The sequence below is a fragment of the uncultured Photobacterium sp. genome (assembly GCF_947039875.1).
Lineage (GTDB): Bacteria > Pseudomonadota > Gammaproteobacteria > Enterobacterales > Vibrionaceae > Photobacterium.
In genome coordinates this window covers 1-57,671 of record NZ_CAMRAN010000001.1, presented here as the reverse complement: position 1 = coordinate 57,671, position 57,671 = coordinate 1, and the positions used below count along the sequence as shown (strand labels likewise).

Sequence of the window (57,671 nt, the reverse complement as noted above, 5' to 3'; positions counted from 1 at the left end):
CGTGGCCAGTTATTTGGCTGACTAACATCCATCGCATTTGAGATCGTGGCAACAGTTGTCTTTGGTGCCCACTCTCCAGTGTGTAAATAACGCGGAACCGTATCATTTACATTCGTGGCAGCAATAAAGCGTTTAACCGGTAAACCTAATGATTTCGCTAATAGACCTGCGGTTAAATTACCAAAATTACCACTCGGTACGGAAATAACGAGGTGTTCACGCTCTGCTTTTGATAATTGTGATACAGCCTCAAAGTAATAACAAATTTGCGCCATTAGGCGACTGATATTAATCGAGTTTGCTGAGTTTAGACCAATATCAGCCCGTAACTCTGCGTCATCAAAAGCTTGTTTAACTAATGCCTGACAATCATCAAAGGTGCCATTAACCGCAACAGTAGTAATGTTTTCACCTAAGGTACAAAACAATTTTTCTTGTAGTGGGCTAATTTTGCCTTTGGGGTACAAAATCACCACTTGAATATTATCCATACCATAAAAAGCATGAGCAACCGCGGCACCTGTATCTCCTGATGTTGCCGTTAAAATAGTAATGTTACCGTCACTATCAGTTACCGCAGCTAAAGATTGCGCCATAAAACGGCCACCAAAGTCTTTAAATGCTAATGTCGGACCATGAAACAGCTCTAATGCATACACGCCGTCTTTTACTTTATTGATAGGTGCTGGAAACTGAAAAGCACTATCAACCATTTGAGTCACAATCTCACGACTCAGCTCATCACCAATAAATGCTGATAAAATATTACTACTACGACTCACAAAGTCCATTGCGAGCAAAGCATCAATATCACCCAGTTGTGGTAATTGTGCTGGAAAAAATAAGCCTTGTTGACGACCTAAACCTTGGCGCACTGCCTGACCAAATGACACTTGTTGTTGGTGATCTTTAAGATTATACAACTTCATGGTTATAACTCACTCCCTGTAACTTTTGCACCTTGTTTATCCAGCTGACAAACATGCACAAATCCTTGATCATTTTGAACATAATTATCGGCTAGCCAATTAGCTAACCGCTGTGCAACCTCAAGCTTGGTACAGATACTAAACATCGTTGGCCCAGAACCTGAAATACCACTCGCAATCGCCCCCGCTTCTAACGCATATTGTCGAGCTTGATGAAAACGTGGTAATAATTTTTCACGATAAGGCTCAGCCACAACATCATGGATCATTTTAGCGGCTAACAAAGGTTGTCGTGAGTGGCAAGCATGAATAAACCCGCCCAAATAACGTCCATGAGCAATCACATCCTGACGTCGATATTGAGCGGGTAAAATGGCACGCGCTTCAGCTGTTGGCACTTTAATACCAGGATATGCCATAACCCAATACCAATCATCAAAACAAGGCACCGCTTGACTAATAATCCCCATTTCTTGGACCATAAATTGCAATCCACCTAAGAAGCAAGGCGCAACATTATCGTAATGGGTACTCCCTGAAACCTCCCCTTCCATTTCCCCCATTAACGTCAATAATTCATTACTGGTTAATGGTTGTTGGTGGAATTGGTTTAGCGCCTCAAGCGCGGCCACAATAGAACACGCACTTGAGCCTAAGCCAGAACCAATTGGCATGTTCTTTTCTAATGTGACAGCCACCGGCAATAATGGAATACCTTTATGATCCAATTCACGTGCAAACACTTGCCAACAGCGATACACAATATTGTCTTGTGCTTGTGGCGGTAACTTATCCACAAAAGCGCCGACACATTGCAGGCTAAATGCCGATGTTCCTGCCGCGACTTCAACTCGATCTCCTAATAAAGAACCATCAATAGGAGAAACCGCAGCACCTAACACATCAAAACCGACACTGACATTGCCAATCGAGGCTGGCGCATAAACAACGACACTCATGTTATATACCTCGCTTCCAACCTAAGGTACGCATTAGATCGGCAAAGACACCTGCCGCAGTCACTTCCGTACCGGCACCATAACCACGTAAGACGAGAGGAATCGGTTGGTAGTAACGGCTATAAAACGCCAATGCATTTTCACCGTCTTTGATTTTAAACATCGGATCATCAGGGTTTACGGCAACAATCTTAACGTTACACTTACCATGATCAATCTCACCCACATAACGTAATACTTTGTCTTCTTTTGCTGCGGTCGCAGCCAGTTCAGAGAAATAGACATCGGCTTGAGGCAAACGAGCCATAAAGTCATCAACAGAACCCGAAGCATCAAAACCTGGCGGTAATGCTTGTTCTACCACCACATCTTCAAGTTCTAATTCTAACCCAGCTTCACGAGCCAAAATCAGTAACTTACGCGCAACATCCATACCAGAGAGATCATCACGAGCATCAGGCTCAGTAAAGCCATTATTACGTGCAACTGTGGTCGCTTCACTGAAACTCATGCCATCATCTAACTTACCGAAGATGTAAGATAAAGAGCCAGATAAGATACCCGAGAAACGTACTAATTCATCACCTGCAGCCAGCAAGTTTTGTAAATTTTCAATCACAGGTAAGCCAGCACCAACAGTGGTGTCATACATGAATTTACGATGACCAACTCGCGCAGCTTGGCGCAATTGTTGGTAATACGCCATGCTAGCAGTATTGGCTTTCTTATTAGGGGTAATAACGTGGAAACCTGCCGCAAGATAATCGGTATATTGCTCGGCAATAGTTTGATCTGACGTACAATCAACAATCACGGGGTTGATAATATGGTTATGACGGACTAACTCAACCATACGTTGTAATTGCAATGGTTCATTAACCGCCCCCATCAGATCACGCCAGCTATCTAGCATAAAGCCATTACTGTTAAGCAGTAACCCTTTACTGTTCGCCATGCCACAGACACGGATCACAATCCCTTTTTGCGCTAATTTTTGTTGCTGACGGTGAATTTGATCAATTAATTCACCACCAACGCCACCAACACCAACAACAAACACATCTAACGTATGTTGGCTATTAAATAAATTCTCATGACACGCTTTAACCGCTTCTGATACTTTATTTTGAGGAATAACCGCAGAGATAGCACGTTCAGATGACCCTTGTGCAATCGCTACAATGTTGACATCGACTTCTGCTAACGCCGTAAAGAAACGCGATGCAACACCATGTGAGGTTCGCATACCGTCACCAACCAACGTCACAATTGATAAATCATCACTAAACTCAACCGGCTCTAATAAACCTTCTTTTAATTCAAGCTCAAAACTGGCAATTAATGCTTTTTTAGCAATCGTCTTATCCTGTGTTTCAATACAAAAACTAATGCTGTATTCAGATGAAGATTGCGTGATCAACACCACCGAGACGCCGGCGGTTGACATCGCACCAAAGACACGCGCAGCCATACCAACCATGCCTTTCATTCCCGGACCGGAAACGTTAACCATGGTCAAATTTTTTAAGGTTGTAATACCTTTAATATCAAGCTTATCTTCACCCGTATCTTGACCAATAAGCGTGCCAGCCCCTTGTGGATTAAAACTGTTTTTAATTAAACATGGGATTTGAAATTGCGCAATCGGAGCAATGGTTTTGGGATGCAATACTGATGCCCCAAAATAAGATAACTCCATCGCTTCTTGATAACTTAATGATTTAAGCAGGCGAGCATCTGGTACTAAACGTGGATCACAACTATAAACCCCATCAACATCTGTCCAAATTTCACAACAATCCGCGCGCAAACAAGCAGCTAAAACGGCGGCTGAATAATCAGAACCATTACGGCCTAAAGTGACTAATTCACCTTGAGCGTTACCGGCAGTAAAACCTGGCATGATACAAACGTGGTCTGCGGGTAATGGATTATTTTGGAAGTGCTGTGTTGATACCTCGATATCAACATGAGCTTCAAGATAGTCACCTTCGGCATGGAGATACTGCACGGGATCAATCAAACTTGCCGCCTGACCTTTGGCTTCCAATAGCAACTTCATGGTTACAATTGATAGCCGCTCACCTTTACTGATCACTTTGGCATACACATTATCTGGGCATAATCCTAATAACCGAATACCGTGAACATACTGTTGTAGTTGTTCAATCGTGGTGGCTAATTTGCTCTCTAATGTCTGATGATCTAACTTTGGTTCACGTGCTTTTAAACCATGAAAAAGATCATTAAATACCGTTTCTAATGTTGCTATTTGCTGAGCTGCAGCACCGGTTGTTACCGCACTCTCAATCACCGCAACTAAATTGTTGGTAACCTTACCTGGCGCTGATAACACCACCGCAACTTCGCCTTGCTTGGCATTGCTGGCAATAATATCTGCCGCTCTTAAAAATCGTTCTGCATCTGCTAGTGACGATCCGCCAAATTTAAATACTCGCATTCCCTACTCCCGAGTGACTATCCTGAACTATTTATCTCTCGATAAATATTACTCAACACTGATGAATTTAAATTTAAAAAAAAAGCCCGCAGCTCTTAATGAGTTGCGGGCTTATTGTAATTTTGCGCATATCAGCCCGCATCAACACCTGTAATGTCAATGGTAATAATCATGGTGGTGGTGATAACGATACGGGATACATTTGTCATAACTGTCATTTATATTTACACGCTGTTACCTTACGATTACATGGAATGTAATATAGAGTCAATAAAGTTTTTACAATTATTACAGAATACATACGTCGTACACATCTGCAATACGACGCACTTCACCGCTCAAAAAAACAACAATAATATTTGCAGTCAGCTACAGAGCATTGCATAGTAAATAGCAAAGAATAAAATTGTCATCATTAAGGATAAACTGATGAGTGCAGCCATGGAGTCACTGATCGCACATACTATTTTACAAGGCTCAGATGCCATGTTTGGCCGCTTTCTTGACGTCACTGCCGAGGCGCAACAACGATTTGAACACCAACAATGGACGTTAGTGCACCAAGCATTAAAAACCCGTATTAGTTTTTATGATCATCATGTGGAATTAGTTACCAATCAGATTCAGATCATGCTTGGAGGACAATACGCAAATCAAATATGTCTGACTGCCGTGAAACAGGCTTATCAGAATTTATTGGTTGATTATCCACGTTATGATATTGCCGAAAGTTTTTTTAATTCGGTGTATTGCCGTATTTTCAAGCATCGTAATATCAACCGCGATAATATCTTTGTTCATAGCTCACAACAACACCGTATACCTACCTATCCCAGCTCATTAACCCGTCATTATCGAGTGCAAACAACCGTTGCGGTAATGATCGAAAGAATGCTTGATGATCAGCCTTTTACGCTTGATTGGAATGATAAACAACGTGATATTCAATTGCTGGTGACCCACTTAGAAGCTGAGTTAGGTGAGCGGCTTGATCAACACCTAACCTTAGAACAAATTCGTGAGCCTTTTTACCGTAATAAAGCCGCTTATCTGGTCGGTAAACTGACTTTTTCAAATGGTGAATCACGGCCTTTAGTACTGCCAATACTCAATCATAATGGTCAATTGTTATTAGATGCGGGTATCTGTAACGTCAATGATGTTAGCGTTATCTTTGGCTTTGCGCGCTCTTATTTCATGGTTTATAGCCCAGCCCCCGCAGCCTTAGTGCGCTTTTTAGCTCAACTGTTACCCAATAAAAATTTGGCTGAGCTTTATACTGCCATTGGGTGCCAAAAGCATGGGAAAACAGAATTTTATCGCCAATTCTTAGATCATTTAGCACACTCTGACGACCAATTTATTATCGCTCCTGGAATAAAAGGCATGGTAATGTCGGTGTTTACATTACCATCTTATGATTTTGTTTTTAAAATAATTAAAGATAAATTCGCTCCACAAAAAGACATTAGCCCTCACGTTGTTAAACAAAAATATCAATTAGTCAAAGAACATGATCGTGTCGGTAGAATGGCCGATACACAAGAATATCGTCATTTTAGCTTTCCACGTCACCGATTTAGCGATGAACTTATTCAAGAACTACTCACTATCGCCCCTTCTATCGTGACCCTCACCGATGATGAGATCATAATTGAACACCTGTATATGGAACGGCGAATGATTCCATTTAATATTTATATTGAAACAGCAAATGATACTGACTTACGCCACGCCGTTAATGAATATGGAAATGCGATTAAACAACTCGCCGCCGCTAATATTTTTCCAGGGGATATGTTATTTAAAAATTTTGGCGTAACGCGACATAAGCGAGTGGTGTTTTATGACTATGATGAAATTACCTACATGAGTGAAATGAATTTTAGAAAGATTCCGGCAGCACGTTATCTCGAAGATGAAATGGCAGCCGAACCTTGGTATAGCGTTGGAATTAATGATGTTTTTCCAGAAGAGTTTCGAACCTTTTTACTGATCAATCCTAAAGTAAAAAATCTGTTTAATGAATTACATCAAGATCTGTTTGAAGCCAGTTATTGGCAGCACTTGCAGAACAATATTAATCAAGAACTATATCCTGATGTTTTTCCTTATCATGCCCGTCATCGGCTACATATTCAGCTTCCTAAAAAATAACCGTCATTGGTGATTGTAATAACGGAGATATTACGACTAAGTTGTGGCTATGATCATGAATACGCTACTTGATGAGTATTTATCAGTTATAACACTTACTCTCTTCGTAATATGGCCTACTATTTAAAATAATGTCGGTGTGATGGGAGTGAGCATGATCAAATATTATATAAGTATTGTGGGAGTACTTATTTTTTTAGCCATGTCCGTAACAGCACAAGCGGCAATACCGATAGACACCAACCTAACTTATAATGGGGGTAAAAAACTCACATCAGGATGGTTTTTATCGTCACAATCACGTCAGCAACGTTTTGATATATGGCAGATAGACAGTGGCTACGCTTATTCAGTAACGGATAACACTCAGCTTTATGTTAGCACCCATCTAACCACCAGTACCGATCGTCAACCCGCAACAAGTGGATTAACCTCTGGTGTTAAATATTCTGTATCACCACGAATAAGTATTAATAGTGCTATTACATCAGACACCATCAATAATCAAACCTCATTAGGATTAGAGCTGAGTAGCCAATACGACGTCTCACAAAAAGTAAATGTGCGGGCCACGGTTGATTATGCTGAGCTTGAGAAAATAATTGAGCTCGGCTTAGGATTCAGTTTTTAATACACTCACATCTAACGCAGTACTACTCAAAATAATGCCATTTAAATCCGCATAAATATAATCATTAGGATAAATTAACGTGTCCGCAATACTGAGCACGACATTATGTTCTCCCATCTGCCGTTTATCTGTTTTAATAGGGCATGCCGCTAGCGCTTTCACACCTAATGACAATTGTGCCAAGGTTGCAACATCTCGAATAGCACCATGAACAATAATCCCTTGCCAATTATTTTTTATCGCTAATAACGCCAGCTGATCTCCCAGCAATGCACGTCGACAACTGCCATGGCCATCAATAAATAGCACCTTACCTCGGCCATCGGTTGATAATAGATTACGCACTAAACTGTTATCCTCAAAACAGCGCAGGGTTACTATTTGCCCCCAAAACGGCGTATCGCACCCATAATCATGTAACGTTAACGGTAAAAAACGAATATCTTGTGCATAGTAATCACATAAATCTGGTAATAAATCCTTCATTAGCCTTTCCCATCACTATTAAATAAACAAAAACAGGCAAAATTGACCGTATTTCGTAACAATAACCGCAATATTAATTAATGAGAGCTTTTTTACTGAAATCCATCAACCTTAATGAGTGCCAAGCCTAACTGATACTGTTACAATATTTAGAGAAAGATGAACTATATGTTGTATTTTTTATTATCATTAAGATTAAATATTAGTCAATGGTATTAGGTTTTGTATATTATGATTACCATCATGACACTTTTTATCTATTCAGGTATAAAAGTTGACTAAACTCGAAATATAACAAATGTTTTTCTCGCTGATTGATGTAAATCAACAAACATATAAATAATCGACATCAAATAAGCTCTCCACATTGTTAGCGAGCTGTTAAGTGAATACAATTGTCGCATTATCAGGGAGATTGTAGCCAGCACCCCAAGTTTTATGGGGGATTTCAACATCTAATACATGTTGAATGAAAGGATGGTGTACCACATAGGCTGTAACAATAAGGTGTTTATTTAAACATTTTGCCTATATGTGAATTTTTTTTATAGAATTTAACTATTCTGTGATTAACCAGATTTAGTTTCTGATATTAGGTACTGCCAAAATGCAAACCCCTCACATTCTGATTGTAGAAGACGAGCACGTAACACGTAACACCCTGAAAAGTATTTTCGAAGCAGAGGGTTACACTGTATTCGAAGCAAATGATGGCGCAGAAATGCACCAGATGCTTTCTGAAAACCCTGTGCATCTAGTTATCATGGATATTAATCTTCCAGGAAAAAATGGTCTTCTACTTGCTCGTGAACTTCGCGAACAAGGTGATATGGCACTGATGTTCTTGACTGGTCGTGATAACGAAGTTGATAAAATTTTAGGCCTTGAAATTGGTGCTGATGATTACATCACAAAACCTTTCAACCCACGTGAATTAACTATTCGTGCTCGTAACCTATTAACTCGTGCAATGAACCAAGGTCTTCCAACTGAAGATAAAAAATTGGTTGAGCGTTACGAGTTTAATGGCTGGTCATTAGAAATTAACAGCCGTTCTTTAGTTAGTCCAAGTGGCGAACAATTTAAATTACCACGCTCTGAGTTCCGTGCTCTACTGCACTTCTGTGAGAACCCAGGTAAGATTCAAACACGTGCTGATTTATTAAAGAAAATGACTGGTCGCGAACTTAAGCCACATGATCGTACTGTTGATGTAACAATTCGTCGTATTCGTAAGCACTTTGAATCAGTTGCAGATACACCAGAGATCATCGCGACTATTCACGGTGAAGGTTACCGTTTTTGTGGTGATCTAGGCGAAGAGTAATCTCTTTTCCAAGCCAGTAATCAAATAAAAAGGCACCTTCTAGGTGCCTTTTTTGTTATTAATTACTGCTGCTTTAGCCATGTTTTCAATACATTTATATCATCTTGATAACTGTATTTAATTTCATCCACCCAGTCATTAATATTTTCCCACCATGCAGGTAACTCAGGTGATTGCGCCATCTGCGCCACTTGCTGAATATGTTTAAGACCGATAGAGCCCGCAGCACCTTTGATCTTGTGCGCTTCAAATTTAATACCATCTTGATCTTTTGCGGTCATATTTGAATCTAAGATAGCCAAATAGTCAGGCATCATTTTTTCAAACATCGCAATACTGGTATATACCGGCTCGGTACCGACGATTTCAACGTATGAGGTTAGCATCTCTAAATCTAATAACGTATCTATCATATTAGTTTGAGCAGTATTACTACTATCAAGGCTATCGTCATTCTCGTCTATTTCATGGCTACAACTTAAAACAAGATTTTCAATAACATGAGTAATCGCTTTAACACTTAACGGTTTATTAAGTACCTCATCCATACCTTTTGCTAGATACTCAGTTTTATCATTAACAACGTTAGCCGTTAATGCGACTAACGCAGGCAAATCTTGATATTGTTGACGTAACTTTTGTGCAATATCAAATCCTGTCATATCAGGTAGTTGAATATCCAATAGCACTAAATCATAATCTTCAGGCTTAAACATTGCTAATGCTTGATCACCACGCATTGCTACCGTCACCTCATGCCCTAACCGTTCAAGTAATGATTTCGCCACCACAATATTCAGTTCAATATCTTCTACCATGAAAATACTTAACCCTGTCATTTCAGGGAGTACTTCATTAACCACATGTTCTTCTACTACGGTTTCAATTAATGGCACTTTAATCTTAACAGTAAAAGTACTGCCCGCACCCAGTTCAGAATCAACGTAAATATCCCCGCCCATTAATTGAATTAATTGCCGTGACACCGCTAACCCAATTCCTGTTCCAACCGCATGTAAATTATCATCCCCTTGTTGAACTTGATAATACATCGCAAAAATATTATCTATTTCGGCTTTTGGAATACCAATGCCACTGTCTTCAACTTCAAAAATAATATTGGCGTCGTGCTCATGAATTTCACTACTTACAGACAACACCACCCCACCTTGTTTAGTAAATTTAGTGGCGTTACCAATTAAATTCCACAGCACTTGCCGCAAGCGTGTACTGTCTACTTGTATATTTTTAGGTAATTGAGTAAGGCATTCTAAATCAAATCGAAGCCCTTTTTGTTCTGCCATCAATTGTGAGATATTACCAATTTCATCAATAAACTCAGAAAAGTCTAATGGTTGTGGTAATAGCTCTAAACGTCGACGATCTGATTTATCTAAATCAATAATGTCATTAAAAATATTACCCAGAGTGATCGCACTAACATGTACCGTTCTTAGATAACCACGTTGTTCATCTGTTAGTTTAGTTTCTAATAACATTCGGCTTAATCCGACAATGCCATTAAGTGGGGTACGTAATTCATGGCTGATAGTCGAAATAAATGCGGTTTTATCACTACTGGCTTTTTCTTGAGCATCTTCATATTTTTTACGTTCAGTAATATCACGCCCAAACCCCATCAAGCCTAAACGTTTTCCATTTCGATCATAAAGAGGCACTTTGCGTAACTCAAATAATGCTTTTCTACCATTAGGGTAATCCAACCATTGCTCATCAGTCATAGCAGTATTATCATCAAATAATTCTTGGTCGGTTTTAAGAATACGTTTAGCGACCTCTGCAGGATAAACATCCCATGGTGTTAATCCTACTAACTCTTTTTCACTTTTTCCTACCAACTCCCCCATGGCGCGATTACAGCCAGAGAACTGATTTTTCTCATTACGATAATAAATTAAATCAGGCGACGCATCTAAAAACGATTTCAATAATGCACTTTTTTCAGCCACAGCTAATTGGGCATTTTCACGTTGATAGACTTCATTTTCTAAGTCTTGCATCGCCTCTTCGCGCGCTTCTTCTGCTTTTTCACGCTCTTCAATTTCAGAATTTAACTGTGAGATATTCGCCTGTAATTGTTGATTTAACTCCATGTCACGGGCGCGCATTTGTTCTAACTTGGTAACTAATTGTGATAATCGTTGCCGAGAATCTTCTAATTGATCAACCACCACCGATAAAAAATACACCGCCCAAGGAGTAATAAATAAACCAAAGGTAACAGAACGTATAATCTCAACTTCACGCATAGATCCTTGTAACAACAGCGTCACACTAATTTGTACAACTAATGCTAATGCCACTAACGCAGCTGCTAATAATAAACTAAACCGGAAAATACCAAGCTTAACGAGAAGATCAACATAAAACTGGGCTAAAATTTTGACTTGTTTCATCAATGAATACCAATAGAAAAACAACCTCGCCATGATGGCGAATACTGCTATTTATAATAATCGCTCTCGCCACTAGCACCTAAACGAAAGCAGTAAAATTTTATTGTGGCGCACAAAAAAGCCTACTGAACGTAGGCCCCATTTAAACATTATTATGTAATATCGGTAATTGATAAACAAAAGGATCGTCGATAGCGCTCCCTTGTGCGCCTTGGTTATCAAGAATACATCCAATATCAGTCATGGCTAGCCAGCGATTCTCACACCACATCGGCGCGAGTAATGTTGGTCGACGAGCACTTGCAGCAACGCGATGATAAACCACTTTTGCCGGCGTTAGACGAATCATCTCGCTCGCGATATCAGTGTAATGTTCAAGACTAATCGGTTGTAATCTGCCCGCTTTAAAAGCTTGCCCCATCTTGCTGCCTTCAACAATATGTAGTGGGTGTAATTTAATACCATCAACACCAACTGCAACCACTTTGTTTAGAGTCATCAAATTATCGGCCTTAGTATCTCCGGGTAGCCCAACAATTAAATGAGTGCACACTTTAATACCAAGCGCACGAGCACGTTGAGTAATCGCAGCATAACAAGCAAAATCATGACCACGATTAATACGCTTAAGGGTTTTATCATTCGCAGTTTGTAAACCCAACTCAAGCCAAATCTCATAGCCTTGTTCTACACAGCCAGCCAGTAAGTCTAACACCGCATCAGGCACACAATCAGGACGAGTACCCACACATAAACCTACAATATCAGCCGATATTAATGCCTGTTCATACATCTTTTTCAAACTTTGAACTTCAGCATAGGTACTGGTATAAGCCTGAAAATACGCAAAATAACGCTTCGCGCGATGCACCTCACCAGCACGCGCCGTGAGTTGTTGTTGAATTGGCACGAACTGATTTTTTTCGTCAGCAAATGACGCAACATTACAAAATGTGCAGCCACCGCGACCAATAGTGCCATCACGGTTAGGGCAACTAAAGCCACCGTGTAGCGTAAGTTTATGAACTTTTTCACCGTAACGATGTTGAAGGTCTTGCCCAAAAGTATTGACGAGTTGATGCAATTGCATGGTATTACCTAGCGTTTAAAACAATGAGTAATCTACGTCAACGCAGACCAATAAACAAAAGAGCCGCAACATATCATCAATCATCATGGTGTAAATTGTGCTAAAACAAAAAATCACCGCTCTATACTGGATCTTTTTTACTTTTAATGTGCTTATTTGCGCACCATTATTGGTGTTTTCAATACTTTATCTACACGTTAATTATGTTAATTTTTATTGGTAATTAATGTACCAAAATTGTAGGATGGTTACACTTGTGTGCAATTTATAAACAAAAAAAACACTAAAATCATGCTGTTTTAGTGTGGTTTATATGGCTATTTTGGCAGGAATAACGTGTTTTGTTATTCATAATCGTAATACAGCAGAATTAAGTTTGTGAATGATGCGGTGTCATCACCACAAACACACATCAAGGATGCAGGACAGGAGTCCATCTCAATGCGAATTGATTGTGTAAATAAATTAGGGATAACCAAGCCTTAGGAATATGGTTTGATGTAACTGGAAGGATGTATCTATGACAGCTCAAGAGCTTAACAGTCAGGGACTTTATGTGCCTGAATTAGAGCACGATGCCTGTGGTATCGGCTTTGTTGCCCACCTTAAAAACCGTAAATCTCACCAGATCGTCACTCAAGCTCTCGATATGCTCGCGCGTATGGAGCACCGTGGTGGTCAAGGTTGTGACCCTAGTAGTGGTGATGGAGCAGGCATCTTACTGCAAAAGCCCCACGAATTTTTATTAGAAGAAACCGTTAAGCTAGGGATGAAATTACCCGCTTTTGCACAATATGGTGTCGGCGTGGTGTTATTTCCTAAAGACGAACATAAACGTCAGCAATGTCGTGATATTCTTGAGCGCAATGCAAAACGTCTTGATCTAGAAATTATTGGTTACCGTGTACTTCCGGTCGATAATTCAATGATCGGTGAGGATCCACTCAGCACTGAACCTCAATTTGAACATGTTTTTATTACCGGTGGCACCAATTTAGACCCTGCTGTCTTAGAGCGTAAACTTTACGTGCTACGGAACTACACCGTACGCGTATGTTTAGAAAGCGTGTCCAATATTGATGATGACTTCTACATCAACTCACTGTCATATAAAACCTTAGTCTATAAAGGCCAGTTAACGACAGCCCAAGTACCACAATACTTCCTTGATTTACACAACCCAGCAATGGTCACCGCCTTAGCGTTAGTGCATTCCCGTTTTTCAACTAACACTTTTCCTCGCTGGCGATTAGCACAACCTTTCCGTTACATTGCCCACAACGGTGAAATCAATACCGTTCGCGGTAATCTTAATTGGATGAAAGCCCGTGAAGCCATTCTTGAATCTGACTTATTTAGCCACCAAGAAATCAGTATGTTGCTGCCAATTTGTCAGGAAGGCAGTTCAGATTCGTCCAACTTTGATATGGCACTTGAGCTATTAGTACTTTCTGGCCGTAGTTTGCCGCATGCTTTGATGATGTTGATCCCTGAAGCATGGCAAGAAAACACCAGCATGGATCCTAAGCGGCGCGCTTTTTATCAGTATCACGCCAATATTATGGAACCGTGGGATGGCCCTGCGTCTGTCTGTTTTACTGATGGTGTACAAGTCGGTGCTACATTAGATCGCAACGGGTTACGACCGTCACGCTATACCGTCACTAAAGATGATTTTCTGATCATGGCATCAGAATCAGGGGTAGTAAAAATTGCCCCCGAAAATGTACAGTTCCGTGGCCGCTTACAACCTGGGCGTATCTTCGTTGCCGATCTTGAACAAGGTCGTATTATTTCAGACGAAGAAGTCAAAGATAGTATTGCGACCTCACAGCCATATGAACAATGGATCAAAGATAATCTACTGACACTAAAAACACTGCCAGATGCTGACAACATGTACCACCAGCCAACCCCTGAGCGTTTATTACATCATCAACAAGCTTTTGGGGTTAGCTCAGAAGAAGTTAACGATATTATCGTACCGTTAGCCAATACAGGCTATGAACCACTTAGCGCAATGGGTGCCGACTGGCCATTAGCGGTGTTGTCACACCAATCACAACACTTATCGAATTACTTTAAGCAACTGTTCGCACAGGTAACCAACCCACCGATAGATCCTATCCGTGAACGAATGGTGATGTCACTCAATACCTACCTTGGTAAAGATCAAAATTTACTGACAGAAACCTCTGAACATTGTCATAAAGTTGAGCTCGAATCACCAGTATTATCTAATGCTGAGTTAGAAAAAATTCGTGCGATTGATAACGAACACCTGCAATCAAAAACATTGGATATTGTGTTCCGAGCCAGTGGCGAACAAGGCAAACTTGATCGCGCCTTAAAGCGTATCTGTCAGTACTCTGAAGATGCGGTTGTTGATGGTTACTCAATCATTATTTTAACCGACCGCGCAGTTAACTCTAACCATGCAGCCATCCCCGCGATGTTAGCTGTAGGTGCTGTTCACCATCACCTGATCCGCAAAGGCTTACGCGCTAAATGTGACATTGTAGTTGAAACTGGTGATGCCCGTGAAACCCACCATTTTGCGACCCTTATTGGTTATGGTGCTAATGCAATTAACCCTTATTTGGTCACGGAAACACTGGTCGATTTACAACATAAACGAAAACTTGACCCAGAGCTGCCAACCGATACTTTATTTAATAACTACCGTAAAGGGGTTAACGGCGGACTACTAAAAATCTTCTCTAAAATGGGGATTTCAACACTACAGTCTTATCATGGCGCGCAAATTTTTGAAGCCCTAGGTATCAGCAAATCTGTGGTTGATAAATACTTCACCGGTACCGTTACCCGTATTCAAGGATTAACCATCGATGATATTGCTCAAGAAGTATTAGTACGCCACCGTGTCGGTTATCCGACCCGTGAAATTCCACTACAAATCCTTGATGTGGGCGGCGTCTATCAGTGGAAACAACGCGGTGAAAAGCATCTATTTAACCCTGAAACGATTTCATTACTACAACAATCAACCCGTAACAAAGATTATGACCAATTTAAGCTGTATGCCAAAGCGGTTGATGAACAAGGTGACAATGCTGCGACATTGCGTAGCCAGTTAGATTTTGTCAACAATCCAGCCGCTTCAATTGCATTGGATGAGGTTGAATCACTTGATAATATTCTTAAACGCTTCGCAACGGGTGCAATGAGCTTTGGTTCGATATCTTATGAAGCGCACTCAACCTTAGCTGTGGCAATGAACCGCATTGGCGCTAAATCTAACTCAGGCGAAGGGGGTGAAGACCCTACTCGTTTTGATAAAAAAGATAACGGTGATTGGGAACGTTCAGCGATTAAACAAGTAGCGTCTGGTCGTTTTGGGGTTACCTCATACTACCTCACCAATGCTGCTGAACTGCAAATTAAAATGGCACAGGGAGCAAAACCGGGGGAAGGTGGACAGCTGCCGGGCGATAAAGTCGATGATTGGATTGGCGCAACCCGTCACTCAACCCCTGGGGTCGGCCTTATTTCACCACCACCTCACCACGATATTTACTCAATCGAAGATTTAGCTCAGCTAATCTATGATTTGAAAAATGCTAACCGTGGCGGTCGTGTTAACGTCAAATTGGTTTCAGAAGCAGGTGTTGGAACCATTGCTTCTGGTGTCGCCAAAGCCAAAGCTGATGTGGTGTTAATTGCAGGCTTTGACGGTGGTACAGGTGCATCACCAATGTCATCGATTCGTCACACGGGTTTGCCATGGGAACTTGGTCTTGCCGAAACCCATCAAACCTTACTTAAAAATGGTTTACGTAACCGGATAGTGGTGCAGTCTGATGGCCAGATGAAAACCCCACGTGACCTTGCAATTGCAACCTTACTCGGTGCTGAAGAATGGGGCGTAGCAACCGCTGCACTGGTGGTTGAAGGCTGTATCATGATGCGTAAGTGTCATAAAAACACCTGCCCAGTGGGGATTGCGACTCAAAATAAAACCCTCCGTGAGCGCTTTGATGGTCGCGTCGAAGATGTCGTCACCTTCTTCCAATACATGGGCGAAGGTCTACGTGAAGTGATGGCTGAACTCGGTTTCCGCACCATTGATGAAATGGTTGGCCAAGCGCAGAAGCTTAAATTGCGTGATGATATCGGCCACTGGAAATACAAAAACCTCGATCTTAGCCCTGTACTGCACATTCAACCGCCACGAGCTGAAGATGGTATTTATAACCAACGCCAGCAAGATCATGGTTTAGAAAACGTACTTGATAGAACCTTGATTCGATTAGCACAACCGGCACTAACTACAGGTGAAGCGGTTACCGCACAACTACCGATAATCAATACCGATCGTAGTGTTGGCACTATGCTGTCTAATGAAATATCAAAAGTCTATAAAGACCAAGGCTTACCACTGCCGATGACGGTCAAATTTAACGGCTCTGCGGGGCAAAGTTTTGGAGCTTTCCTTGCTAAAGGGGTTCACTTTACCGTCGAAGGCGATGCCAATGATTATTGGGGTAAAGGCCTTTCTGGCGGTACACTCGTTCTCTACCCTGATCGTCAATCCGATATTATTGCTGAAGATAATATTGTGGTCGGTAACGTGTGTTTCTACGGTGCAACCTCTGGCGAATCTTATATTCGTGGCCTTGCAGGTGAACGGTTCTGTGTTCGAAACTCAGGCGCGAAAGTAGTCGTCGAAGGCATTGGCGATCATGGCTGTGAATACATGACCGGTGGTGTTGCCGTTATTTTAGGTCAAACAGGCCGTAACTTTGCTGCGGGCATGAGTGGCGGTGTCGCTTATGTGTGGGATCAATTTAGTGATTTTGAAACCAAACTCAACGCTGAACTGGTTGATATTGATCCTATCGAAGCTGACGATAAAGCTGTTTTACTTGAGATGTTAACTAAGCATATTGAATTAACAGGTAGTACGGTTGCAGAGTTGTTCTTATCTAATCTTGAGGCTAACCTCAAGCAGATGATAAAAGTCATGCCAAGGGATTACAAAGCCGTATTACAACAGCGTCAAGCTGCCGCTCACAACAAGGAAACGTTGGAGGCCATCAATGGGTAAGCCTACGGGATTTTTAGAATTTGGCCGTGAACTGCCAAGTAAGTTAGATCCAAGTGTTCGTATTCAGAATAATAAAGAATTTGTCCTTAACGATGAATTTGGTGACAAAATTCAAGAACAATCATCACGTTGTATGGATTGTGGCGTACCTTTTTGCCATAACGCATGCCCGATTGGTAATATTATTCCTGAATTTAATGATGCGGTTTATCGTGATAGCTGGGAAGAAGCATGGAACATTTTAAGTTCAACCAACAACTTCCCTGAATTTACGGGACGCGTCTGCCCAGCCCCTTGTGAAAGTGGTTGTGTGCTTGGCATCAATCAAGATCCAATCACCATCTGTAATATTGAAAAAACCATTGTTGAAACCGCTTATCGTAACGGTTATGCCAAACCTAAAACGCCACGTTCACGTACAGGAAAAACCATTGCTATTATCGGTTCGGGTCCTGCGGGGTTATCCGCCGCAGAACAACTTAACAGTGCAGGTCATACTGTGACCGTGTTTGAGCGCGATGAAAAAGTGGGTGGCTTACTGCGATTTGGGATTCCTGACTTTAAACTTGGGATGGATATTATTGATCGTAAAATTGACCTGATGGCACAAGCCGGAGTGAAATTTGAAGTCAATGCTCATATTGGGGTCGATATTAACGCCCAACAGTTACGCCAAGAATTTGATGTTATTTTGCTAACTGGTGGTTCAACTGTCCCGCGTAATTTACCTATTCCGGGGCGTGAGCTTAATGGCGTCCATTTTGCGATGGACTTTTTAGCCCAAAATAACCGCCGTGCAAACGATATGGATCTCAAGACCGCTGAAGTGCATGCACACAACAAGCATGTCGTTGTCATTGGTGGTGGCGATACTGGTTCAGATTGTGTCGGTACTTCCAACCGCCATGGCGCGGCAAGTATCACTCAAGTCGAAATCATGCCATTACCACCAGAGCAACGCCCAGCCAATCAACCATGGCCGTCATACCCGATGATCATGAAAACCTCGACCTCACATGAGGAAGGATGTGATCGTTATTGGAATATTCTGACTAAAGAATTTATTGATGATGGTAACGGTAATGTCAAAGGGCTACGGATCGCTGATATTGCATGGCAAGACGCCAAACCTGGTGCAAGACCGAACTTTGAAGAAGTGGCAGGAACTGAACGCATAATCGCTTGTGATATGGCCTTTTTAGCAATGGGCTTTTTACACCCAGAGCCAACAGGCGTGTTAGCACAATTGAATATTAAACTTGATGATCGCGGTAATGTTGCCACTCACAATTTCGCCACCAGCCAAGCTGGCGTATTTGCCGCAGGTGATATGCGAACCGGACAATCATTAGTGGTGCGATGCATCAATGAAGGTCGAGAATCAGCTCGTGTGATTGATAACTACTTAATGGGCAACTCCCATCTCGAAGCTAAAGCGAATTCATTGATGCTCTCTTAAATTTTATTATTATTTAATTCAATTAAAAAATTCAAAGCCAGCTCATCGAAGCTGGCTTTTTATTGATTACAGTGCAGACGATTATTTTATTATACAATTTTATAACATTCACCCTCACCACCCGCCAAATTTAGTACTTTTTTGATCTGAAAATACAGTTATTAACCCTTAACTAGCACTCAAACAAACTTACAGCTGTAATTAATATTAATTTATTTCAGACAGTTAAAGTCAATAAAAAACAGTTAATGATGATAAATATCATTTGTTAGCAATATTTGACCTTTTTGTGAATTATCGTTAGTTTGAAATATCGTAGGAGGCAAAATGAGCCATCACTCTTGATTCTCATTTTGCAGTAAAACTGTTTACAGCAAACAGGAGCAAGGGAGAATTGCAATGTCACTGTATAACCCATCACTAGAAAAAGATAACTGTGGCTTCGGTCTTATCGCCCACATTGAAGGTGAAACTAGCCATAAACTTGTTCGTACCGCAATATCTGCCCTCGATCGTATGACTCACCGAGGAGGAATTGCCGCGGATGGAAAAACTGGCGATGGCTGTGGTTTATTAATTAAAAAGCCTGATAATTTTTATCGTATTATTGCCACAGAAAAGCAGTGGAATCTATCGCGTGAATTTGCAGTAGGAATGATATTCCTCAGCCAAGATCCTATCCTTGCTCAACATGCACGTGAAATTATCAATGAAGAGTTAATCACCGAAACCTTATCCATTGCGGGTTGGCGTGAAGTGCCGATCAACGCCAGTGTTCTCGGCCCAATTGCCCAACACTCATTGCCAACCATTGAACAAGTGTTTATCAATGCCCCAGCGGGATGGAAACCACGGGACATTGAACGCCGGCTTTATATTGCTCGGCGTCGAATTGAAAAACGTATTACAGACGATAAAGAGTTCTATATTTGTAGCCTCTCAACCCAAGTCACGGTCTACAAAGGGTTATTTATGCCCGCTGATCTGCCTAAATTTTATCAAGATTTAGGCGATATTCGATTAGAGTCCTCGATCTGTTTATTCCACCAGCGTTTCTCAACCAATACTCAACCGCGATGGCCATTAGCACAACCATTCCGTTACTTAGCCCATAATGGTGAAATTAATACCATTACCGGTAACCGCCAATGGGCACGTGCGCGCGCTTATAAATTTAGCTCACCACTATTACCTGATTTAAACACAGCGGCGCCATTTGTTAATGAAACCGGATCTGATTCATCAAGCCTTGATAATATGCTGGAGCTGTTTTTAGCCGGCGGTATGGATCTCTTCCGTGCTATGCGAATGCTCGTGCCACCAGCATGGCAAAACCACCCTGATATGGATCCCGCATTACGTGCTTTTTATGATTTTAACTCCAAGCACATGGAACCATGGGATGGCCCTGCTGGGATTGTAATGTCAGATGGTCGTTACGCGGCGTGTAATCTTGATCGTAATGGCCTTCGCCCTGCGCGTTATGTGATCACCAAAGATAAACTGATCACCATCGCTTCTGAAGTCGGCATTTGGGATTACACCCCTGATGAAGTAGCAGAAAAAGGCCGTGTTGGCCCCGGAGAGTTATTGGTTATCGATACTAAATTTGCCAAAATTTGGCATTCACAAGATATTGATAACGAACTGATGAGCCGCCATCCGTATAAGCAATGGATGGATACTCATGTTCAACATTTAGTGCCTATTGAGCAGTTAGATGATAGCCATATAAGCCAACGTAGTTTGGATGACAATCAGCTTAATACTCACCACAAACAATTTAATGTCAGCCGTGAAGAACTCGATCAAGTGCTGCGAGTTATTGGTGAAAATGGTCAAGAAGCCACAGGCTCAATGGGTGATGATGCACCAATGGCAGTATTGTCGTCACAGCAGCGTCCTATCACCGACTATTTCCGTCAAATGTTTGCGCAAGTGACTAACCCACCGATCGATCCTTTACGTGAAAAGCATGTGATGTCGCTTGCGAGCTGTATTGGTCGCGAAATTAATGTATTCTGTGAAACCGACAGTCATGCTCAACGAGTGGCATTTAAGTCGCCAGTGTTGCTGTATTCTGATTTAAAACAATTACTAGAACTTGATCAGCAATACTACGCCAGCAATCAGCTCGATATTAATTTTGATCCACAACAAACCGATCTTGAGCAAGCGATTATTAGCTTATGTGATAAAGCGCAGCAGTTAGTTGAACAAGGGGCGGTGCTGATTGTGTTATCCGATCGCAGCATCAGCAAAGATACTCTGCCGATTCCAGCCGCAATGGCGGTAGGTGCCGTTCAACGCCGATTAGTCGATAACAATTTACGTTGTGATACCAATATTGTGGTTGAAACCGCTACCGCACGCGATCCGCATCAATTTGCGGTGTTGTTTGGTTTTGGTGCTACGGCGGTTTACCCCTACCTTGCTTATGAATCATTAGCAAAAATGGTTGATAGTAAGGTGATTAACAAGCCTTATCGCGAAGTGATGACTAATTATCGCGACGGGATCAATAAAGGACTGTTTAAGATCATGTCCAAAATGGGCATCTCAACCATTTCCTCTTACCGTTGTTCAATGTTATTTGAAGCGATTGGCTTAGGTAATGACATTATTGAGTTGTGTTTCAAAGGGGTTTCAAGCCGTATTGCTGGCGCTGATTTTAGTGATATTCAACAAGACTTGCACAACCTTGCGCGTACAGCATGGCTAAAACGCAAACCGATTGATCACGGCGGCTTACTTAAATATGTTCACGGTGGCGAGTTCCACGCTTATAACCCGGATGTCGTTTCAACTTTACAAAAAGCGGTTAAATCTGGCGATTATCAAGATTATCTCGCTTTTGCAGAGCAAGTAAATCATCGCCCTGTAGCCGCTATTCGTGACTTATTGGCCTTAACAGATAACCACAATCCAATTGCGATTGAGAACGTAGAAGCCGCAACGGAATTGTATAAGCGCTTTGACTCAGCAGCGATGTCGATTGGCGCCCTAAGCCCAGAGGCACATGAAGCATTAGCAATTGCAATGAACAGGTTAGGCGGTTGTTCTAACTCCGGTGAAGGTGGTGAAGATCCACGTCGTTTTGGTACTGAGCGTAACTCACGCATTAAGCAAGTGGCGTCTGGTCGCTTTGGCGTCACTCCGCATTATTTAGTCAATGCCGATGTGATCCAAATTAAAGTCGCGCAAGGGGCAAAACCCGGTGAAGGCGGTCAACTTCCGGGGCATAAAGTTACCACTGAAATTGCCAAGTTACGCTTTGCCGTACCTGGCGTGACGTTAATTTCCCCACCTCCGCATCACGATATTTATTCGATTGAAGATCTGGCGCAACTAATTTTCGATCTCAAGCAGGTCAATCCCAAAGCCTTGGTGTCTGTCAAACTGGTATCAGAACCCGGCGTTGGCACTATCGCGACAGGTGTTGCCAAAGCTTATGCCGATTTAATCACGATCTCAGGTTATGACGGTGGTACGGGCGCAAGTCCACTGACGTCAGTCAAATATGCAGGTAGCCCATGGGAGCTGGGTCTAGCTGAAACCCAACAAGCATTGGTCACTAACGGTTTACGACATAAGATCCGTCTGCAAGTGGATGGCGGCTTAAAAACAGGGCTAGATGTGGTTAAAGCAACGATTTTAGGCGCAGAAAGCTTTGGTTTTGGTACCGCGCCAATGGTGGCGCTTGGGTGTAAATACCTCCGCATTTGTCATCTAAACAACTGCGCAACCGGTGTGGCAACACAAGATGAAAAACTGCGCCGTGATTTCTTTAAAGGCTTACCAGAACAGGTAATGAATTACTTTATTGGTGTTGGCGAAGAAGTTCGGCAATTATTAGCCCAACTTGGAATCAAACAATTAACTGACTTAATTGGCCGCACAGATTTATTACAACAACTGGATGGTTTTACCGCTAAACAATCAAAACTTGATTTGAGCCCGCTATTGGTCGCACCAACACCACAAGCAGGTAAAACTTTATATTGTAGTGAAGCCAATACACCATTTGATGATGCGCAGTTAAGCCAACAATTATTGGATCATACGTTGAGTGCAATAGAAACGCGCAGCGGCGGTAATTATCACTTCCCAATTTGTAATACAGATCGCTCAATTGGCGCGCGCTTATCCGGTGAAATCGCTCATCGCTATGGTAATCAAGGCATGGCATCAGCACCAATTACACTCAATTTTGTCGGTACTGCAGGGCAATCTTTTGGCGTTTGGAATGCTGGCGGTGTAAACCTTAATTTAACCGGTGACGCTAACGACTACGTCGGTAAAGGTATGGCCGGAGGCAAAATAGCTATTCGTCCGCCACTTGGCTCGTCATTTAAATCCAACGATGCCACCATTATTGGCAACACTTGCCTATATGGCGCTACAGGTGGCAAATTATTTGCAGCCGGTAAAGCGGGAGAACGTTTTGCGGTACGTAACTCAGGGACGATAGCGGTAGTAGAAGGGGCTGGTGATAACGCTTGTGAATATATGACTGGCGGAATTATCGCTATTTTAGGTAAGACTGGCGTCAATTTCGGCGCCGGAATGACGGGTGGCTTTGCGTATATCTTAGATGAAGATGGTGATTTTGCAGGACGCGTAAACCCTGAGTTAATTGAAGCAGTCGCACTTGATCAACTCAAAATCCATCAAGAACATTTACGCGGATTAATTGATCGTCACCTGCAAGAAACAGGCTCAACCCGTGCGCATGAAATTTTGGCTAACTTTGACCAATGGATTCCAAAATTCTACCTTGCGAAGCCAAAGTCAGCGGATATCAATACGCTGTTAGGTCATCAAAGCCGTTCAGAATCTGAACTACGTCTTCAGGCACAATAAGGGAGGGAAACCAAATGAGCCAGAATGTTTACCAATTTATTGATGTCGAGCGTATCGACCCACCTAAAAAAGCGATTCAAATTCGAAAAATCGAGTTTGTCGAAATTTATGAGCCCTTTACCGAGCAGCAAGCGGGAGCACAAGCAGACCGTTGCCTCGATTGTGGTAACCCTTATTGTGAGTGGAAATGCCCAGTGCATAACTACATTCCACAATGGTTAAAGCTTGCTAATGAAGGCCGAATTATTGAAGCGGTAGAGTTATCGCATCAAACCAATACCCTGCCAGAAGTCTGCGGTCGCGTTTGCCCGCAAGATCGCTTATGTGAAGGGGCATGTACCCTTAATGACGATTTTGGTGCGGTCACTATCGGTAATGTTGAAAAATACATTACTGATAAAGCGTTTGCAATGGGGTGGAAACCCGATATGTCAGGCGTTGAGCTCACTGATAAAAAAGTGGCTATTATCGGCGCGGGTCCTGCCGGGCTGTCATGTGCTGATGTTCTGGTGCGTAACGGCGTAAAACCAGTGGTGTTTGATCGCTACCCTGAAATTGGCGGCTTACTGACGTTCGGTATTCCTTCGTTCAAATTAGAAAAAGATATTATGGTCAATCGCCGTCGTGTCTTTAGCGAAATGGGGGTTGAGTTCCAACTTAATACTGAAGTGGGTAAGGATATCAGCATTGATACTCTGCTCGCTGATTATGATGCGGTTTTCTTAGGGGTCGGCACCTATAAAAATATGCGTGCTGGGCTCGCGAACGAAGATGCAAATGGTGTCTACGATGCGCTACCGTTCTTAGTCTCTAATACTTATCGAGTAATGGAACTTAACCAATCACAGCCTTTTATTGATATGCAAGGCAAGCGAGTTGTCGTCCTTGGTGGTGGTGATACAGCCATGGATTGTGTTAGAACATCAATTCGCCAAGGTGCTAATAACGTTATCTGCGCTTACCGCCGTGACGAAGCTAATATGCCAGGTTCTAAACGTGAAGTGAAAAATGCGCGAGAAGAAGGGGTTAACTTTATGTTTAACCTGCAACCATTGGGCATTGAGGTCGATAACTCAGGAAACGTCGTTGGCGTTAAGGTTGTCAAAACCGCATTGGGTGAAGCTGATACTGCGGGTCGTCGACGCCCTGAACCCGTTGCCAACAGTGAACATGTCTTAGCGGCTGATGCGGTGATCATGGCGTTTGGCTTTCAACCACATGCCATGCCTTGGCTTGCACCTTATAATGTCGAGCTTGATCAATGGGGCCGAATTAAAGCAGCTGACACTGAGTTTGCTTTCCAAACTACCAACCCTAAAATCTTTGCTGGCGGTGACGCGGTACGTGGTTCTGATTTGGTGGTCACCGCCATTGATGAAGGCCGAAAAGCCGCTGATGGTATTCTCGATTATTTAAATCTATAACCGACCGCCCCATAAATACGCGTAATTAACCCCACAGTTGTGTTTACAACGGTGGGGTCTTTCTGTGATTAGCCGAGTTTAGACGAGAGTTTTGGAATAATGATTATGGCTCATGCTACAATCTTAGCCATATCAGCACTGCGAGTGCACACCATCAAAAAGAGATACCATTCATGAAAATCGGCATTATTGGCGCGATGGAACAAGAAGTTGCCATCCTTAAAGATCAACTTACCGACTGCGAAACACATAACAAAGCAGGTTGTACTATCTACACTGGTAAACTAAATGATGCGAACGTAGCATTACTACAATCAGGTATTGGTAAAGTATCTGCAGCAGTAGGGACGGCTGTTTTACTTGACACCTTTAAGCCTGATGTAGTGATTAATACTGGTTCTGCTGGCGGTTTTGAATCAAGCTTAAACGTAGGTGACGTGGTTATTTCAACTGAAGTACGTTACCACGACGCTGATGTGACAGCATTTGGTTACGAAATGGGTCAAATGGCACAACAACCAGCCGCTTTCCTGTCTGATGAAAAGTTAATGTCTGTTGCTGAACAAGCACTAGCGGCATTACCACAACCACCACACGCAGTTCGTGGTTTGATTTGTACTGGCGATGCTTTTGTATGTTCAGCTGACAAACAAGACTTCATCCGTACTCATTTCCCAACTGTAGTTGCGGTTGAAATGGAAGCCGCTGCCATTGCGCAAGCTTGTCACCAATTCAAGGTTCCATTTGTGGTTGTGCGCGCAATTTCTGATGTTGCTGACAAAGAATCACCAATGAGCTTTGATGAGTTCCTGCCACTTGCAGCACAGAGCTCTTCTGTAATGGTTGCTAAAATGGTTGAATTACTAAACTAATTTATCTTAAATGAGATGATAACTACTGATGACAACTTCGGCATTTATCACCTCATTTGCAACCAATAGCTCCCTACTGGCTTTGTGGGGAGCATTAGTATTACATTGGTTATTACCCATCCCCTATCCTATGCACCCATTGCGTATCTGGCACCGTTTAGCCTTATTAATTGCAGCACGGGTCAACCATCCTCATGATAATTACGCTCAGCGATTATTAGCGGGTTATTTAGCTTGGAGCTTAATGTGGTTTACTGTATTAATCTTATTATTCGCGATGAGCCAATTAGTATTGTATCCAATTATATTTCAACTCACGCTATTATGGCTGGCTCTCGATTGGCAACAAACAGCCCATCTTAGCCATCAATTTAATCATGCTTATAACTGCAACGATAAAGCTCAATGTCGCCAATTGCTCGCCCCTCATATCAATCGAAATACCACTGTATTATCCCTGCTAGGTTTAGGCAAAGCTGGCGCTGAAACCATCATTTTAAGCTATGGCAGGCATGTAGTTGGAGTTTTGTTTTGGTATGCGATCGGTGGTGGCATTACCGCTATTTTATATCGATTAGCCATTGGCCTTGCACGAACATGGTCACCGACACGTACTCAGTATGCGGTATTTGGATATCCAGCAATACGTATTGCAGCAATACTTGATATTCTACCGCTACGGTTATTTGCTTTATTACTGAGCCTAGGACGCAATAGTCGTGTTGCGCTGCAAGGATTACGCAACCAAGGTGAAAACTGGCATTTACCCGGCCCAGGGTGGCTACTTGTTGTTATTGGACACAAGCTAACATTATCACTCGGCGGTCCAGCAATTTACAATAATAGTAAAATGGAACGACCTCGCCTTGGCGGAAGAATAACACCATCAGCACTGCATCTTGCACAAATACAACAACTCATAACGCAACGCCTTTATGTGTGGGTCGCAGTTGAAAGTTTATTACTATATATTTTTTATGGAGTTTTATAGTGCGATTCTTATGTTTACTTATATTCGTTATAAGTACCATTACACCTAGCGTTGCTGCAACGTTAGCTCAACAAACCCAACGGATTATTAGCTTATCACCGCATACCACTGAAATGGCTTATGCGGCTGGATTAGGAAACAAGCTTATAGCAGCCAGTGCTTACAGTGACTACCCTCCCGCAGCTGAAAAATTAGAGCGCGTGGCAAATTATCGCGGTCTTAAAATGGAGCGTATTTTAGCGCTAAAACCTGATTTGATTTTAGCTTGGCAAGGCGGCAACCCTAGCCGAGAATTAGCCCGTTTAGAACAACTGGGGATTAAAATACTCTATTCAAATCCAAAAACATTGGCTGATATCCCTAAAACATTAGAACAACTGGGACAATATGCCGATTCACCACAACCCGCACAGCAAGCTGCCGCTGAATTTAGACATCAGTTACAACAACTGCAACTAACCAATCACAATAAACCTAAAGTACGCTATTTTTATCAATTAGGTTCAACGCCATTAATGACCGTTGCCGATAGTGGCTGGCCAAGTCAGATTTTTCAATTTTGTGGTGGCGACAACATTTTTGCAAATAGCAGTGTGGCCTACCCGCAAGTTAACCAAGAGCAAGTAATTGTTCGTCAGCCTCAAGTGATATTTAGTGCTCAACCAATCGCTGACACTCAACAATTATGGGCACAATGGCAACACCAACTAATTGCAATAAAACAACATCATATTTACCAACTAAATACTAATTGGTTAAATAGACCAACACCACGAACATTACTTGCCATTAAACAAGTCTGTGGATTACTCAATCAAGTACGAGATGATCACTAATCACAGTATGGATATAAAGCCTGTGAATAACGTCACAAAGCATTTTATTACTGTTGTGCGTTACATATTTATTCGTACAATCTCTGCCGCTTAACTCAACTTCATTATTCTTGCAGGGACAGAGATGCTTATTTATTTTCTCGATATGTTTGGCACTGCCATTTTTGCTGCATCAGGTGTACTTATGGCCGGACGGCTACGCATGGACCCTTTTGGTGTCGTGGTACTTGCCAGTGTAACGGCGATTGGCGGTGGTACTATTCGAGATATGGCATTGGGGGCAACACCAGTTTTTTGGATTCACGATACTAATTATTTATGGGTGATTTTTATCACCTGTATTATTACCATGATCGCATCTCAACGCCCACGTCGAATGCCATGGTATTTTCTACCTGTCGCTGATGCTATCGGCCTTGCTGTATTTGTTGCCATTGGTGTGGAGAAATCATTACGCTATGGAGCATCACCATTAGTAGCCGTTATTATGGGGGTGATCACTGGATGTGGTGGGGGTGTTATTCGTGATGTCTTAGGTCGTGAAGTGCCGATGATTTTTAGAACGGAGGTTTACGCTACTGCTTGTATTATTGGCGGTACCATTCATACCCTTAGTTTATCACTGGGTGTCCTACCGTCAATGGCAGCCATTATGGGCATTATTACCACCCTTTCAATACGCTTAGCCGCTATTCGTTGGAATCTTTCTTTACCCACTTTTGCTTTGCGTAACTAACCTAACGTAATGACACCACTGATAATAAAAAACCGCCACTATGTAACATGGCGGTTTTTTATATCTTTTGTTTATCATTTATTAAACATAGCGTTATTGCTTAATAGTCATGATATTGAGATAACAACTATTCTTCAATAACCATACGACTGCGTTGAAAGCGACGGTAAACCAGCCAGATAATAGCTATAACGATAACCGCAGCAACAATCCAACATTGGGTTTGATATTTATGATAAAACGCCAGAATGGGGGCGACTTCATCACGTAAATAGGCAGGCGCAACACCAAACACAAGTAACCACATGGTCACCGCGAGAAAGTTACCCGTAAAGAACAATTTAGCGGGCATTGCTGCAATACCACAGCCAATACACATAAATTGTTTAATGCCTTCCACAAAACGGCTAATGATAAGCCCTAACATGCCATAGCGATCGATAAAACCATGCAATTTGGTTAATGTTTTAGGCTTAATCCATTGTTTTCGAGTGACAACGTGTCCAAATTGACGCCCAATAAAATAACCAATGCTATTACCAATAAAGCTGGCACTCCAGCCAACCATCAATACCGCGGGTAATGATATTTTTCCTGATGCCGCTAATAAACTTGCCACGACCAGTAATGACTGTCCTGGCGCGGGAATCCCCATCCCTTCAACCGCAATTGCCAGCGCTAAAATATAATAGCCATATTGCTGCAGCAATGGCGTGAGTTCAGTAATAATATGTTGAATCGATTCCATGGCTAGTCTATGTCAGAAAAAAGAATTTTAATTTGTGATGATAGACCGAATTTAACAGAGACTATAACGATCAAAGCTAAAAATTAAGCTTACCAAAATGAACTAATTTATAAAAAACGGCTCTCAGTAGATAAGAATATGTTTTACAACAACATCAAAACCTACTTTCACTCTGTTGTAAAAGTAGTCATTGTTGATTGATTCGACAAATTTTATAAAAAAATATTGAATATTTGATCTTCAATGGCACCAGATATTGAGGCCATTACACTTAATATTATTTATTTTTCATCTAGTACCATCATGAATGGAAGCTCATTACCTCGTATGCCAAGAATAAATAAAATACTGATAGGGATAATCAGTAGTGCGGTTATTGCGCTTATTATGACATCTGAAATTTATGCAGACCCTCTCACTAAAACTGAATTTAAATATCAATTAGGTCAGCACTATCCGCTCGTTTTATCTCCATCATCAGCGACTACACCGAAACAGCCACCACACTCAGCGTTAGTATGGAAAAACCATATAGTTAAAAATGGTGAAAGTTTAGCTACTGCATTTGATAGTGTTGATTTAGACAGCGCGCTATTACATCAAATTGTTGCAACTAACAATAAAACCAAAAAACTGACGTCACTGCGTCCTGGAGATAAATTAAATTTTGGTTTTGATGATGCGGGTAAATTAATGGAATTACACCAACCATTAACCAACCTTGAAACCTTAGTCATCAAACGTAATCGTGCTAACAATGACTTTTCTGCCACTATTACGAAACAACAGCTTGAAACCCAAACCAATTATGCGCAAGCAACCATTGACTCTAGTTTCTGGAGTGCCGCAGATAAAGCAGGATTAACAGCCAATCAAATCATGGAAATAGCAGCGCTATTTGGTTGGGATATCGACTTTGCACTTGATATTCGTGCAGGAGATAAATTTGAAGTGTTATTTGAACAACATTATCTTGATGGCAACCCGATAGATCACGGTAATATTTTAGCTGCCACGTTTACCAATATGGGACAAACATTTACGGCTGTCCGCCATGATAACGGTAAATATTATGATAAAAATGGTCAGGCGATGCGAAAAGCTTTTCTTCGCTCACCGATCAACTTCCGTTACGTCAGCTCTAATTTTAATCCGCGCCGTTTACACCCTGTCACTAAGCAAGTAAAAGCACACCGAGGTACTGATTATGTGGCTCCCGTCGGCACCCCTATTTGGGCTGCTGGCGATGGTGTGGTTATCGAATCAAGCTATAATAAATTTAACGGCAACTATGTCTTTATTCGCCATAATGGTAATTACGTTACTAAGTATTTACACATGACGAAACGGATGGTTAAAAGTGGTCAACGTATAAAACAAGGACAAACCATTGGAACGCTAGGTGGAACAGGACGAGTGACCGGCCCGCATCTGCATTATGAATTTTTAGTCAATGGTAAACATAAAAACCCACGTACAGTCGATTTACCTCAAGCCCATTCACTTTCAGGTGTAACGCAAACGATATTTAAACAACAAGCAAATAGCAAACTAGGGCAGGTAAAAAACTACAGTCAGTTATTAACAAACAATGGTATTTTATTACCCCAAAGCTAATTAATGGCTGTAATGGCTGTCTGTATCCCAAAAAAAAACCGTCAGATAGACGGCTTTGTTATAATGCAGAAGCTCATAGTGTTAAACGCTAAATGATGCGCCACAGCCACATGTTGTGGTGGCATTAGGGTTATTCACAAAGAAGCGTGAACCTTCTAAGCCTTCAGTGTAATCAACGATACCTCCCACTAAATACTGTAAGCTCATTGGATCAACAACTAATGTTACGCCGTTGTTTTCAATGGTCATATCGCCATCATTGACTTTTTCATCAAACGTAAAGCCATATTGAAACCCACTACAACCACCACCTGTAATATATACACGTAGTTTTAATTCTGGGTTTTCTTCTTCAGCGATAAGCGTTTTTACTTTATTCGCAGCCACATCAGAAAAAGTCAGCGGCAAATTAACATCGCTCATTACAAAACCTCTTAAAAACTTCCATTAATTAATGGTGATTATCCAATACCTGACTATTGTGTTCAAGTATTAGCCGTCTCAACTGGAGCATCATGTGGTGAATCGTGGCCTAATTTTTCTTTTTTAATCGTACGATGCAACAATTGGGAGTAAATCGGCTGACCACCTAACATTTGAGCCATCATAGTTGCACCCAGTGTAGTTACAACTAAGGGTAAAATAAGGTAGTAGTTATTGGTCATTTCAATCACCAATAAAATACCAGTAATAGGTGCGCGCACAGTTGCTGCAAATAACGCCCCCATACCGGCGATAGCAAATAAACCCGGTGCAATGCCTAAATGAGGATAAAGGTCGAGAGCTACGGTGCCAAAAAACGTACCAAATAAAGTCCCCAATGCCAGCATTGGTGCAAAAATACCACCGGGAGCACCAGATCCAAAACATAATAGTGTTGTTACAACACGAGCAAAGAACAACAGCAATAGCATATTTAAACTATAGTCGCCATTAGTCGCAGGAGGAATAAGGAAAACACCGCCGCCAGTTAGCTCAGGGAAATAAAGTAACAATAAGCCGAAACAACCACCTAATAAGCCCCCCGTAATTAAATAACGGGTACGATTATTATGGTGAATAGTGACAAACCAATCTAATGTAAAAATAATTAAACGGTTAAAAACGACACCAAAGCCACCAAAGAGTAGCCCTAGAACTAAAAATAACCATAATGATGTTAGCGCAGGAGCATCATATTGCGGCATCGTAATAACCGCGTTTTGGCCTGAAATAAAGCGAAATACGATCGTCGACATCATCGCTGAAATCATTACACATTTAACTGAAATCAAACTATAACGAAATTGAGGTCGCATTTCCTCAATTACAAACATGATACCCGCCATAGGCGCATTAAATGCTGCTGCTAAACCACCAGCAGCACCTGCCGCAAGTAATGAGTGACGGCCTTCTTTATCCTTTAAACGGAAAATATCTGAAATCATACGACCAATATTACCGCCCATTTGTACAGTCGGACCTTCACGACCCAGCACCATACCTGAACCTAATGCCCCTAAGCCACCAAAGAACTTAACCGGAATAACTCGCCACCAACGTACAGGACGCATTTCATCCATTGCACCTTCAATTTCAGGAATACCAGACCCCCCCGCTTCAGGTGCAAAACGACACACTAAAAAATAACCGATGAAGGCTAAAATACCACTGACAAGGAATGCCGCTAACCATAATGGCAGCACACTGGTAATTTCATCACGCAGCCAAACTGTCCGTTGTTCACTCACCCATCGCACACCAATTTCAAATAGTGTACCGACTAAGCCAGCAAGTGTTCCAACTAAAGCCGAAAGAAATAGAACAGAAACAGGTGTTTTATCTTGGGTCAAAAAACGCCTAACCAAACCACTAGGTTGCAGGTGGAAAGGCATATGAAGACCGCGCGATTTTTCAGTCATTAGAGAGCCGTATTATATAAAGATAGCGCCATTACAGCGAGAGGATGAAGATAGGATCAGTACTATAGCCTAATCCAATGTGGTTATGATTTATACTGCCAATGTTGAAAAATAGCTTTGCAACTGTGACTTGTTTCCCAAAATCAACGGGTTTTATTTTGAATTTAGCTTCATTTAAAACAATAAAATGACTCTATATTCAGCAACACTTTAGGTACAATAAGGCAGTTTCACTCCCCACACTTCTCTTGCCTATGATTAATTAGGACAGATAATTCTGTGGATTGAATCACCGCCTTACTTTTTTATAGGATTTCACATGAGCAAAACGAACAAGTCAGCTGATTTATTTGCTAAAGCACGACAAAAAATCCCTGGGGGTGTTAACTCACCAGTCCGTGCTTTTGCTGGTGTTGGTGGCACACCACTATTTATTGAGCGTGCTGATGGCGCTTATATCTTTGATGCCGATGGTAATGCCTATATCGATTATGTTGGTTCATGGGGTCCTATGATTTTAGGACATAACCATGCCGCTATTCGTGATGCTGTAATTAACGCCGCACAACAAGGCTTAAGCTTTGGCGCACCAACAGCAATGGAAATCACCATGGCTGAGTTAGTATCAGAACTCGTACCGTCAATGGAAATGGTCCGTATGGTAAGTTCAGGCACTGAAGCTACCATGAGTGCTATTCGTCTTGCTCGTGGTTTTACTGGTCGTGACAAAATTCTGAAATTTGAAGGCTGTTACCACGGTCATGCTGACTGCCTATTAGTAAAAGCTGGCTCAGGTGCATTAACTCTGGGGCAACCAAGCTCTCCAGGTGTTCCAACTGACTTTGCTAAACATACGTTAACTGCAACTTACAACGATTTGAATTCAGTTCGTGAAGCGTTCATGGCTCAACCAGATCAGATCGCTTGTATTATTGTTGAGCCCGTTGCTGGCAACATGAATTGCATTCCACCCGTACCAGGCTTCCTTGAAGGCCTTCGTAAAATTTGTGATGAATTTGGCGCGCTACTGATCCTTGATGAAGTCATGACGGGTTTCCGTGTTTCACAAGGTGGCGCGCAAGGGTATTACAACATCAAACCTGATATCACAACACTGGGTAAAATTATCGGTGGTGGTATGCCTGTGGGTGCCTTTGGGGGACGTCGTGATGTAATGGAATTTGTCGCGCCAACTGGCCCTGTATATCAAGCGGGGACGCTATCAGGTAACCCTGTAGCAATGGCGGCAGGTCATGCTTGTTTAACCGTATTAACAGAAGACGGTAATGAACAACGCTTAGCGAAAACCACTCAGCGTTTAGCAACAGGCTTTAAAGCTTTAGCTGATAAACACGGTATTCCACTGGCGGTAAACCAAGTTGGTGCAATGTTTGGTTTCTTCTTTATCGATCAAGATACTGTGACTTGCTATGACGATGTGACCAAGTGTGACATTGAACGCTTCAAGCGCTTCTTTAATTTAATGCTCGATAAAGGCGTGTACCTCGCACCTTCAGCCTATGAAGCATGTTTTACCTCACTCGCACACAATACCAAAGAAATTGATGCTACATTAGAAGCGGCAGATTTTGCGTTTGCCACTCTGGCTGCTGAAGCAAAATAGCATTGTTTTAAAATAAATGAGCTAATGTTATTAAAAACATTATTTTATTAATGCTATTATGAAGAAAGGTCACGTAGGTGGCCTTTTTTTATGATGAATATCAGTAACTATCTATTGCCAAAAATAAACGGCAAGCCCTGCAACAAGTACTAAAATGATTAGCACTAACGGTGGCTTACGCTTTTTTTTGTCATCACAACCACAATTACAACATCCCATAAGCTATCTCCTTGATAAGAGCTATAATCATCAAATAATGGTGATGATTATAATGATAATTCTTATCAATTACAGTGAAAATAGCTTTATCGGTCGATTTTAAAAGGATACATATCGTGCCTCAACCCTTTAAGGTAGAACCTCGCCACTGGATGCTAATAGTGGCACTCTTTGTCGCTTCTTTCGCAAGTTATAAATTAATCGAGCCCTACCTCGGTCCGATTGTATTAGCGTTTATTATCTCTTTATTGTTCACGCCCATGCATAAGCGCTTACTTGCTAAAATGCCGACGCGTGAAAATACAGCGGCAATGCTGTCATGTTTTATTATGACGGTAATTATCGTTATTCCTTTGTTAGTGGTGTTTTCGTCGATTGTGCATCAAGGCACCACCGTATCAAAAGAAAGCTACACTTGGCTAACAACCGGAGGACCCAAAGAACTGTTTGCTCATCCTCTTGCTCAAAAAACACTGGCTTTAATTGATAAATACTCACCATTCCATGATTTTGATCCCCAAGTGATCATTCAAAAAATCGCTACTACCGCATCTCAAGTCGGCTCTCAAGCGCTGAATATCAGTGCACGTATTCTAGGCGATGCGACCAGTATCTTAGTAAACTTTATGATGATGCTGTTTGTACTGTTCTTTCTGCTACGTGATAACGATAAAATGATTGCCGCGATCCGTCACGTGATTCCACTGTCTCGCAGTCAAGAAGATGCAATCATGGAAGAAGTTGAGCAAGTAGCCAAATCTGCCGTACTCGGATCATTTCTAACCGCTTTGGCACAAGGTGTTGCTGGTGGCTTTGCAATGTGGCTATGTGGCTTCCAAGGTTTGTTCTGGGGTTCAATGATGGCCTTTGCCTCATTAATTCCCGTGGTTGGTACCGCTTTAATCTGGATTCCAGCATCACTGTATTTACTGTTAATCGGTGATTGGGAATGGTCATTGTTCCTTACAGGTTGGGGCATCATTGTTGTCGGTTCTATCGATAACATCGTGCGTCCGTTATTAATGCAAGGCAGTTCAAGTATGAACACCTTATTGATCTTCTTTTCAATCATTGGTGGTATTCAATTATTTGGCTTAATTGGTATGATCTACGGTCCAATTATTTTTGGTGTTACTTTAGTGTTGTTTAAAATGTATGAAGTTGAATTTCAATCATTCCTTCAACAACAAGATGATAATTAACCATCAATAATCCCTCATGATACTGCCGTTATTATTAACAATAATAACGGCAGTCTATGATTATACTTATTCTCTCTAGCAGTGACTTTCCATCTGCCACTATTTATGGAACAATCCGCGCTCCTGAACCATGATGTCTATTTTGAGGCCAGTTAAATGTCTTATTCCGCCGCGAGCCAAGTGGTTGCTCGTCAATCTGAATTTTTTGAAAACCGCAAAGTCCTTATTGCTGGTGAATTAAATGATACCTTTGCCTCAGAATTGCTTACAACAGCTCAATCAGTAACAGTCTTTACCACCAATTATGGTTACCTAGGTGACATTGAACACCATCAAGCGATTGATTGTCATTTTGGTGCAGAACTTAACGCTGAACTCGATATTGATATGATTCTGCTTTATTGGCCCAAAGCAAAAGCAGAAGCAGATTATTTATTATCAATGCTACTCAGTAAATTTTCTGCTGGTGTTGAAATTTGTATCGTCGGTGAAAACCGTTGTGGTGTCAGAAGTGCAGAAAAAATGTTTGCGCAATATGGCCCATTAACTAAATATGATTCAGCCCGCCGTTGTAGCTTCTACTGGGGACGCTGTGATAACCCAGCCCCAGCTTTTGACATCAATAAATGGTTCCGTAGTTACCCAATTAATATTGCTGGTGTTAGCCTTACCGTGCGCTCTTTACCTGGCGTCTTTAGCCATGGTGAATTTGATAAAGGTTCAGAACTTCTACTCAATAACTTACCCGCGCTTAACGGTAAAGTACTTGATTTTGGTTGTGGTGCCGGCGTTATTGGCGCAGTAATGAAAGCCAAGTACCCTCAGATTGACTTAGATCTGTGTGATATTAGTGCCTTAGCCATTGAGTCAGCGAAAGAAACTTTCAAGGTTAACCAACTTGCTGCCAACTTTATCGCCACTGACGTTTATAAAAACATTACTGGTCCTTACCAATATTTAATCAGTAATCCCCCTTTCCATGCTGGTTTAAAAACATTTTATACCGCAACGGAAACATTTATTAATCAAGCGCCGAGTTACTTAAATAATGGTGGTGAATTAGTGATTGTGGCGAACTGTTTTCTGCAATATCCACCCTTGATTGAAGCCACTCTTGGCCAGTGTGAGATCAGTTCTCACACTAATAAATTCAATGTCTATACGGCAAAAAAATAACATATCACAACTTTACACTTCATTTTTGAATTTTATAAAGGGCAGTCAATACTGCCCTTTTTTATGACGTTAATTTCGTTAATTTTGTGCTTTTTGACACGATTCTATTTCTAGTTACTTGATCCATAATAAAAACATAGTATAAACACGGTAATTCATCACGTTGAGTTAAAACGATAAAGGATAATCGTTAAAATCTTAATGTTCATTTTAACGTGACTATTTTTGTCGTTAAAACCGTAAATTCCACCATCTTATTCAGGCACCGGAATGCAGAATACTAAACGTTTCAAACGTCTTCAGCACACACTCATGCTGGCATTTTTAGTGCTCAGTATCACCCCTTTGATATTGTCAGCTCTTTACTTTCTAAATTCTCACACTAAAGATTTAGCCGAGCAAAGCATCAGCCATCTGGCTTCGTTGCGTGATAATAAACAAAAACAATTACAGAGTTTCTTTGCCGCTAAAGAGTCTGAAGTAAAAAGCTTTGCTCGCTCTGAATTATCAAATAATAGTGGTGGAAGATTTTACGGTTTAGTGGGTGCATTCCATCAACTTGGCAATATTGATTCACAACTTGATGCACAAGGTCGCGCTCATTATTTCAATTCAACCCTTACCACTAAAAGTGATCAAACCGCCAATAGTGGCTACCTTGGACATGAACGCTATCGTTTAATGTTTAAACGCTATAATGCCGTTTATAATGAGTATCTTAAACGTTCAGATTTTAAAGATATTATGCTGGTTGATATCTCTGGTGATGTCGTTTATTCAGTTAAAAACCACAACCTTTTTGGGGTCAATCTATTGGCAAAAAAAACCTCTCATAGCGCCTTACAGCAAACCTTTAAAGCCATTAAAGAAAAAACCCAGCAAAGCCCTAATAACCCAGAGCAAGTCCCGGTAGTCTTTACCGACTTTAGTGCTAATAGCCACAGTAATGAAACAACGGCTTGGTTTGCAGCACCAATTATCCAACAAGGCTATCTACATAGTTATGTCTTTATGGAGCTAAGTAACCAAAAGATCACTGAACTGATTCAAGACAATACTAAGCATATTCAAACCTTATTAGTCGGCACTGATCATAAATTACGCTTTGAAACTCAGTCGAAATTACCAATACAATTACAAAGCCAAAGTATCGATCAAGCACTTGCTGGTAAATCAGGCATTGGTAGCTTTATTAATTACGATAATATTCCTGTATTAGGCGCATTTTCGCCGCTAAATATATTAGATCACCATTGGGCGCTAGTGGTTGAGTTTCCTGAAAAAGAAGCCTTTGCACGAATCTTTGAATTAGAAAAAATCTTTGTCGCAGCCATGGTTACCGCGATTATTTTAGTGATCATTACGTCACATTGGCTGTCAAATTCTATTACCGCACCATTATTACGCTTAACGTGGGCGGCAGAAAAAGCCTCTGGTGGTGATTTAGATCAAAAAATTGATGGTACTGAACGTCATGATGAAATTGGACGATTAGCGATCAGCTTTGCCCGTATGCAACGCTCTATTCGCGAGAAAATTGGGCTTATTCGCCAGCAAAATAAAGAGTTAGAACATAACCTAACCATTATTCGTCAACAAAATAATGAACTCCAAACTGCGGATAAAATGAAAGACGAATTCCTTGCAACCACCTCGCATGAATTACGCACACCACTGCATGGCATGGTGGGGATTGCTGAATCGTTATTAGCGGGAGCCAATGGCGCATTACATCAATCACAACGCCGCCAATTAGAAATGATCATTAATAGCGGTCAACGTTTAACCACACTGGTTGATGATCTGCTTGATTACCATAAGATGCGTTATGGCGATCTTGATATTAACCACCAAGCGGTTGATATGTCTGTAGCTATTCGATTAGTACTGGAATTATCGAGCCATTTATTAGGCAATAAACCGATTCGAATTATTAATCAAATTCCAACGGATCTACCTCTGGTTGATGCGGACGAACAACGTTTAGAACAAGTGCTATATAACTTAGTGGGCAATGCGATTAAATACACCTCTGAAGGTAAAATTATTTTATCGGCTACAATATTAGAACATCAATTACGGATTCAAGTAGTTGATACAGGACAAGGTATTCCCAGCGAACAACTCGAGCATATTTTTGAACCGCTTATACAAGCCAATACCGGATCAGCTAATTACCGTCAAGGGGCTGGGCTTGGGCTATCGATCAGTCGCCAATTGATCGAACTAATGGGTGGACGCTTGTATGTCAGTAGCCAACCAATGGTAGGAACAACGTTCAGTTTCACTCTCAATTTAGCCAATGCCAATCAAATTGCAGCAATGGCGGCGAATCCCAATAAAAATCATTTCAAAGCGCCATTACTCAATATGGCAAATTATGATGCGTCTGATTTACCAGAAAATCCAGATGGCGAATTGTTGCTAGTTGTCGATGATGAACCCGTTAATTTACAAATACTAACCAATTTCTTACGTCTTGCTGGTTATCGAGTTCAAACGGCGGAAAGTGGCCCTCAAGCGTTAGCATTGATCACTGAACAGCAGCCCGATTTAGTGCTACTTGATATTATGATGCCTGAAATGAGTGGCTATGAAGTGTGTAATAAATTACGTAAAACACATTCCATGTTAGCGCTGCCCATCATTATGTTATCAGCCCTGGGGCAAGTACAAGATCGCCTCAAAGGCTTTGAATGTGGCGCCAATGATTATTTAACCAAACCATTTAATAAAGAAGAACTTATAGCGAGAATTAGGGCTTATTTACAAGCAGGAAAAACCGAAATTGAGCGCCAGAAAAACCAAGCACTAGAACAGGAAATTCATCGTCGTGAACAAGTCGAAATTGGACTGATAGAAACCCAAAGTCGCTTACTTGGGCTACTAGACTCAACCAATGAGGCGATCATTTGTGTTCAGCACGAAGGTCGAATCCGTTATGCCAACAGTGCTGCGGGCAAACTATTTAAACGCACGCCTGAGCTATTAGAGCGCTATACCATTGACGATATTCTAGCGACCCCATTGCCAGCAGCTGTCGCGGATAATCATCATTTTAATGGTCAACTTAGCTATTACATTGGTGATCACAAACAACAATTAATGACCGATGTTATCAATTTACCGATTGAGTCAGGGCTTAAACAAATGTTTGTCTTTGATAGCCAAGGACCATCGGCTGATCATCGTATCAACCTACTTGAAAATGCTATTGATGTGTTGTCTGAATTTGCCTTTAATGGCGATAAAAATAACCTTCAACAACTGCGAGAGTTAGGAGGAGAATTTACCCGTTTAGCCGACAAATTAGGGGATGGTGATCATAATAAAGCTGAAATAATTCGCCAACTATTAGTCGATGCCATGAAAGCAACCTTGGTGTTTTGGGAACAAGAATCACATAAAAATAAATTTGAATTAGCTGAAGAAAGTGGTTTATGGCGCGTTTATTTAGACCGTAGCACACTCCAAACACGTACCTTAGATAAATACCTTCAACTTGAAACGTTACCCAAAACACCCCGCTGGCGAACTGTCATTAATACCATTGATTTTGTATTAGAACGCTGCCCACAATCGAATACCTATCGCCAAGAACTCGTCATTATGCGGGATAAGTTACATCATATCATTAGTCATAACTGACCCTAATTATCGTCATAATAGCGTCCCAAAAGGCTCTCTCAGAGCCTTTTTTATTATCTACATTATATCAACGACCATTCTCAGACGGCTCAATAGCACAATGATATGATTCAATCCTCCCCTTTGTTGACACCATTATTCATGTCTTTGGTGTACAACTATCACTTTTTTAATCTTTGAAATAATCCCGTTTGAAGGCCTATAAATGATCAAGGTCACACTATCATTAGTGGTCAAAATTAAATCATATTCATCAAAAAACGCCATTCTTCGGCGCTAAAAATAAATTCTTTTAGTTTATGAGAACCGAATCACAACAAACTAACAGCCAAAAATTTCCGTATAAAAATAAGCAAAAAAAACCATATGCGTTACATCACATCACGTAAAATAAAAATTAACCCCCCTATTTTAAAAGAATAAATAAAGTAGTGAGCACTAACACTACAAATGTAACAACGACTTTCATATGTGATACTAAGCACGCTATTTACTAACTGCTCAATCACGTAAAACAATGAAATTAACACTTTTGACGGCAACAATTGTTTTTTTGACGTTTTTGACGGGCGACCACATTGACGATTTAACCAATACAGCCAATATTGAAGCCACTGAGAGCCTACAAGGCCATTCAATGGTTCAGCGTTACTCAGGTTCCAATGAAGTAGGTTTACAGCGCTCCAATGACGGAGCTAATTTTTATTTCCATTAGTGAAACAGAGCTAAGAGTAAGGAACAGCTATGCTTGCCAATATAAACAAAACTAAGTTAGCACTTGCAGTTGTTGCTGCAGCAACCGCTTTTACAGCACCCGTTGCTACTGCATCAGAAAAAAGCCAGCTAACAATCGTACCTGATTTCTACCCTACAATGGTGCGTAACTTTAACCCGTTTTTAGCAACAAACCTTCGCACAACAACTGAGTTCGTTTATGAGCCATTGGTAATCTTTAACCAAATGCAAGGTAACGAGCCTGTTATGCGTTTGGCGAAAGACTACTACATGTCTGACGACCTAATGAAGGTAACATTTGAAATTCGTGATGGCGTAAAATGGTCTGATGGTAAAGCATTCACTGCTGGTGATGTTGTTTACTCTTTTGACTTAGTAAAAAACAAGCCAGAGCTAGATCAAATCGGTATCAACAAGTGGGTTAAATCAGTTAAGCAAGACGGTAACAAAGTTATCTTTGAACTAACTGCTGCAAACTCAAACGTTCCATTTGAAATTTCAAAAGTACCTGTTGTTCCTAAGCACATCTGGAGCAAAGTTAAGAACCCTACAACGTTCACTAACGAAAACCCTGTAGGTACTGGCCCATTTACTGAGATCGACACATTTACTCCTCAGCTTTATGTTCAATGTCGTAACCCTAACTACTGGGATAACGCCAACCTAGAAGTTGATTGTTTACGTGTTCCTCAAATTGCAAACAACGACCAACTACTAACTAAGATCATCAACTCTGAGCTAGATTGGACGTCATCATTCATTCCTGATATCGACAGCACTTATGCTGCAGCAAATCCAAACCACAAATACTGGTACCCTGCTGCTGGCACAATGTCATTCATGTTGAACTACAAATCGCCAAAAGCAGGTAACAACGAAGCAATCAACAATGTTGACTTCCGTCGTGCGTTCTCTATGGCAATTGACCGTCAAACTATCATCGACATCGCGTTCTACGGTGCTGGTACACCAAACGATTACGCTTCAGGTCTAGGTGATAGCTTCAAATCATGGTCTGACGAAGCTGTACATAATAAGTACAAAGCTTTCAACACATACAACATCAAAGGCGCTAAAGATCTTCTAGCTAAAGCTGGCTTTAAAGACCTTGATGGTGACGGATTTGTTGAGTCACCAAAAGGTGAGAAAATTGAGCTTGAAGTTCAATCACCAAACGGCTGGACTGACTTCAACAACACTGTACAACTAGGTGTTGAGCAACTTCAAGAAGCGGGTATCAATGCAAAAGCACGTACTCCTGACTTTGCTGTATACAATGAATCAATGCTGAAAGGCACTTACGATGTAGCATTTACTAACTACTTCCACGGTGCAGATCCACACCTATACTGGGACAGTGCGTACAACTCACGTCTACAGAAAGGTGACGGTATGCCACGTTTCGCTATGCATTACTTCAAGAATGCACAGTTAGATTCGCTACTAGACAGCTTCTACAAAACGGCTGATAAGGGTGAGCAAATCAAGATTGCTCATAGCATTCAGAAAATCATTGCTGAGAACCAAGTAACAATCCCAGTAATCTCTGGTGCTAACAACTTCCAATACAATGAAGCTCGCTTCACTGGTTGGTGGAATGAGAAGAACCCTAAAGGCCGTCCAATGGTATGGGCTGGTGTTCAAGAGCGTCTACTTCAAGTTCTAGACCTAAAACCAAAAGCGTAATATCTGCTTAAATTTGCGGTGCACGCCTTGTGCACCGCCTCTTCCCTCTAATCCTTTTTGCAATCAAAGGTATGGCGTTTTCGTCAGGGGGTTTTACGTCCTGAATTCAGCTCAGGAAGGCAAGCTGGATGTGTAAGGTGTGAGTTATGGGATTCTTTTTACGTCGTTTATCGTTTTATTTTATCGCGTTAATTTTCGCGGCAACGCTAAACTTTATTCTTCCGCGTGCGATGCCAGGTGACCCAGTTACCATGATGTTCGCAAACGCAACTGCACAGGTAACCCCTGAGCGAATTGAAGCCATGAAGAAGCTACTAGGCTTTGTTGATGGTCCTCTTTATGAACAATACTTTTCGTATTTAGCGAACGTATTTACTTGGAACCTTGGCACTTCAATTAAATTTTACCCATTGTCAGTCAATGACTTACTCGGTGGTGCAATTGGTTGGTCACTATTTCTAGCGGGTTCTGCAGTAATTATTTCATTCTGTGTTGGCTCTGTATTTGGTATTTTTGCAGCATGGAAACGTGGCAGTAGCTACGATACTTTCATCTCTCCAGGAATGTTAGTGGTGCAAGCCGTTCCACCCGTTGTAATCGCGATGTTAGTCATGTTTACCTTTGCTATCGGCTTACAGTGGTTCCCTACAGGTAACGCATATACCGCAGGTTTAACGCCGGATTGGAGCAGCTTCGCATTCTATAAAGATGTGCTCTACCATGCCGCCTTACCTCTTTTCTGTGCCACTATTATTCAAATTGGCGGTTTCCTAATTGGCATGCGTAACAACATGATTAACTTGCTAAATGAAGACTACATCACCATGGCAAAAGGAAAAGGCCTGAGTGAAAACCGTGTGGTATTCAACTACGCAGCACGAAATGCAATGCTACCAAGTGTTACCGCACTATCAATGGCGTTAGGTATGGCGATTGGTGGTCAGTTAATTATCGAAATGATTTTCAACTATCCTGGTTTGGGTACGGTGATGCTAAACGCTATTCATTCGCGTGATTACCAAGTACTGCAAGGTCAGTTACTTATTATGACGATGTTTATGTTGTTCTTTAACTTTATGGCCGACATCCTAATCGTTGCGCTAGACCCTCGTCTACGTAAAGGAGGCAAGTAATCATGAAAGGCTTATTTAAATTACTCTCTAGCAACCCTAAAGCAATGTTTGGTCTCGGCATTATTATCATATTCATACTAACAGCGCTATTTGCACCGTTTATTACCCAATATTCACCAGACAAAAGAACCGGTAATCCACATGAATACCCAGCTTTTGTTGTAAAAGCTGCGCAAGATAATCCAGAAGGTTGGATCGCTAAAAACTTGGCAACCAACAAACGTACGTTATTAATGTCAAAAGATGCTGATCACGTACTCGGTACTTCTCGTATGGGTCGTGATATCTGGTCTCAACTTGTTTATGGCGCACGTACATCATTAGCTGTTGGCTTTGGTGCTGGTCTATTAGTGTGTTTCCTAGCAACAATTATCGGTATTTCAGCAGGTTACTTTGGTGGGCGAGTCGATGAATTCCTCACCGCATGTATGAATATCATGTTGGTAATGCCACAACTGCCGATTCTATTTGTTATCGCCGCGTTTGTTGGCCAAGCAGGACCATTAACCATTGCCATTGTAATTGCGGTCACCTCTTGGGCATGGGGCGCACGTGTCGTACGCGCACAAACCCTATCGATTAGAGAAAAAGAATTTGTAAAAGCCGCTGAAGTATTAGGTGAATCGTCTCCTCGTATCATTTTCGTTGAGATTCTTCCTAACCTTATCTCTATCGTTGGTGCGAGCTTTATCGGTTCGGTAATGTATGCGATTAACGTAGAAGCAACGCTTTCATTCTTAGGCCTAGGCGATCCAAATGGCATTAGTTGGGGCGTAATGTTGTACAACGTTCAAACATCATCTTCAATGTTAGTTGGCGCTTGGTGGGAAGTATTAGCACCTTGTATCGCACTGATATTTATCGCAATTGGCCTTGCTATGTTGAACTTCGCAGTCGATGAAATTGCGAACCCACAGTTACGTTCACATAAAGGCATGCGTCGTTGGAAAAACCTGGCAAAAGAAACAGCAAAACAAGCACAACCGGTTGAAGCTATCCCTCAACCAGCACTAGAAGGCGGGACTAAATAATGACCGATCCACAAATCTCAATTCGTAATTTATGTGTTGATTATATTACTGATGCTGGCGATGTCCGTGCAGTTAATAATGTTAGCTTTGATATTGGTAAGGGTGAAGTTTTTGGTCTAGCCGGTGAGTCAGGCTGTGGTAAATCAACCGTTGCATTTTCACTGATGCGTCTACATAAGCCACCAGCATTCATTACCGGTGGTGAGGTAATCTTTGACGGTCATGGTGATATTTTGAAGAAAACGGATATGGCAATGTCAGCCTTCCGTTGGAGCGAAATGTCAATGGTATTCCAAAGTGCGATGAATGCCTTGAACCCTGTATTAACCATGGAAGAGCAATTTTGTGATGTGATCATGCGTCACACCACCATGAACCGTAAGCAAGCGATTCGCCGTGCTGAAGGATTATTAGAGATTGTTGATATTCACCCAAGTCGTTTACGTGATTATCCACACCAGTTTTCAGGCGGTATGCGTCAACGTTTAGTTATCGCAATTGCACTGGCGCTAAATCCAAAAATGATCATCATGGATGAGCCAACAACCGCACTTGATGTAGTGGTTCAACGTGAAATTCTACAAAAAATTTATGCATTAAAAGAAGAATTTGGCTTCTCAATTTTATTTATTACTCATGATTTATCACTGATGGTCGAGTTCTCTGATCGTATCGGCATCATGTACTCAGGGGAATTAATTGAAGTTGCACCATCAAAACAAATTCTTGAAACACCGTACCACCCATACACCGAAGGCTTGGGAAGTTCATTCCCGCCATTAACAGGCCCTAAAACACGTTTAACAGGCATTCCAGGTAATCCATTGAATTTACTTGAAATACCACAAGGTTGTCGCTTTCAAGCTCGCTGTGGAAAAACCCACCCAGCGTGTTTCAGTACGCCAACTCAGTTAAGCCAGATTGAACCAGGACGTTTATCAAACTGCCACCTATTTACCAATACAGGTAACTAGCAGCAACACATCGCATTTATAGGCAGTATTTAGGAGACACTATGAGCAAGCCTGTTGGAACACCGATTGTCGAAGGTAAAAATCTAATTAAAGATTTTTCGGTAAACAGTAACTCACTTAAAAAATCAAAGATGCGTGCAATTAACGACGTATCTTTCAAAATGTACAAAAGCCGTGGCTTAGCCGTGGTTGGCGAATCAGGTTCAGGTAAATCAACTACCGCAAAAATGATCGCTAAAATGTATGCGCCAAGTGGCGGCCACATTGAATATTACGGGCGCGACATTCAGACCATCACCAGCCGTGATGATGTGATGAAATACCGTCAAGGGGTACAAATGGTATGGCAAGATCCGTTTGGATCATTAAACCCTACTCATACTATTTTTCATCATATAGCGCGCCCATTACTGATCCACAACAAAGTGCCATCGGGTAATAAAAAAGAACTTGAAGAGACGGTATACAACCTTCTTGAGCAAGTGGGCCTCATTCCACCAAAAGCCACCGCAGCAAAATTTCCGCACCAGCTTTCAGGCGGCCAACGTCAACGTGTCAACTTAGCCCGCAACATTGCCGTTGGCGCTGAGGTGGTACTAGCCGATGAACCAACCTCAATGCTTGATGTTTCAATCCGTGCTGGTGTTCTTAACCTAATGGAAGAGATGAAATTTGAGCGTGAAATGGCGCTACTTTACATCACGCACGATATCGCAACAGCACGTTATATCGCTGAAGATCTTGCAGTTATGTACGTTGGTCACATGGTTGAGTGGGGCGATACTGAACAAATTATCCATAATCCACAACACCCATATACCCAATTATTAGTTTCAGCAGTACCCGATCCAAGTAAATCAATTCACACCAAGCTAAAAGGTAATAAAGGTGAAATTCCATTATGGACACCTGAAAGCTTTGGTTGTCCATTTGCGGGTCGTTGTATGCAAGTAACCGACAAATGTCGCGAAAAATTACCTGAAGTAACCCAGTTATCTGATAACCACTTTGTTCGTTGTTACTTATACGAAAACTAATAGACAAAATTAAGCACTAATAACACTTTTTCTTTTCTATCCATATTATTTGTCGCACCAGCCGTTCAGTGATGGTTCCCATAAGGAGCCATCACTTATTAGCGACATTGGAGGCCCTATGCAGCTGTTAATTAATCACCTTGGTTATGAGTGCTTTAATACAAAGCAAGCATTACTACAAACAACATCACAAACACTGTCAGGCCAAGCCGAATTAGTGTGCAATCATACTAACCAAACTATTATGCAGTTGCCATTAACTGCATGTGGCACCACCGCACAATGGCATACGGGCAATATTTACCAAATTGATTTTTCTGCTTGCCAAAAAGCAGGCGATTACCGTATTCGTTACGCCAATATTGAAACACCTGTTTTCAGCATTGCTGAAGGCCTATTAATGCAACGTACTTTCAGTGATGTTCTACACTATTTCAAATCACAACGTTGTAGCGGCATTTATGATCATGCCGACAGCCAAGCGCAATTACTCAATAGCGAGACTCTCGTTGATGTTCGTGGTGGTTGGTATGATGCGTCAGGTGATGTCAGTAAATATTTAAGTCACCTTTCTTACGCTAATTATCTCAATCCTCAGCAGACACCAATGATTGTTTGGAACATGCTCAAAGCTTATGAAATTGCAGAAGATCAAGCTGATATTGCTGATTTCACTCGGGTACGTTTATTAGAAGAAGCATTATTTGGCGCAGACTTTTTAATACGTATGCAAAGTGATGGCGGCTTCTTTTACATGACGGTGTTTGATAAATGGAGCAAGTCGCCAGCACAACGTGATATCTGCGCCTATGCAACCCAAGATGGCATCAAAACTGATGACTATCAAGCAGGTTTTCGTCAAGGTGGTGGTATTGCTATTGCCGCTTTAGCTGCCTCTGCTCGTATAACAACCTTACCATCTTGCAGTCGTATTCCTCATAGCGACAACGTGCAGAATGAGTCATATCTGCAAGCAGCAGAACGTGGCTATTGGCACTTAAAACAACACAATATTAACTACCTCAACGATGGTACTGAAAATATCATTGATGAATACTGCGCTTTATTAGCCGCAGTAGAGCTTTATCGCGCTACCCATCAGCAGCGTTACTTAACTGAAATGCGTGAGTGGGCGCAGCGCTTAAGCAATCGTCAAATGTCTGATGCCAATATTAACGATTATTGGTCAGCAACCGCAGATGGTAGCCGCCCTTATTTCCATGCGGCAGAAGCAGGCTTACCCGCGATTGCCTTAATGCAATATTTAGCCGCAGAGCCAGAAACAAAACAGCAGCAACAGTTACATCCAGTTCTGGTGAATACGCTTAATTTTGAATTAACGTTAACGACTGAAGTTAATAATCCATTTGGTTATCCACGCCAATATACCAAAGCTGTTAATGGTGATAAGCAAACAGCATTCTTTGTCGCTCATAACAATGAATCAGGTTATTGGTGGCAAGGTGAAAATGCCCGCATTGCCTCACTCGCGAGCATGGCTTATATGGCACAAGATCACCTCACCGATCCTAAATTAAAACAGCATCTAATGGACTATGGCCAACAGTTAATGAATTGGATTTTAGGCTTAAATCCTTTTGATATGTGCATGTTAGACGGCCATGGTCACAATAACCCTGATTACCTTCCACAACTTGGTTTTAGCAATGCTAAAGGCGGAGTGTGTAATGGCATCACATCCGGCTTTGAAAATGAACAAGATATTGCCTTTAATCCAGCAGCACAAAAAGATGACATGTTGCAAAACTGGCGTTGGGGAGAGCAATGGATCCCTCATGGTGGTTGGTATTTATTAGCCACTGCGCTGCAATTTAAGGAACGTCACCATGGCTAATTTCCCTTATCGTTATCTCGTGGGTATTGATGGTGGTGGCACGTCTTGTCGCGCTCGTATTTGTGATTTAGATGGCAATATTTTAGGTGAAGCCAAAACGGGTAGCGCTAATATTTTGCTTGGTAGTGACATTGCCATGGCATCAATTCAACAAGCCATTACTCTTGCGGCCCAACAAGCACAATTAACCTCAGCTGACTATTCTGCAATGACGGTTGGATTAGCACTTGCTGGCGCAGAACAACAACAAGCATGGCATGCTTTTATGCAACAACCTCACCCTTATGGTGCAATCACATTAAATACTGATGCTTATGGTGCTTGTTTAGGTGCTTGGGGCGGTAAAGATGGTGCGATTTTAATTTCAGGAACAGGCTCTTGCGGCATTTTACTACTTAACGGTAAGCAACATGTTGTCGGCGGACGTGAATTTCCTATTTCAGACCAAGGCAGTGGCGCAGTGATGGGGCTGCACTTAATTCAGCAAGTGCTACTCAGTGTCGATGGTATCGTGCCGAAAACAGAACTGGCTCATCATGTATTAACCCATTTCGATCATGATATTGATGCCATTGTTAGTTGGTCAAAAACCGCTCGGCCTTGTGATTATGGTCAATTCTCACCGGCTATTTTTACGTTTGCCGAACGCAACGATCCACTTGCTATCTCATTACTGCAACAGACAGCCGCTGATATTGAAATGTGGATGCAAGCATTGATATTACGTGGTGCACACAACATTTGCCTAATGGGGGGGATTGGTGAACGTATTCAAGCATGGCTAACACCACCAATGCAACATCGTCTAGCAACACCTCAGGGTGATGCCATGGATGGTGCTATTGCAATGGCGCGCGGCAATCACAACCTATTTGTACGTTAAGGAAACATAAATGACTTATCGTCTTGATTTTACAGTAATAGAAAAAGCGAAAGGCTATTGCCGCTATGCGTTAAGTTTACATAACTTAACCGATCAGGCATTGCACGGATGGTCATTGTATTTTTTTATAAGCCGCTGCATTGATCCCGCTTCAGTCTCGGTGGGAACGATTAGCCAAATGGGTAGCTACAGTTGCCTATCACAATTACCGCCGTTAGAGGCTAATGGGCACTTTTACACTGAATTTACCATGAGAACCATGCCATTTAATCTTCATGATGATGGTATTCGTGAAGCCTTTATTGCTTTGGGTAATGACCAACATCAGATTGCGCCATTAAAAGTTTACACCACCGCAATTAATTTAGATCAAGAGTCGATCGAGCGTTACTGTACCCCATTACCTAACGTCGGTTGTGATATTGCATTAATTCCACAACCGAACCAGTTAACTCGTCTTCACGGTGAATTTGTTTTTAATCAAACAACTGCAATTGAAACGCCACCAGCTTTAGCGCAAGGGGCTATCAATTGGTTAAGTACTGAATGTAAAAAACATTTTAATGAAACAATGCCAATTCACCCTCAGGGGAATATTCATTATCACGTTAGCAATGACATTATCGAACACGGTTATCAGTTATTGATTGAAAGCGATAATATTTGGATTCAAGCCAGCTCTGCAACAGGGTTTGTGCATGCGACCTCAACGTTATTACAATTATTACCTAATAGTCCAAGTCATGTGGCTAATGCGACTTATTGCGTACCAATGGTAGAAATTACCGATCAACCACATTATGGCTACCGCGGCATGATGCTTGACTGTGGACGTCATTTTCACCCCGTCGATCGTATTAAACATCTATTAGATCATCTAGCACGCTATAAATTTAATACTTTCCATTGGCATCTAACCGATGATGAAGGTTGGCGCATTGAAATTGATGCCTACCCTCAATTAACTGAAATTGGTGCCTGGCGTGGTCCAAATGAAGTTATCGTGCCACAATTTAGTCATATTGATCAACGTTATGGTGGTTTCTATACCAAGCAAGACATTCGTGATGTTATTGCTTACGCCAGCGATCGCGGTATCACTATTATTCCTGAAATTGATATGCCAGGTCACTGCCGCGCCGCCATTTTATCCTTGCCTGAACTATTAAAAGATCCCGATGATCATTCGGTATATCGCAGCATTCAAAACTACCCTGACAATGTTTTATCACCAGCATTAGCCGGAACTTACACCTTTATTCAAACAGTATTGGATGAAATTTGTGCTCTATTCCCTGCTCCATTTGTACATATTGGCGCAGATGAAGTACCAAAAGGTGTGTGGTCTGACAGTGTGGCTTGCCAACAATTAATGGCAGACAACAACTACCACGATCCAATGGAACTTCAAGGCCATATATTACGTTTTGCTGAGCAAGTATTACGTGATAAGGGCAAACGAATGATGGGTTGGGAAGAAGCCACCCATGGCAATAAAGTCAGTAAAAACACCGTGATTTTTTCTTGGCTTAGCGAAGAAGCGGGGCTTGAATGCGTCAAAAATGGGTTTGATGTCGTAATGCAACCTGCGCAATCTACCTACCTCGACCTTGCTCAAGGTTACTCTGCAGATGAAGCAGGTGTCGATTGGGCTGGCAAGTTAACCTTAGATAAAGTTTACAATTATCACCCACTTAGCATGATCGCTTCGGAAAATTCTGAGCGACAGCACATTTTAGGCATTCAAACGGCACTTTGGTCAGAATTAATAAATAACCAAAGCCGATTTGAATATATGATTTATCCGCGCTTACTAGCGGTATCGGAGATCTGCTGGAGCACACCACAACATCGTAACTGGGATGACTTTAAAGCTCGCTTAAAAGGTCAACTTAACTATCTAGACAAGGCGGGCATTAATTACCGCCACTGTGAATAACCACGCACACAGTAAAGTGAATATTTTAAGGATTAGAAATAATGAAATACGGTTATTTTGACAACGACAACAGAGAGTACGTTATCACTCGACCTGATGTCCCAGCACCATGGACCAACTATCTTGGTACTGAAAAGTTCTGCACAGTGATTTCACAAAATGCGGGTGGTTACTCTTTCTATAAGTCACCAGAATACAATCGTGTGACCAAGTTCCGTCCTAACGCGACATTTGATCGCCCTGGACACTATGTTTACCTACGCGATGATGCAACGGGTGATTACTGGTCTATTTCATGGCAGCCAGTAGCAAAAAGTCTTGATGAAGCAAAATATGAAGTGCGTCACGGCTTGTCATACTCAAAATTTGCATGTGAGTACAACGGTATTGCTGCACAGAAAACACTCTTTGTACCGATTGGTGAAGATGCTGAAATTTGGGATGTTGTACTAAAAAACACCACTGATGAAGTGCGTACAATTAGCGCATTCTCTTTTGTTGAATTCTCGTTTAGTCACATTCAATCTGACAACCAAAACCACCAGATGAGTCTTTACTCTGCAGGTACATCTTATGAAGATGGCGTGATTGAGTACGACTTATATTACAACACCAAAGAAAAAGAAGGTTACTACTACCTAGCATCAAGCTTTGCCCCTGATAGCTATGATGGTCAGCGTGATACTTTTATCGGTGCATACCGTGATGAATCAAACCCAATTGCGGTTGAAAAAGGCCGTTGTTCTAATCACGTGCAAACCTGTTACAACCATTGTGGTTCTCTACACAAACAATTCACCCTTCAACCGGGTGAAGAAGTGCGCTTTAACTACATTCTAGGTATTGGTAAAAACGAAGGCCAACGTCTACGTCAAAAATACCAAGATAGCGCTGCCGTTGATGCTGCATTTGCAGAAATCAAACACCATTGGGAAAGCCGTTGTAATAAATTTAAAGTCACGTCGCCAAACGAAGGCTTAGACACCATGATCAACACTTGGACGCTATACCAAGCAGAAACGTGTGTTGTATGGTCACGTTTTGCTTCGTTTATCGAAGTGGGCGGGCGTACAGGTCTTGGTTACCGTGATACAGCTCAAGATGCGATCTCAGTACCACATTCAAACCCAGCAATGACACGTAAGCGCTTAGTTGATCTGCTTCGTGGCCAAGTTAAAGCGGGTTACGGTTTACACCTGTTTGATCCTGATTGGTTCGATCCAGAAATGGCCGATGTTAAGCCATCAAAATCGCCAACAGTTGTTCCAACCCCAAGTGATGCCGATAAGATCCACGGTATTGATGATACGTGTTCAGATGACCACCTATGGTTAGTCCCTACTATCTGTAAGTACGTGACAGAAACTGGCGAAGAAAGCTTCCTTGATGAAGTGATCCCATACGCTGATGGTGGTAATGCAACTGTTTATGATCACATGAAAGCAGCACTTGATTTCTCCGCTAAATATGTTGGCCAAACCGGTATCTGTAAAGGTCTACGCGCCGATTGGAATGACTGCCTAAACTTAGGTGGCGGTGAATCAGCAATGGTCTCGTTCCTTCACTTCTGGGCACTACAAGAATTTATTCAACTGGCTAAATACCAAGGTAAAACAGCCGATATTGAAAAATACACTGAAATGGCTGCCAATGTTCGTGAAGCCTGTGAAACCCATTTATGGGATGACGAAGGTGGCTGGTACATTCGTGGTTTAACCAAAAATGGCGACAAGATAGGTACCGCGCAACAAACTGAAGGTCGTATTCACCTTGAGTCAAATACTCTTGCTGTTCTATCAGGTATGGCATCACAAGATCGTGGTGAACAAGCAATGGATGCGGTTGATGAAAATCTTTATTCAGAGTTTGGCTTACACCTCAATGCACCCTCATTCTCAACCCCTAACGACGACATTGGTTTTGTAACCCGTGTATACCAAGGCGTTAAAGAAAATGGCGCTATCTTCTCACATCCAAACCCTTGGGCATGGGTAGCAGAAGCAAAACTAGGCCGTGGCGACCGTGCAATGAAGTTCTATGATGCACTTAACCCATACAACCAAAACGACATGATTGAAACACGCCTAGCTGAACCTTATTCTTACGTGCAATTTATCATGGGCCGCGATCACCAAGATCATGGTCGTGCCAACCATCCATGGTTAACAGGTACGTCTGGTTGGGCTTACTTTGCCGTGACTAACTTTATTCTAGGTATTCAAACAGGCTTTGATGGTTTAACTATTAATCCATGTATTCCAACTGAATGGCCAGGATTTGAAGTAACGCGTGAGTGGCGAGGGGCAACATACACAATTAATGTTACTAACCCAGATCATGTCAGCAAGGGGATTAAATCTATCACGCTTAACGGTCAGTCAGTCGAAGGTGCAATAGCGCCCCAAGCTGAAGGTTCTGTGAATACTGTTATGGTCGTAATGGGCTAATCACTTTTCGGGGAGTGGATTTACTCCCCTATTTTATTTTGCGAGAGAAATAGGAGTTCCTCCATGATTCAATTTGGAACCGGTGGTTGGCGTGCCTTTATTGGCGAAGAGTTCACTCAAGCTAATGTACGTTTAGTAGCACAAGCTATTGCTAACATCATGATCACAGAATCAGTAACAGAAAATGGTTTTATTATCGGCTATGACCGTCGCTTTTTATCAGATAAAGCCGCGACATGGTTTGCTGAAGTATTAGCAGGAAACAATATCAAATGTAGCTTTATCAACCGCTTTGTACCAACACCCATTGTTATGTTTAAAGCCAAACAAACAGGTGCAACTTACTCTGCTTGTATTACTGCCTCGCATAACCCTGCGGACTATAACGGCATTAAAGTCTTTATCGAAGGCGGTCGAGATGCTGATGAAATTATTACTCAAAAAATTGAACAACAAATTTCAGTATTAACCGTAGCCGATATTAAACATGTCGATTTCGAACAAGCTCAACGTGATCAATTAATTGAAATCATCAATCCAATGAACGAGTTCGTTGACTCGGTCATTTCTTTACTTGATTTAGACGCAATTAAAAAAGCTAACCTACGCGTTCTTATTGACCCTATGTTTGGTGTGGCAAAAAATGCCTTACAAACCGTATTGATCACTGGTCGTTGTGATGTTGATGTTATCAACGATGGTGAAAATCCAGGCTTTGGCGGCCTAATGCCATCACCAAGTGCGGCAACGCTTTACCGCCTTAAACATTTAGTGGCTCAAGAAGGTTATGATATTGGTATCGGTACTGATGGCGATGCCGACCGTTTAGGTATCATTGATGAAAAAGGTAACTTTATTCATCCTAATGAAGTGCTATTACTGCTGTATTACTACCTACTTGAATACAAAGGCTGGAAAGGCTCTGTAGTACGTAATATCGCAACCACTCACCTTCTTGATAAAGTCGCTGCAGCTTATGGCGAAAAATCCTTTGAAGTACCGGTTGGCTTTAAGCATATCAGTTCTCAAATGGAAGCTGATGACTCATTACTTGGCGGTGAAAGCTCTGGTGGCCTCACTATTCGTGGCCATATCAAGGGTAAAGATGGCATTTTCGCATCGAGCCTATTAGTTGAAATGATCAGCTCAACCGGTAAAAAATTATCTGAGCTATTAGATGAAATCTATAGCCGTTTTGGTTATGCCTATACCGCCGAAGGTGACTGTACCTTTAAAGCCGCAGAGCGTGAACGTCTTTATAATAAAATTTATATCGAAAAATCACTGCCTGAATTTGATTATGACATCGAAAAAGTCAGTTACGCCGATGGTGCCAAGGTTTACTTTAAAAATGGTGGCTGGGCGATAGCGCGTTTCTCTGGCACAGAGCCTTTACTGCGTTTATTTGTAGAAATGGAAGATCAAACTCAAGCAGAAGCAGTTTTACTGCAATTTAAACAATTTCTTTCGGTATAACAGTTAGTTATTTTCATTGCTAAGTCCTAGTAACACGCCTTATAGCTGTTACATTGTGCAGATCAGTTGTTATGATCTTTGCCACAGGGTAGTCTTTTGACTACCCTTTTCTTTGTTACAACGTTGTTGAAAGCCTCCAATTAACAATAACCAATCATTGGTCACAAACCACACTATTGATATTATCAATTAATCAAAAAACGCATCACGTCACATACAATTAGCTAATTAAGGTCCATGCTTATCTCAACAAATAAAACTTTCTGCGTAAGGTAAGGAGTTGTTATGAAAAAGGCCATCATTGCTGTCACTATGATCGCGCTCGCCATGTTATTTAGCGAACATTTTCATTCATTCTCAGTTGGGTTTACACTGGCGATTGTTGCTGTCAGTTGTAGCTATTTAATTGCTTACCAAGCTATTCGTCGACCACAATATGCGATGAGTTTTTTAGTTGTTGCCGCATTGACGAAACTCGCTATTACAGTTACAGGTGTTATTTGGGTCTTTTCTGCCAAAATAATCCATTCACCGCTAACATTCCTTATCGCTTATGCCCTTTTCTCTGTCGTTATTACTTATTTTGTTTCACGTTATCGTGCACGTCGCCGAGATATTAGTGACCAACAGCAACATGAAATCTTTCACACTGGCTTCTATGAATTGAAGTAGTTTTCTACAGACGAAAAAAAACCTGAATTGTTAGATTCAGGTTTCTTCAGTAATGTGAAGTGGACGGGACTTGCCATGACTAGCATTACAACCAGAGCATCAGCGCGGCCATTTTCCATCAAATAATAGTCGTGACTGGCCGCTAAGCTTCCCAATAAAAAACCTAACCAACTGAACTACCACTCCACAGTGTCTATTCTGCATCATCTTACTTTTATACAGACGAAAAAAAACCTGAATCGTTAGATTCAGGTTTCTTCAATAATGTGAAGTGGACGGGACTTGCCATTCCGAAAATCAGCGCGCCCTCGGCGTGACTGGCCGCTAAGCTTCCCAATAAAAAGCCTAACCAACTGAACTACCACACGATCGTTATCATTTCCTACAGACAAAAAAAACCTGAATCATTAAATTCAGGTTTCTTTAATAATGTGAAGTGGACGGAACTTGCCATGACTAGCATTACAACCAGAGCATCAGCGCGGCTATTTTCCATCAAATAATAGTCGTGACTGGCCGCTAAGCTTCTCAATAAAAAGTCGAACCAACTGAACTACCACTCCGCAGTGTCTATTCTGCATCATCTTACTTTTATACAGACGAAAAAAAACCTGAATCGTTAGATTCAGGCTTCTTCAATAATGGCGGAGTGGACGGGACTCGAACCCGCGACCCCCGGCGTGACAGGCCGGTATTCTAACCAACTGAACTACCACTCCGCAGTGTCTATTCAGCATTTAAGCAATTTGAAACTTAGCAATGTCCTACTCTCACATGGGGAGACCCCACACTACCATCGGCGCTACAACGTTTCACTTCTGAGTTCGGCATGGGATCAGGTGGTACCGCTGCGCTATGGTTGCTAAGTAAATTCTGTGTCTATTACTGTTAAATTAATAACAATAATATAAATTTGAGCCTGGCGATGTCCTACTCTCACATGGGGAGACCCCACACTACCA

36 protein-coding genes, 1 tRNA gene and 1 rRNA gene (1 of these 38 running past the window's edge) are annotated in these 57,671 nt (G+C 41.7%); 27 read left to right on the top strand and 11 right to left on the bottom strand.

The features are described from left to right. The 3 genes in view from thrC to thrA are tightly spaced (at most 2 nt apart) and all read right to left on the bottom strand, a layout consistent with a single transcriptional unit that may run on beyond the window. A protein-coding gene (gene thrC, locus Q0V26_RS00190; protein WP_297474571.1) for a threonine synthase crosses the window boundary here: on the bottom strand, window positions 1–929 show its 5' portion. It extends 364 nt beyond the left edge of the window; only the first 929 of its 1,293 coding nucleotides appear in the window; the start codon lies at window positions 927–929; the stop codon falls past the left edge of the window. A gap of 2 nt (window positions 930–931) precedes the next feature. Then, window positions 932–1,888, bottom strand: a complete 957-nt coding sequence (gene thrB, locus Q0V26_RS00185; RefSeq protein ID WP_080158494.1) for a homoserine kinase — start codon at window positions 1,886–1,888, stop codon at window positions 932–934. Between the two features lies 1 nt (window position 1,889). Then, window positions 1,890–4,349, bottom strand: a complete 2,460-nt coding sequence (thrA, locus tag Q0V26_RS00180; protein ID WP_297474568.1) for a bifunctional aspartate kinase/homoserine dehydrogenase I — start codon at window positions 4,347–4,349, stop codon at window positions 1,890–1,892. A gap of 429 nt (window positions 4,350–4,778) precedes the next feature. Here thrA and aceK point away from each other — a divergent pair, with 429 nt between their 5' ends. Further along, window positions 4,779–6,506 (top strand): bifunctional isocitrate dehydrogenase kinase/phosphatase, encoded by a 1,728-nt coding sequence (aceK, locus tag Q0V26_RS00175; protein WP_297474566.1) that lies wholly within the window; start codon window positions 4,779–4,781, stop codon window positions 6,504–6,506. Window positions 6,507–6,660: 154 nt separating this feature from the next. Then, window positions 6,661–7,137, top strand: a complete 477-nt coding sequence (locus Q0V26_RS00170; RefSeq protein ID WP_297474563.1) for a hypothetical protein — start codon at window positions 6,661–6,663, stop codon at window positions 7,135–7,137. Here Q0V26_RS00170 and Q0V26_RS00165 read toward each other — a convergent pair. After that, window positions 7,120–7,623, bottom strand: a complete 504-nt coding sequence (locus tag Q0V26_RS00165) for a putative 4-hydroxy-4-methyl-2-oxoglutarate aldolase (protein WP_297474561.1) — start codon at window positions 7,621–7,623, stop codon at window positions 7,120–7,122. The genes Q0V26_RS00170 and Q0V26_RS00165 overlap by 18 nt on opposite strands. 607 nt (window positions 7,624–8,230) lie before the next feature. Between Q0V26_RS00165 and arcA the strand changes: the two genes are divergently transcribed. Further along, entirely contained in the window at window positions 8,231–8,950 is a 720-nt protein-coding gene (arcA, locus tag Q0V26_RS00160; RefSeq protein WP_036796042.1) for a two-component system response regulator ArcA, read from the top strand. Between the two features lie 62 nt (window positions 8,951–9,012). Here arcA and arcB read toward each other — a convergent pair whose 3' ends face one another. Both arcB and Q0V26_RS00150 read right to left on the bottom strand, forming a co-directional pair. After that, window positions 9,013–11,367: an aerobic respiration two-component sensor histidine kinase ArcB gene (gene arcB, locus Q0V26_RS00155; RefSeq protein ID WP_297474547.1), complete on the bottom strand. Its 2,355-nt coding sequence runs from the start codon at window positions 11,365–11,367 to the stop codon at window positions 9,013–9,015. Between the two features lie 142 nt (window positions 11,368–11,509). After that, complete coding sequence (locus tag Q0V26_RS00150) at window positions 11,510–12,457, bottom strand: TIGR01212 family radical SAM protein (RefSeq protein WP_297474546.1); 948 nt, start codon at window positions 12,455–12,457, stop codon at window positions 11,510–11,512. A 520-nt stretch (window positions 12,458–12,977) separates the two neighbouring features. Between Q0V26_RS00150 and gltB (Q0V26_RS00145) the strand changes: the two genes are divergently transcribed. The 8 genes from gltB (Q0V26_RS00145) (at window position 12,978) to Q0V26_RS00110 (ending at window position 28,706) form a co-directional block, all read left to right on the top strand. Next, window positions 12,978–17,525, top strand: coding sequence for a glutamate synthase large subunit (gene gltB, locus Q0V26_RS00145; protein WP_297474545.1), 4,548 nt, complete (start codon window positions 12,978–12,980; stop codon window positions 17,523–17,525). Next, window positions 17,518–18,984 (top strand): glutamate synthase subunit beta, encoded by a 1,467-nt coding sequence (locus tag Q0V26_RS00140; RefSeq protein WP_297474543.1) that lies wholly within the window; start codon window positions 17,518–17,520, stop codon window positions 18,982–18,984. The genes gltB (Q0V26_RS00145) and Q0V26_RS00140 overlap by 8 nt, the downstream gene beginning before the upstream one ends. Before the next feature lie 399 nt (window positions 18,985–19,383). Continuing rightward, window positions 19,384–23,847, top strand: a complete 4,464-nt coding sequence (gene gltB, locus Q0V26_RS00135; RefSeq protein WP_297474541.1) for a glutamate synthase large subunit — start codon at window positions 19,384–19,386, stop codon at window positions 23,845–23,847. A gap of 14 nt (window positions 23,848–23,861) precedes the next feature. Further along, window positions 23,862–25,271, top strand: a complete 1,410-nt coding sequence (locus Q0V26_RS00130; protein WP_297474539.1) for an FAD-dependent oxidoreductase — start codon at window positions 23,862–23,864, stop codon at window positions 25,269–25,271. Between the two features lie 173 nt (window positions 25,272–25,444). Beyond that, window positions 25,445–26,143, top strand: a complete 699-nt coding sequence (mtnN, locus tag Q0V26_RS00125) for a 5'-methylthioadenosine/S-adenosylhomocysteine nucleosidase (RefSeq protein WP_297474538.1) — start codon at window positions 25,445–25,447, stop codon at window positions 26,141–26,143. 28 nt (window positions 26,144–26,171) lie between these two features. Further along, on the top strand, window positions 26,172–27,134 hold the full coding sequence (locus Q0V26_RS00120) for a cobalamin biosynthesis family protein (protein ID WP_297474536.1): 963 nt from the start codon (window positions 26,172–26,174) through the stop codon (window positions 27,132–27,134). Next, window positions 27,134–27,970: a vitamin B12 ABC transporter substrate-binding protein BtuF gene (gene btuF, locus Q0V26_RS00115; protein ID WP_297474535.1), complete on the top strand. Its 837-nt coding sequence runs from the start codon at window positions 27,134–27,136 to the stop codon at window positions 27,968–27,970. Before Q0V26_RS00120 ends, btuF begins: the two co-directional genes overlap by 1 nt. 124 nt (window positions 27,971–28,094) lie before the next feature. Then, on the top strand, window positions 28,095–28,706 hold the full coding sequence (locus Q0V26_RS00110) for a TRIC cation channel family protein (RefSeq protein ID WP_080158508.1): 612 nt from the start codon (window positions 28,095–28,097) through the stop codon (window positions 28,704–28,706). A 127-nt stretch (window positions 28,707–28,833) separates the two neighbouring features. Here the strand turns inward: Q0V26_RS00110 and Q0V26_RS00105 are convergent, their stop codons facing one another. Next, the gene (locus tag Q0V26_RS00105) at window positions 28,834–29,454 is read right to left on the bottom strand and encodes a DedA family protein (RefSeq protein WP_297474531.1); all 621 of its coding nucleotides are present in this window, start codon (window positions 29,452–29,454) and stop codon (window positions 28,834–28,836) included. Window positions 29,455–29,757: 303 nt separating this feature from the next. Between Q0V26_RS00105 and Q0V26_RS00100 the strand changes: the two genes are divergently transcribed. Then, a complete protein-coding gene (locus tag Q0V26_RS00100; RefSeq protein ID WP_297474843.1) occupies window positions 29,758–31,071 on the top strand; it encodes a peptidoglycan DD-metalloendopeptidase family protein in 1,314 nt (437 codons plus the stop codon). 81 nt (window positions 31,072–31,152) lie between these two features. On the opposite strand, the gene erpA is transcribed toward Q0V26_RS00100, so the two are convergent. Continuing rightward, window positions 31,153–31,494 (bottom strand): iron-sulfur cluster insertion protein ErpA, encoded by a 342-nt coding sequence (gene erpA, locus Q0V26_RS00095; RefSeq protein ID WP_036796059.1) that lies wholly within the window; start codon window positions 31,492–31,494, stop codon window positions 31,153–31,155. Window positions 31,495–31,556: 62 nt separating this feature from the next. Next, on the bottom strand, window positions 31,557–32,972 hold the full coding sequence (clcA, locus tag Q0V26_RS00090) for a H(+)/Cl(-) exchange transporter ClcA (RefSeq protein ID WP_297474517.1): 1,416 nt from the start codon (window positions 32,970–32,972) through the stop codon (window positions 31,557–31,559). A gap of 319 nt (window positions 32,973–33,291) precedes the next feature. Between clcA and hemL the strand changes: the two genes are divergently transcribed. From hemL to Q0V26_RS00015, 15 genes are all read left to right on the top strand, one after another. Beyond that, window positions 33,292–34,596, top strand: coding sequence for a glutamate-1-semialdehyde 2,1-aminomutase (hemL, locus tag Q0V26_RS00085; protein WP_297474515.1), 1,305 nt, complete (start codon window positions 33,292–33,294; stop codon window positions 34,594–34,596). Window positions 34,597–34,931: 335 nt separating this feature from the next. Beyond that, window positions 34,932–36,017 carry an AI-2E family transporter gene (locus Q0V26_RS00080; RefSeq protein WP_297474513.1) on the top strand — a complete coding sequence of 362 codons (1,086 nt, stop codon included), beginning with the start codon at window positions 34,932–34,934 and terminating at the stop codon, window positions 36,015–36,017. Between the two features lie 156 nt (window positions 36,018–36,173). Next, window positions 36,174–37,193 (top strand): 16S rRNA (guanine(1207)-N(2))-methyltransferase RsmC, encoded by a 1,020-nt coding sequence (rsmC, locus tag Q0V26_RS00075; protein ID WP_297474511.1) that lies wholly within the window; start codon window positions 36,174–36,176, stop codon window positions 37,191–37,193. 270 nt (window positions 37,194–37,463) lie between these two features. Further along, a complete protein-coding gene (locus Q0V26_RS00070; RefSeq protein ID WP_297474509.1) occupies window positions 37,464–40,841 on the top strand; it encodes a response regulator in 3,378 nt (1,125 codons plus the stop codon). A 744-nt stretch (window positions 40,842–41,585) separates the two neighbouring features. After that, complete coding sequence (locus tag Q0V26_RS00065) at window positions 41,586–43,262, top strand: ABC transporter substrate-binding protein (protein WP_297474507.1); 1,677 nt, start codon at window positions 41,586–41,588, stop codon at window positions 43,260–43,262. Window positions 43,263–43,408: 146 nt separating this feature from the next. Beyond that, complete coding sequence (locus Q0V26_RS00060; protein ID WP_297474505.1) at window positions 43,409–44,395, top strand: ABC transporter permease; 987 nt, start codon at window positions 43,409–43,411, stop codon at window positions 44,393–44,395. A gap of 2 nt (window positions 44,396–44,397) precedes the next feature. Further along, a complete protein-coding gene (locus tag Q0V26_RS00055; RefSeq protein ID WP_080158517.1) occupies window positions 44,398–45,426 on the top strand; it encodes an ABC transporter permease in 1,029 nt (342 codons plus the stop codon). Next, on the top strand, window positions 45,426–46,400 hold the full coding sequence (locus Q0V26_RS00050) for an ABC transporter ATP-binding protein (RefSeq protein ID WP_080158518.1): 975 nt from the start codon (window positions 45,426–45,428) through the stop codon (window positions 46,398–46,400). The genes Q0V26_RS00055 and Q0V26_RS00050 overlap by 1 nt, the downstream gene beginning before the upstream one ends. Before the next feature lie 41 nt (window positions 46,401–46,441). Further along, window positions 46,442–47,437, top strand: coding sequence for an ABC transporter ATP-binding protein (locus Q0V26_RS00045; protein WP_297474501.1), 996 nt, complete (start codon window positions 46,442–46,444; stop codon window positions 47,435–47,437). A gap of 118 nt (window positions 47,438–47,555) precedes the next feature. Further along, the gene (locus tag Q0V26_RS00040) at window positions 47,556–49,292 is read left to right on the top strand and encodes a glycoside hydrolase family 9 protein (RefSeq protein WP_297474500.1); all 1,737 of its coding nucleotides are present in this window, start codon (window positions 47,556–47,558) and stop codon (window positions 49,290–49,292) included. Continuing rightward, window positions 49,285–50,175 (top strand): N-acetylglucosamine kinase, encoded by an 891-nt coding sequence (locus Q0V26_RS00035; RefSeq protein WP_297474498.1) that lies wholly within the window; start codon window positions 49,285–49,287, stop codon window positions 50,173–50,175. Before Q0V26_RS00040 ends, Q0V26_RS00035 begins: the two co-directional genes overlap by 8 nt. 10 nt (window positions 50,176–50,185) lie before the next feature. Next, on the top strand, window positions 50,186–52,114 hold the full coding sequence (locus Q0V26_RS00030) for a beta-N-acetylhexosaminidase (RefSeq protein ID WP_297474496.1): 1,929 nt from the start codon (window positions 50,186–50,188) through the stop codon (window positions 52,112–52,114). Between the two features lie 41 nt (window positions 52,115–52,155). Next, a complete protein-coding gene (locus Q0V26_RS00025) occupies window positions 52,156–54,561 on the top strand; it encodes a N,N'-diacetylchitobiose phosphorylase (protein WP_297474495.1) in 2,406 nt (801 codons plus the stop codon). A gap of 63 nt (window positions 54,562–54,624) precedes the next feature. After that, window positions 54,625–56,037: a phosphoglucomutase/phosphomannomutase family protein gene (locus Q0V26_RS00020; protein WP_297474493.1), complete on the top strand. Its 1,413-nt coding sequence runs from the start codon at window positions 54,625–54,627 to the stop codon at window positions 56,035–56,037. 285 nt (window positions 56,038–56,322) lie between these two features. Next, window positions 56,323–56,709: a hypothetical protein gene (locus Q0V26_RS00015; RefSeq protein WP_297474491.1), complete on the top strand. Its 387-nt coding sequence runs from the start codon at window positions 56,323–56,325 to the stop codon at window positions 56,707–56,709. A 642-nt stretch (window positions 56,710–57,351) separates the two neighbouring features. Here the strand turns inward: Q0V26_RS00015 and Q0V26_RS00010 are convergent. Then, window positions 57,352–57,428: transfer RNA gene (locus Q0V26_RS00010), tRNA-Asp, on the bottom strand. 32 nt (window positions 57,429–57,460) lie between these two features. Beyond that, window positions 57,461–57,576 (bottom strand): 5S ribosomal RNA (gene rrf, locus Q0V26_RS00005). Window positions 57,577–57,671: the final 95 nt, after the last annotated feature.

Excerpts from the sequence above, each read along its gene's own strand:
- thrB (WP_080158494.1), bottom strand. The coding sequence starts at position 1,888 with ATGAGTGTCGTTGTTTATGCGCCAGCCTCGATTGGCAATGTCAGTGTC.
- thrA (WP_297474568.1), bottom strand. The coding sequence starts at position 4,349 with ATGCGAGTATTTAAATTTGGCGGATCGTCACTAGCAGATGCAGAACGA.
- aceK (WP_297474566.1), top strand. The coding sequence starts at position 4,779 with ATGAGTGCAGCCATGGAGTCACTGATCGCACATACTATTTTACAAGGC.
- Q0V26_RS00170 (WP_297474563.1), top strand. The coding sequence starts at position 6,661 with ATGATCAAATATTATATAAGTATTGTGGGAGTACTTATTTTTTTAGCC.
- Q0V26_RS00165 (WP_297474561.1), bottom strand. The coding sequence starts at position 7,623 with ATGAAGGATTTATTACCAGATTTATGTGATTACTATGCACAAGATATT.
- arcA (WP_036796042.1), top strand. The coding sequence starts at position 8,231 with ATGCAAACCCCTCACATTCTGATTGTAGAAGACGAGCACGTAACACGT.
- arcB (WP_297474547.1), bottom strand. The coding sequence starts at position 11,367 with ATGAAACAAGTCAAAATTTTAGCCCAGTTTTATGTTGATCTTCTCGTT.
- Q0V26_RS00150 (WP_297474546.1), bottom strand. The coding sequence starts at position 12,457 with ATGCAATTGCATCAACTCGTCAATACTTTTGGGCAAGACCTTCAACAT.
- gltB (WP_297474545.1), top strand. The coding sequence starts at position 12,978 with ATGACAGCTCAAGAGCTTAACAGTCAGGGACTTTATGTGCCTGAATTA.
- Q0V26_RS00140 (WP_297474543.1), top strand. The coding sequence starts at position 17,518 with ATGGGTAAGCCTACGGGATTTTTAGAATTTGGCCGTGAACTGCCAAGT.
- gltB (WP_297474541.1), top strand. The coding sequence starts at position 19,384 with ATGTCACTGTATAACCCATCACTAGAAAAAGATAACTGTGGCTTCGGT.
- Q0V26_RS00130 (WP_297474539.1), top strand. The coding sequence starts at position 23,862 with ATGAGCCAGAATGTTTACCAATTTATTGATGTCGAGCGTATCGACCCA.
- mtnN (WP_297474538.1), top strand. The coding sequence starts at position 25,445 with ATGAAAATCGGCATTATTGGCGCGATGGAACAAGAAGTTGCCATCCTT.
- Q0V26_RS00120 (WP_297474536.1), top strand. The coding sequence starts at position 26,172 with ATGACAACTTCGGCATTTATCACCTCATTTGCAACCAATAGCTCCCTA.
- Q0V26_RS00110 (WP_080158508.1), top strand. The coding sequence starts at position 28,095 with ATGCTTATTTATTTTCTCGATATGTTTGGCACTGCCATTTTTGCTGCA.
- Q0V26_RS00105 (WP_297474531.1), bottom strand. The coding sequence starts at position 29,454 with ATGGAATCGATTCAACATATTATTACTGAACTCACGCCATTGCTGCAG.
- Q0V26_RS00100 (WP_297474843.1), top strand. The coding sequence starts at position 29,758 with ATGAATGGAAGCTCATTACCTCGTATGCCAAGAATAAATAAAATACTG.
- erpA (WP_036796059.1), bottom strand. The coding sequence starts at position 31,494 with ATGAGCGATGTTAATTTGCCGCTGACTTTTTCTGATGTGGCTGCGAAT.
- clcA (WP_297474517.1), bottom strand. The coding sequence starts at position 32,972 with ATGACTGAAAAATCGCGCGGTCTTCATATGCCTTTCCACCTGCAACCT.
- hemL (WP_297474515.1), top strand. The coding sequence starts at position 33,292 with ATGAGCAAAACGAACAAGTCAGCTGATTTATTTGCTAAAGCACGACAA.
- rsmC (WP_297474511.1), top strand. The coding sequence starts at position 36,174 with ATGTCTTATTCCGCCGCGAGCCAAGTGGTTGCTCGTCAATCTGAATTT.
- Q0V26_RS00070 (WP_297474509.1), top strand. The coding sequence starts at position 37,464 with ATGCAGAATACTAAACGTTTCAAACGTCTTCAGCACACACTCATGCTG.
- Q0V26_RS00065 (WP_297474507.1), top strand. The coding sequence starts at position 41,586 with ATGCTTGCCAATATAAACAAAACTAAGTTAGCACTTGCAGTTGTTGCT.
- Q0V26_RS00060 (WP_297474505.1), top strand. The coding sequence starts at position 43,409 with ATGGGATTCTTTTTACGTCGTTTATCGTTTTATTTTATCGCGTTAATT.
- Q0V26_RS00055 (WP_080158517.1), top strand. The coding sequence starts at position 44,398 with ATGAAAGGCTTATTTAAATTACTCTCTAGCAACCCTAAAGCAATGTTT.
- Q0V26_RS00050 (WP_080158518.1), top strand. The coding sequence starts at position 45,426 with ATGACCGATCCACAAATCTCAATTCGTAATTTATGTGTTGATTATATT.
- Q0V26_RS00045 (WP_297474501.1), top strand. The coding sequence starts at position 46,442 with ATGAGCAAGCCTGTTGGAACACCGATTGTCGAAGGTAAAAATCTAATT.
- Q0V26_RS00040 (WP_297474500.1), top strand. The coding sequence starts at position 47,556 with ATGCAGCTGTTAATTAATCACCTTGGTTATGAGTGCTTTAATACAAAG.
- Q0V26_RS00035 (WP_297474498.1), top strand. The coding sequence starts at position 49,285 with ATGGCTAATTTCCCTTATCGTTATCTCGTGGGTATTGATGGTGGTGGC.
- Q0V26_RS00030 (WP_297474496.1), top strand. The coding sequence starts at position 50,186 with ATGACTTATCGTCTTGATTTTACAGTAATAGAAAAAGCGAAAGGCTAT.
- Q0V26_RS00025 (WP_297474495.1), top strand. The coding sequence starts at position 52,156 with ATGAAATACGGTTATTTTGACAACGACAACAGAGAGTACGTTATCACT.
- Q0V26_RS00020 (WP_297474493.1), top strand. The coding sequence starts at position 54,625 with ATGATTCAATTTGGAACCGGTGGTTGGCGTGCCTTTATTGGCGAAGAG.
- Q0V26_RS00015 (WP_297474491.1), top strand. The coding sequence starts at position 56,323 with ATGAAAAAGGCCATCATTGCTGTCACTATGATCGCGCTCGCCATGTTA.